At 70.9% G+C, this 56,124-nt stretch carries 51 protein-coding genes, 7 tRNA genes and 4 pseudogenes (1 of these 62 only partly in view); 46 read left to right on the top strand and 16 right to left on the bottom strand.

Annotated features, from left to right (window positions below):
• A protein-coding gene (locus tag ABZ396_RS12700; RefSeq protein ID WP_358926158.1) for a lysophospholipid acyltransferase family protein crosses the window boundary here: on the bottom strand, positions 1-399 show its 5' portion. The gene continues 273 nt to the left of window position 1, outside the view; only the first 399 of its 672 coding nucleotides appear in the window; its start codon is at positions 397-399; the stop codon falls past the left edge of the window.
• A gap of 320 nt (positions 400-719) precedes the next feature.
• Between ABZ396_RS12700 and ABZ396_RS12695 the strand changes: the two genes are divergently transcribed.
• The 3 genes from ABZ396_RS12695 to ABZ396_RS12685 all read left to right on the top strand — a co-directional run bounded on the left by ABZ396_RS12695 (position 720) and on the right by ABZ396_RS12685 (position 3,027).
• The gene (locus tag ABZ396_RS12695) at positions 720-1,904 is read left to right on the top strand and encodes a glycerophosphodiester phosphodiesterase (RefSeq protein ID WP_358926156.1); all 1,185 of its coding nucleotides are present in this window, start codon (positions 720-722) and stop codon (positions 1,902-1,904) included.
• Positions 1,905-1,978: 74 nt separating this feature from the next.
• Positions 1,979-2,485, top strand: a complete 507-nt coding sequence (locus ABZ396_RS12690) for a sigma-70 family RNA polymerase sigma factor (protein WP_358926155.1) — start codon at positions 1,979-1,981, stop codon at positions 2,483-2,485.
• 44 nt (positions 2,486-2,529) lie between these two features.
• On the top strand, positions 2,530-3,027 hold the full coding sequence (locus ABZ396_RS12685; protein WP_358926153.1) for a GNAT family N-acetyltransferase: 498 nt from the start codon (positions 2,530-2,532) through the stop codon (positions 3,025-3,027).
• A 114-nt stretch (positions 3,028-3,141) separates the two neighbouring features.
• Here the strand turns inward: ABZ396_RS12685 and ABZ396_RS12680 are convergent, their stop codons facing one another.
• Both ABZ396_RS12680 and ABZ396_RS12675 read right to left on the bottom strand, forming a co-directional pair.
• Positions 3,142-3,588, bottom strand: coding sequence for a hypothetical protein (locus ABZ396_RS12680; RefSeq protein ID WP_358926151.1), 447 nt, complete (start codon positions 3,586-3,588; stop codon positions 3,142-3,144).
• Positions 3,569-3,928, bottom strand: coding sequence for a hypothetical protein (locus ABZ396_RS12675; RefSeq protein WP_351704326.1), 360 nt, complete (start codon positions 3,926-3,928; stop codon positions 3,569-3,571). Before ABZ396_RS12675 ends, ABZ396_RS12680 begins: the two co-directional genes overlap by 20 nt.
• A 69-nt stretch (positions 3,929-3,997) precedes the next feature.
• Here ABZ396_RS12675 and ABZ396_RS12670 point away from each other — a divergent pair, with 69 nt between their 5' ends.
• From ABZ396_RS12670 to ABZ396_RS12630, 9 genes are all read left to right on the top strand, one after another.
• Complete coding sequence (locus ABZ396_RS12670; protein ID WP_358926149.1) at positions 3,998-4,657, top strand: HAD family hydrolase; 660 nt, start codon at positions 3,998-4,000, stop codon at positions 4,655-4,657.
• Positions 4,658-4,974: 317 nt separating this feature from the next.
• Positions 4,975-6,018 carry an ATP-binding cassette domain-containing protein gene (locus tag ABZ396_RS12665; protein WP_358926148.1) on the top strand — a complete coding sequence of 348 codons (1,044 nt, stop codon included), beginning with the start codon at positions 4,975-4,977 and terminating at the stop codon, positions 6,016-6,018.
• A gap of 20 nt (positions 6,019-6,038) precedes the next feature.
• Positions 6,039-6,749 carry a methionine ABC transporter permease gene (locus ABZ396_RS12660; protein ID WP_358926187.1) on the top strand — a complete coding sequence of 237 codons (711 nt, stop codon included), beginning with the start codon at positions 6,039-6,041 and terminating at the stop codon, positions 6,747-6,749.
• 74 nt (positions 6,750-6,823) lie between these two features.
• Complete coding sequence (locus ABZ396_RS12655) at positions 6,824-7,660, top strand: MetQ/NlpA family ABC transporter substrate-binding protein (protein WP_358926146.1); 837 nt, start codon at positions 6,824-6,826, stop codon at positions 7,658-7,660.
• 141 nt (positions 7,661-7,801) lie between these two features.
• Entirely contained in the window at positions 7,802-8,431 is a 630-nt protein-coding gene (locus tag ABZ396_RS12650) for a GNAT family N-acetyltransferase (RefSeq protein ID WP_358926144.1), read from the top strand.
• 113 nt (positions 8,432-8,544) lie between these two features.
• Positions 8,545-9,771, top strand: coding sequence for a precorrin-6y C5,15-methyltransferase (decarboxylating) subunit CbiE (gene cbiE / locus ABZ396_RS12645; protein ID WP_358926142.1), 1,227 nt, complete (start codon positions 8,545-8,547; stop codon positions 9,769-9,771).
• A gap of 344 nt (positions 9,772-10,115) precedes the next feature.
• Positions 10,116-13,841, top strand: coding sequence for a nicotinate-nucleotide--dimethylbenzimidazole phosphoribosyltransferase (cobT, locus tag ABZ396_RS12640; RefSeq protein ID WP_359184515.1), 3,726 nt, complete (start codon positions 10,116-10,118; stop codon positions 13,839-13,841).
• A gap of 181 nt (positions 13,842-14,022) precedes the next feature.
• Entirely contained in the window at positions 14,023-15,270 is a 1,248-nt protein-coding gene (cobA, locus tag ABZ396_RS12635; protein ID WP_358925794.1) for a uroporphyrinogen-III C-methyltransferase, read from the top strand.
• A gap of 64 nt (positions 15,271-15,334) precedes the next feature.
• On the top strand, positions 15,335-16,153 hold the full coding sequence (locus tag ABZ396_RS12630; protein WP_358925792.1) for an RNA methyltransferase: 819 nt from the start codon (positions 15,335-15,337) through the stop codon (positions 16,151-16,153).
• 10 nt (positions 16,154-16,163) lie between these two features.
• Here the strand turns inward: ABZ396_RS12630 and ABZ396_RS12625 are convergent, their stop codons facing one another.
• Positions 16,164-17,489 (bottom strand): protein kinase, encoded by a 1,326-nt coding sequence (locus ABZ396_RS12625; protein ID WP_358925797.1) that lies wholly within the window; start codon positions 17,487-17,489, stop codon positions 16,164-16,166.
• A gap of 196 nt (positions 17,490-17,685) precedes the next feature.
• On the opposite strand from ABZ396_RS12625, the pseudogene ABZ396_RS12620 reads away from it, so the two are divergent.
• From ABZ396_RS12620 to ABZ396_RS12605, 4 genes and pseudogenes are all read left to right on the top strand, one after another.
• Positions 17,686-17,994 (top strand): annotated as a pseudogene (locus ABZ396_RS12620) (hypothetical protein).
• A 206-nt stretch (positions 17,995-18,200) separates the two neighbouring features.
• Positions 18,201-18,377, top strand: coding sequence for a hypothetical protein (locus ABZ396_RS12615; protein ID WP_046726640.1), 177 nt, complete (start codon positions 18,201-18,203; stop codon positions 18,375-18,377).
• A gap of 335 nt (positions 18,378-18,712) precedes the next feature.
• Positions 18,713-19,636 (top strand): aminoglycoside phosphotransferase family protein, encoded by a 924-nt coding sequence (locus tag ABZ396_RS12610; protein ID WP_358925790.1) that lies wholly within the window; start codon positions 18,713-18,715, stop codon positions 19,634-19,636.
• 143 nt (positions 19,637-19,779) lie between these two features.
• Entirely contained in the window at positions 19,780-20,070 is a 291-nt protein-coding gene (locus ABZ396_RS12605) for a zf-TFIIB domain-containing protein (protein ID WP_358925788.1), read from the top strand.
• 93 nt (positions 20,071-20,163) lie between these two features.
• Here ABZ396_RS12605 and ABZ396_RS12600 read toward each other — a convergent pair.
• The 5 genes from ABZ396_RS12600 to ABZ396_RS12580 all read right to left on the bottom strand — a co-directional run bounded on the left by ABZ396_RS12600 (position 20,164) and on the right by ABZ396_RS12580 (position 20,640).
• A tRNA-Val gene (locus ABZ396_RS12600) sits at positions 20,164-20,235 on the bottom strand.
• A 34-nt stretch (positions 20,236-20,269) separates the two neighbouring features.
• Positions 20,270-20,341 (bottom strand) — tRNA-Val (locus ABZ396_RS12595).
• Positions 20,342-20,382: 41 nt separating this feature from the next.
• Positions 20,383-20,454: transfer RNA gene (locus ABZ396_RS12590), tRNA-Val, on the bottom strand.
• 1 nt (position 20,455) lies between these two features.
• Positions 20,456-20,529 (bottom strand) — tRNA-Cys (locus tag ABZ396_RS12585).
• Between the two features lie 38 nt (positions 20,530-20,567).
• Positions 20,568-20,640 (bottom strand) — tRNA-Gly (locus tag ABZ396_RS12580).
• A gap of 178 nt (positions 20,641-20,818) precedes the next feature.
• Between ABZ396_RS12580 and ABZ396_RS12575 the strand changes: the two genes are divergently transcribed.
• The 3 genes from ABZ396_RS12575 to ABZ396_RS12565 are packed head-to-tail and all read left to right on the top strand — an operon-like array spanning position 20,819 to position 23,558.
• A complete protein-coding gene (locus ABZ396_RS12575) occupies positions 20,819-21,862 on the top strand; it encodes a chorismate-binding protein (RefSeq protein WP_358925786.1) in 1,044 nt (347 codons plus the stop codon).
• Complete coding sequence (locus ABZ396_RS12570; protein ID WP_358925784.1) at positions 21,859-22,680, top strand: aminodeoxychorismate lyase; 822 nt, start codon at positions 21,859-21,861, stop codon at positions 22,678-22,680. The genes ABZ396_RS12575 and ABZ396_RS12570 overlap by 4 nt, the downstream gene beginning before the upstream one ends.
• Before the next feature lie 53 nt (positions 22,681-22,733).
• The gene (locus ABZ396_RS12565; RefSeq protein WP_358925782.1) at positions 22,734-23,558 is read left to right on the top strand and encodes a GNAT family N-acetyltransferase; all 825 of its coding nucleotides are present in this window, start codon (positions 22,734-22,736) and stop codon (positions 23,556-23,558) included.
• A gap of 47 nt (positions 23,559-23,605) precedes the next feature.
• On the opposite strand, the gene ABZ396_RS12560 is transcribed toward ABZ396_RS12565, so the two are convergent.
• Positions 23,606-24,124, bottom strand: coding sequence for a DsbA family protein (locus ABZ396_RS12560; RefSeq protein WP_358925780.1), 519 nt, complete (start codon positions 24,122-24,124; stop codon positions 23,606-23,608).
• Between the two features lie 255 nt (positions 24,125-24,379).
• Between ABZ396_RS12560 and ABZ396_RS12555 the strand changes: the two genes are divergently transcribed.
• Together ABZ396_RS12555 and ABZ396_RS12550 are read left to right on the top strand one after the other, a co-directional pair.
• Entirely contained in the window at positions 24,380-24,826 is a 447-nt protein-coding gene (locus ABZ396_RS12555) for a hypothetical protein (protein WP_358925778.1), read from the top strand.
• 274 nt (positions 24,827-25,100) lie between these two features.
• Positions 25,101-25,253 (top strand): hypothetical protein, encoded by a 153-nt coding sequence (locus ABZ396_RS12550; RefSeq protein ID WP_167450005.1) that lies wholly within the window; start codon positions 25,101-25,103, stop codon positions 25,251-25,253.
• Positions 25,254-25,379: 126 nt separating this feature from the next.
• Here ABZ396_RS12550 and ABZ396_RS12545 read toward each other — a convergent pair whose 3' ends face one another.
• A complete protein-coding gene (locus tag ABZ396_RS12545) occupies positions 25,380-25,940 on the bottom strand; it encodes a CGNR zinc finger domain-containing protein (RefSeq protein WP_358925776.1) in 561 nt (186 codons plus the stop codon).
• A gap of 268 nt (positions 25,941-26,208) precedes the next feature.
• Complete coding sequence (locus ABZ396_RS12540) at positions 26,209-26,622, bottom strand: SsgA family sporulation/cell division regulator (protein WP_004002642.1); 414 nt, start codon at positions 26,620-26,622, stop codon at positions 26,209-26,211.
• A 191-nt stretch (positions 26,623-26,813) separates the two neighbouring features.
• Here ABZ396_RS12540 and ABZ396_RS12535 point away from each other — a divergent pair, with 191 nt between their 5' ends.
• From ABZ396_RS12535 to ABZ396_RS12510, 6 genes and pseudogenes are all read left to right on the top strand, one after another.
• Positions 26,814-27,278 (top strand): TIGR02611 family protein, encoded by a 465-nt coding sequence (locus ABZ396_RS12535; protein WP_358925774.1) that lies wholly within the window; start codon positions 26,814-26,816, stop codon positions 27,276-27,278.
• A gap of 75 nt (positions 27,279-27,353) precedes the next feature.
• Positions 27,354-27,425: transfer RNA gene (locus ABZ396_RS12530), tRNA-Val, on the top strand.
• 778 nt (positions 27,426-28,203) lie between these two features.
• Positions 28,204-28,935: pseudogene (locus ABZ396_RS12525) on the top strand (extracellular solute-binding protein); the annotation flags it as partial.
• A gap of 62 nt (positions 28,936-28,997) precedes the next feature.
• A pseudogene (locus tag ABZ396_RS12520) lies at positions 28,998-29,603 on the top strand (Tat pathway signal sequence domain protein); the annotation flags it as partial.
• 118 nt (positions 29,604-29,721) lie between these two features.
• Entirely contained in the window at positions 29,722-30,168 is a 447-nt protein-coding gene (locus ABZ396_RS12515; protein WP_358925772.1) for an SRPBCC family protein, read from the top strand.
• A gap of 39 nt (positions 30,169-30,207) precedes the next feature.
• A tRNA-Val gene (locus ABZ396_RS12510) sits at positions 30,208-30,282 on the top strand.
• 167 nt (positions 30,283-30,449) lie between these two features.
• Here the strand turns inward: ABZ396_RS12510 and ABZ396_RS12505 are convergent.
• Entirely contained in the window at positions 30,450-31,175 is a 726-nt protein-coding gene (locus ABZ396_RS12505) for a 3'-5' exonuclease (RefSeq protein WP_358925771.1), read from the bottom strand.
• Positions 31,176-31,344: 169 nt separating this feature from the next.
• Between ABZ396_RS12505 and ABZ396_RS12500 the strand changes: the two genes are divergently transcribed.
• From ABZ396_RS12500 to thrS, 3 genes are all read left to right on the top strand, one after another.
• Positions 31,345-31,911 (top strand): DUF4365 domain-containing protein, encoded by a 567-nt coding sequence (locus ABZ396_RS12500; protein WP_089103211.1) that lies wholly within the window; start codon positions 31,345-31,347, stop codon positions 31,909-31,911.
• Entirely contained in the window at positions 31,908-33,134 is a 1,227-nt protein-coding gene (locus tag ABZ396_RS12495) for a hypothetical protein (RefSeq protein WP_358925769.1), read from the top strand. Before ABZ396_RS12500 ends, ABZ396_RS12495 begins: the two co-directional genes overlap by 4 nt.
• 110 nt (positions 33,135-33,244) lie before the next feature.
• Positions 33,245-35,227 (top strand): threonine--tRNA ligase, encoded by a 1,983-nt coding sequence (gene thrS, locus ABZ396_RS12490; protein ID WP_358925767.1) that lies wholly within the window; start codon positions 33,245-33,247, stop codon positions 35,225-35,227.
• 57 nt (positions 35,228-35,284) lie between these two features.
• On the opposite strand, the pseudogene ABZ396_RS12485 reads toward thrS, so the two are convergent.
• Positions 35,285-35,912: pseudogene (locus tag ABZ396_RS12485) on the bottom strand (potassium channel family protein).
• 67 nt (positions 35,913-35,979) lie between these two features.
• Here ABZ396_RS12485 and ABZ396_RS12480 point away from each other — a divergent pair.
• Positions 35,980-36,546, top strand: a complete 567-nt coding sequence (locus ABZ396_RS12480; protein ID WP_358925765.1) for an HIT domain-containing protein — start codon at positions 35,980-35,982, stop codon at positions 36,544-36,546.
• 28 nt (positions 36,547-36,574) lie between these two features.
• Here ABZ396_RS12480 and ABZ396_RS12475 read toward each other — a convergent pair whose 3' ends face one another.
• A complete protein-coding gene (locus tag ABZ396_RS12475; RefSeq protein WP_358925763.1) occupies positions 36,575-38,218 on the bottom strand; it encodes a hypothetical protein in 1,644 nt (547 codons plus the stop codon).
• A gap of 162 nt (positions 38,219-38,380) precedes the next feature.
• Entirely contained in the window at positions 38,381-40,579 is a 2,199-nt protein-coding gene (locus tag ABZ396_RS12470; RefSeq protein ID WP_358925761.1) for an elongation factor G-like protein EF-G2, read from the bottom strand.
• A gap of 280 nt (positions 40,580-40,859) precedes the next feature.
• Here ABZ396_RS12470 and pgsA point away from each other — a divergent pair, with 280 nt between their 5' ends.
• The 15 genes from pgsA to ABZ396_RS12395 all read left to right on the top strand — a co-directional run bounded on the left by pgsA (position 40,860) and on the right by ABZ396_RS12395 (position 56,074).
• On the top strand, positions 40,860-41,537 hold the full coding sequence (gene pgsA / locus ABZ396_RS12465) for a phosphatidylinositol phosphate synthase (protein WP_358925759.1): 678 nt from the start codon (positions 40,860-40,862) through the stop codon (positions 41,535-41,537).
• Complete coding sequence (locus ABZ396_RS12460) at positions 41,534-42,442, top strand: phosphatidylinositol mannoside acyltransferase (protein ID WP_358925757.1); 909 nt, start codon at positions 41,534-41,536, stop codon at positions 42,440-42,442. The genes pgsA and ABZ396_RS12460 overlap by 4 nt, the downstream gene beginning before the upstream one ends.
• Complete coding sequence (locus tag ABZ396_RS12455) at positions 42,439-43,599, top strand: glycosyltransferase family 4 protein (RefSeq protein WP_358925755.1); 1,161 nt, start codon at positions 42,439-42,441, stop codon at positions 43,597-43,599. Before ABZ396_RS12460 ends, ABZ396_RS12455 begins: the two co-directional genes overlap by 4 nt.
• Positions 43,600-43,639: 40 nt before the next feature.
• The gene (locus ABZ396_RS12450) at positions 43,640-44,203 is read left to right on the top strand and encodes a hypothetical protein (protein WP_358925753.1); all 564 of its coding nucleotides are present in this window, start codon (positions 43,640-43,642) and stop codon (positions 44,201-44,203) included.
• Positions 44,204-44,330: 127 nt separating this feature from the next.
• Positions 44,331-45,236 (top strand): pyridoxal 5'-phosphate synthase lyase subunit PdxS, encoded by a 906-nt coding sequence (pdxS, locus tag ABZ396_RS12445; RefSeq protein ID WP_358925751.1) that lies wholly within the window; start codon positions 44,331-44,333, stop codon positions 45,234-45,236.
• The gene (gene pdxT / locus ABZ396_RS12440) at positions 45,236-45,838 is read left to right on the top strand and encodes a pyridoxal 5'-phosphate synthase glutaminase subunit PdxT (RefSeq protein ID WP_358925749.1); all 603 of its coding nucleotides are present in this window, start codon (positions 45,236-45,238) and stop codon (positions 45,836-45,838) included. The genes pdxS and pdxT overlap by 1 nt, the downstream gene beginning before the upstream one ends.
• 52 nt (positions 45,839-45,890) lie before the next feature.
• A complete protein-coding gene (locus tag ABZ396_RS12435) occupies positions 45,891-46,643 on the top strand; it encodes a YebC/PmpR family DNA-binding transcriptional regulator (RefSeq protein ID WP_358925747.1) in 753 nt (250 codons plus the stop codon).
• A 116-nt stretch (positions 46,644-46,759) separates the two neighbouring features.
• Positions 46,760-47,299 carry a crossover junction endodeoxyribonuclease RuvC gene (ruvC, locus tag ABZ396_RS12430; protein ID WP_358925745.1) on the top strand — a complete coding sequence of 180 codons (540 nt, stop codon included), beginning with the start codon at positions 46,760-46,762 and terminating at the stop codon, positions 47,297-47,299.
• Positions 47,296-47,901, top strand: coding sequence for a Holliday junction branch migration protein RuvA (gene ruvA / locus ABZ396_RS12425; RefSeq protein WP_358925743.1), 606 nt, complete (start codon positions 47,296-47,298; stop codon positions 47,899-47,901). The genes ruvC and ruvA overlap by 4 nt, the downstream gene beginning before the upstream one ends.
• 27 nt (positions 47,902-47,928) lie before the next feature.
• Complete coding sequence (ruvB, locus tag ABZ396_RS12420) at positions 47,929-49,002, top strand: Holliday junction branch migration DNA helicase RuvB (protein WP_359184505.1); 1,074 nt, start codon at positions 47,929-47,931, stop codon at positions 49,000-49,002.
• Positions 49,003-49,228: 226 nt separating this feature from the next.
• Entirely contained in the window at positions 49,229-49,756 is a 528-nt protein-coding gene (gene yajC / locus ABZ396_RS12415) for a preprotein translocase subunit YajC (protein WP_358927046.1), read from the top strand.
• 141 nt (positions 49,757-49,897) lie between these two features.
• Positions 49,898-51,673, top strand: coding sequence for a protein translocase subunit SecD (gene secD, locus ABZ396_RS12410; RefSeq protein ID WP_358927047.1), 1,776 nt, complete (start codon positions 49,898-49,900; stop codon positions 51,671-51,673).
• A gap of 3 nt (positions 51,674-51,676) precedes the next feature.
• Positions 51,677-52,783, top strand: coding sequence for a protein translocase subunit SecF (gene secF / locus ABZ396_RS12405; protein ID WP_358927048.1), 1,107 nt, complete (start codon positions 51,677-51,679; stop codon positions 52,781-52,783).
• Positions 52,780-53,319, top strand: coding sequence for an adenine phosphoribosyltransferase (locus tag ABZ396_RS12400; protein WP_358927049.1), 540 nt, complete (start codon positions 52,780-52,782; stop codon positions 53,317-53,319). The genes secF and ABZ396_RS12400 overlap by 4 nt, the downstream gene beginning before the upstream one ends.
• A gap of 226 nt (positions 53,320-53,545) precedes the next feature.
• Positions 53,546-56,074, top strand: coding sequence for a bifunctional (p)ppGpp synthetase/guanosine-3',5'-bis(diphosphate) 3'-pyrophosphohydrolase (locus ABZ396_RS12395; protein WP_358927050.1), 2,529 nt, complete (start codon positions 53,546-53,548; stop codon positions 56,072-56,074).
• Positions 56,075-56,124: the final 50 nt, after the last annotated feature.

Raw genomic sequence — 56,124 nt, 5'->3', positions numbered from 1 at the left:
GGTACGGCCCCGGTACAGCCGGCCGTCGGGGGAGCGGGTGCCCTCCGGGTAGATCCCGAAGATCTTGCCCTCGTCCAGGATCCGCTTGCCGGTCATCAGTGCGGCGACACCGCCGCCGGCGCCGTCCCGGTCCACCGGGATCAAGCCGACGCCGGTGAAGAACCAGGCCATCAGCCGGCCCTTGAAGCCCTTCCCGGTGACGTATTCGTCCTTGCCGATGAAGAACACCTGCCGCCTGGTCACCAGGGGCAGCACGACCGAGTCGATGAAGGTGAGGTGGTTGCCGGCGAGGATGACCGGACCGTCCCCCGGGATGTGCTCCACGCCCTCCACCTGGGGGCGGAACATCAGGCGCATGATCGGTCCGAGCACTGCCTTGATGAGCGCGAAGCGGGACAACGCGTCCTCCGATGCCGAGGGTCGGTATGAGTCTGTGCAGGTGAGGACATTACTCGCGGCTCCCGGGCAAGCGCACATCGGGTACGGCCGGTTCACCGAGGTCTTACGCACTGTTGACGCTGCTTTACCTGCGGCGCCGCCCAGGAGACAGCTCGCGCCGAGGCCCCGACGATGTGACGGAAGTCGCCGACGGGCCGTCATGACTCGCCGTCCATCAGCCATACGGCGTCATCCGACCGTTGGGTCGGCGGTCTCCCGTCGGTCACGTCCGCGGTCCTACGATCAGCCGGCATCGAAGGGCGAAGGTCAGGAGAGCGCTCATGGACACGAACGACTCGAACGAGCGGACGCAGGTGAACGGTACGACCGGACGGCGGGCACTGCTCGGTGCCGCGGTCCTCGGCGCCGGCGGAGCGGTCCTCGGACTGCCCGGCGCCGCCAGAGCGGCCGAGGCCAAGCAGGCCGGTCACGGCAACGGCGGCCTGAAGAGCCTGCCCAAGCCGACGGTCATCGGCCACCGCGGCGCCAGCGGCTACCGCCCGGAGCACACCTTCGGGTCCTACAACCTGGCCCTCGACCTCGGCGCCGACATCGTCGAGGCCGGCGACCTGGTCCCCACCAAGGACGGCCACCTGGTCTGCCGCCACGAGCCGGAGATCGGCGGCACCACGGACGTCGCCGACCACAAGGAGTTCGCCGACCGCAAGACCACCAAGGTCCTCGACGGCGTCCCCACCACCGGCTGGTTCACCGAGGACTTCACGCTCGCCGAGCTGAAGACGCTGCGCGCGATCGAGCGCATCCCGGCCAACCGCCCGCACAACACGCTCTACAACGGCCGCTGGGAGATCCCCACCTTCGAGGAAGTCCTCAAGTGGCAGGACGAGCAGACCCGCAAGCGCGGCAAGCAGGTCTGGATCTACCCCGAGACCAAGCACCCCACCTACTTCCGCAAGCTGGGCCTCGGTCTTGAGGAGCGGGTCGCCAAGCTGCTGCGCAAGTACGGCAAGGACAAGCGGAACTCGCCGGTCATCCTGCAGTCCTTCGAGCCGACCAGCATCCAGCGCCTGAACACCCTGGTCGACAACCCGCTGGTCGTGCTGCTCTCCGCGGCGAGCACCCAGCCCTACGACTTCGTCGCGACCGGCGACCCGCGCACCGTCGCCGACCTGATCACGCCGAAGGGCCTCCGGGAGATCGCCGGCTACGCGCAGGGCATCGGCCCGACCCTCGACCTGGTCATCCCGAAGGACGCCAACGGCGACTTCACCAAGCCGAGCACGCTGGTCACGGACGCGCACAAGGTGGGCCTGATCCTGCACCCCTACACCATGCGCAACGAGAACCCGTTCCTGCCGCCGGCCTACCGCAAGGGCAGCGACGCGGACGCCTACGGCGACGTCTTCCCCGTCTTCCAGACCTACTTCGAGACCGGCATCGACGGCGTCTTCTCGGACAACGCCGACACCGCGATCCTGGCCCGCGACGCCTTCGTCAACGGCTGAGCCCCCGCACCCCGTTCGGGGTGTCTCCCGGCCGCCCCGGCAACCCGCCCCGGGGCGGCCGCGTCGTTCCGCACATGACGCACGACCTGGTTGCCACTCTGGGCCCCCTGCTGACCGCGGAGGCCTCGGCCGAGGCATATGCCTCCGGGAGCGATGCAGCCGATCTGGAACAGACCGTCTGGCTCCTCCTCCTGGAGCGGCTGGAGACCCACGGCCCGCCACGGGCCCCCGAGGACTGGCTGCGCAGAGCCGTCCGCGCCGAGTCCCGCCGCACCCGCCGTACGACACGTCATGAACGCCCCTACGGCACCGAACCCACCGACCACACCGCCCCCACGCCCGAACAGCGCGCCCTCGACACCGCCCACCACCGCGCCCTGCGCGAGGCGGTGGCCCGCCTCCCCGGCCGCTGCCCCCGCCTCCTTGAGGCCCTGTTCTCCCCGAAGGACCTGACATACCGGGAGATCGCGGGGGAGTTGGGTATCTCACAGGGCAGCCTGGGGCCGGAACGTTCCAGATGTCTGGGATGTCTGCGCCGATTGTTGACGCCGGAGGTTGCGTCCCGCGAAGCGCGGGGATAGGAGTGAGAACGACAGGCGATCAGGTGAGCGGGAGGCGTGCGCACATGGGCATGAGCGTGACCATCTCGGTGGCGACCGAGCAGGACGCAGAGCAGATCTTCAGGCTCCAGTACCTGTGCTTCCAGAGCGAGGCGGCGCTGTACGGCAACTACCGCATCGACCCGCTCGTCCAGAGCCTCGACTCGGTCCGCCAGGAGCTCTCCTCCGACTGCGTCTTCGTCGCCCGCCTCGGCGAGGAGGTCGTCGGCTCGGTCCGCGGCTCGGTCATCGAGGACGGCGCGGCCGCCATCGGCAAGCTCTGCGTGCACCCCCGCCTCCAGGGCCACGGCATCGGCGCGAGGCTGCTGCGCGCGGCGGAGGCGGCCCTGGAAGGAGAACGCGGAGCCAAGAAGTTCCGCCTGTTCACCGGCCACCGCAGCGAGGGCAACCTCCGCCTGTACCGCCGGGTCGGCTACGAAACGGTAGGCACATCGGAAGGCCAGGACGGAGTACTGATGATCGTCCTGGAAAAGCCGGCCGGCACTTATGCAACGACGGCCTGACCTTTCAGCGCCCTGAACTGAAGCGCCCCGAAAGGCGCGCGGGGTGTGTTTGATTTGCGGCTGCCGCCGCGTGGGCGCGACAAGCCACGACGCACCGGCTGCCGCACCCGCTCCTCAGGCCGTTCCCCGCTGGGCGCCCTTGCGCAACCAGTACAGGGCGGAAAGCGGCAGCAGCACGGGAATGAACACGTACCCCATGCCGAAGTCCGACCACACGGTCGCATCGGGGAAAGCTGACGGATCGACCGACGTCCACGTGCCGACCGTCAGCACCCCCACCAACTCCGCCGCACAACACACCACGGCGACCCTGCGCGCAGCTTCGCCGCCCCGCACCAGCGTGTACGTGATGAATCCGTACACCACACCCGCGACCGCCGACAGCGAGTACGCCAGCGGCGCCCGGCCGAACTCGGTGGCGATCTGGTACGCGGACCGCGACACCGCCCCGACGACCATCACGCCGTAGAACCAGACAAGCAGCGTGCCCGGCCCGCTGGTGAGCCGCTTCGGCTTCTCTTCCCGTTCCGCGACGGTCATCTCACCCTCCCCAGATGTCATAGAGCCGCACCTCCAGCACGGCCAGCACCACACCGCCCGCGGCGACCGTCACGGAACCCCACCGGGTCCGCTCGGCGAGCGACATGAACCCCGCGGCCGGGACGCACGCGAACGCCCCCAGCAGATACGCCACGAAGATCGTCGTCCCCTGGTCCGGTTTCTCGCCCCGCGCCAGCAGCACGATCCCTGCCACCAGCTGGATCACCGCCAGCACCGTCACCACGGCCATCCCGATGAAGTGCCAGTCCTTCGTCGGCTGATCCCGGTACGCGGCCCAGCCGCACCACGCGGCCAGCAGCAGCGCGGCGACTCCGGTCACCAGCAGCAGGGCATTGAGCATGCGGTGACCTTATTACGGCGGAAACAGCCCGGCGCCGTCGCCCCTGCCGTACGCCGTAGGGTCTGGACCATGACGTTCCAGACGATCCACGCGCAAGCGCTGCTCTTCGACAACGACGGCACCCTGGTCTCCTCCCTCGACTCCGTGGACCGCTGCTGGACCCGCTGGGCCGCCGAGTACGGAATCACCCCCGAGGCCTTCGCCCGCGTCGAACTGCACGGCCGCCCCGCCGCCGAGATCGTCGCCGACCTGCTCCCCGCCCACCTCGTCCCGGAGGCCGTCGCCCGGGTCGAGCAGCTGGAGGTGGAGGACGTCCCCCACGGCGGCGTCCGGCTGCTCCCCGGCACCGCCGCCCTCCTCGACTCCCTCCCCGCCGACCGCTGGGCCGTCGTCACCTCCGCCACCCGCCGTCTGGCCGAGGCCCGCCTGGACGCGGTCGGGATACGCCCGAAGACGCTGATAGCCGCCGACGACATCACCCGTGGCAAGCCGGACCCCGAGCCCTATCTCCTCGCCGCCCGCCGGCTGGGCGTCGACCCCGCCCGGTGTGTGGTCTTCGAGGACGCCCCGGCCGGGCTCCAAGCGGGCCGCGCCGCCGGGATGACCACCGTGGCGTTGGCCACAACCCACCGGGCGCACGAGCTGGACGCGGATCTCGTGGTGCACGATCTCTCGGCCCTGTCGGCGCTGGTCACGGACCACGTCGTGGCGATCTCGGCGCGCGGCTGACGGACGTCCGCCGCTGTCCAGCATGCGGACAGCGGCGGTCTGTCAGGACCGTACGTCTGGTTTACTGATCGCATGACCACGACGAGCGACCGCACCCCTGCGACCGAGGCGACCATGACGCCCGGTGCTCGTTGTATGTGTCGAATGTGCGCCTTCTGAGGGCCCCCGCACCACCCAGAGAGCCTCGCGCCCCGAAGCGAGCCGCCGCGGCCTGTCCGTACGCCGTGAGCCGTATGTGACCCGGCTGCCCCGCGCACACTTTCCCTCCCGTACCAGGGCACACCCACGCCCGCGTACTCAACAGTGATGGAATCCCAGTGATCACGACAACGGGCCTGACAAAGATCTATCGGTCCCACCGCTCCCACGGCCGCGAGGTCACCGCCCTCGACGGTGTCGATCTGCACGTCCGCGAGGGCGAGGTGTACGGCGTCATCGGCCAGTCCGGCGCCGGCAAGTCATCGCTCATCCGCTGCGTCAACCTCCTTGAGCGTCCCACCGCGGGCACCGTGACGGTCGACGGCCAGGACCTCACCGCCCTCGCCGGACGCGGCCCCCGGGCCGGCAAGGAGCTGCGGCAGGCCCGCAGCCGTATCGGCATGGTCTTCCAGCACTTCAACCTGCTCTCCTCCCGCACCGTCCAGGACAACGTCGAGCTACCGCTCGAAATCCTCGGCACGTCGGGGAAGGAACGTTCCCGCAAGGCGCTGGAGCTGCTCGACCTCGTCGGCCTCGCCGACAAGGCGAAGGCCTACCCGGCCCAGCTCTCCGGCGGTCAGAAGCAGCGCGTCGGCATCGCCCGCGCACTCGCCGGCGACCCCAAGGTGCTGCTCTCCGACGAGGCCACCAGCGCCCTCGACCCGGAGACCACCCGCTCCATCCTCCAACTGCTGCGCGACCTGAACCGGCAGCTGGGCCTGACAGTCCTGCTCATCACGCACGAGATGGACGTGGTGAAGTCGATCTGCGACTCGGCCGCCCTCATGGAGAAGGGGCGCATCGTCGAGTCCGGGACCGTCAGCGAGCTGCTCGGCAGCCCCGGGTCGGAGCTGGCCGCTGCGCTGTTCCCGGTCGGCGGCGAGGCCTCCGGCGACGACCGCACCGTCCTCGACGTCACCTTCCACGGCGAGGCCGCCACCCAGCCGGTCATCTCCCAGCTCTCCCGCACCTACAACATCGACATATCGATCCTCGGCGCCGCCATCGACACCGTCGGCGGCCTCCAGATCGGCCGGATGCGCATCGAACTGCCCGGCCGCTACGAGGACAACGTGGTGCCCGTCGGCTTCCTGCGCGAACAGGGCCTGCAGATCGACGTACTGGGCCAGGAGCCCGCGCCCGTGAAGGAAGGTGCCAAGTGACCTGGACTGACTGGTCTGCGATGCAGCCGCTGCTGTCCCAGGCGTGTTGGGACACGCTCTACATGGTCGGCTGGTCCACGCTGATCGCCGTCGTCGGCGGACTCCCGCTCGGCGTCCTGCTCGTCCTGACCGACCGCGGCGGACTGCTGCAGAACGTGCTGGCCAACAAGGTCATCGGGCAGATAGTGAACGTCGCCCGGTCGATGCCGTTCATCATCCTCATGGTCGCGCTGATGAACTTCACCCGCTCCATCACGGGGACGACCATCGGCCGCGAGGCCGCCATCGTGCCGCTGGCGATCGGTGCGATTCCCTTCTTCGCGCGCCTGGTCGAGACGGCTGTCCGCGAAGTGGACGGCGGGCTGGTCGAGGCCGTGCAGTCGATGGGCGGCAACACCTGGACCGTCGTACGGAAGGTCCTGGTACCGGAGTCCCTGCCCTCGCTCATCTCCTCCACCACGACCACGATCGTCGCGCTCATCGGCTACTCGGCCATGGCCGGCACGGTCGGCGCCGGCGGCCTCGGCGACATCGCCATCCGCTACGGCTACCAGCGCTTCGAGACCGAGCTGATGTGGATCACTGTGGCGATCCTCGCCGTCGTCATCTCCGCCATCCAGTTCGCCGGCGACTACGCGGCCCGCTCCCTGCACCGCCGCGGCGGCCAGTCCGGCCCGGCGCCGAAGCTGCGGCTGCTGAAGACCTCCACGGCCACCAGCAAGACCGTCTGAGCCCCGGCACCCTCTCAGAATTCCCCGCACCACCCATCGCGGGGGCGCTCCACCCTTAAGGAAAGGCACTTTTCGTGCGTAACACCGCCAAGCTCACCACCGCCGTCCTCGCCGCCGGAGCCCTCACCTTCGGGCTCACCGCCTGCGGCTCGGGCACGGACTCCGCCTCCGGCTCCTCCGACTACAGCGGACCGCTGGTCGTCGCCGCGAGCCCGACCCCGCACGCCGAGATCCTGAACTACGTCAAGGACCACCTGGCGAAGAAGGCCGGACTCGACCTGCAGGTCAAGGAGTTCCAGGACTACATCGTGCCGAACACGGCGACCGAGGACGGCTCGGTGGGCGCCAACTACTTCCAGAACCAGCCCTACCTCGACGACTTCAACAAGAAGCGGGGCACCCACGTCGTGCCCGTGGTCACGGTGCACCTGGAGCCGCTCGGCCTCTACTCCCACAAGGTCAAGAGCGCCGACGCGCTGAAGAGCGGTGCGACCGTCGCCGTCCCGAACGACGCCGTGAACGAGGCGCGCGCCCTCAAGCTGCTCGCCGCCAACGGACTCATCACCCTCAAGGACGGCGCCGGCAGCGAGGCGACCCCGCAGGACATCGCCAAGAACCCCAGGAACCTCCAGTTCAAGGAGGTCGAGGCGGCCCAGACCGCGCGCTCCCTGGACGACGTGGACGCCGCGGTGATCAACGGCAACTACGCCATCTCGGCCGGCATCAAGCCCGCCAAGGACGCCCTCGTCCTGGAGTCCGCGAAGAACAGCCCGTACGGCAACTTCCTCGCGGTGAAGAAGGGCAACGAGAAGGACCCGCGGGTGAAGAAGCTCGCCAAGCTCCTCACGTCGCCCGAGGTCAAGAAGTTCATCGAGGACAAGTACCAGGGGTCGGTCGTCCCGTCCTTCTGACGGCACGTATACGGCGTATCGCCACGCACGGGGTCCACTCGCTCACCGCGGGTGGACCCCGTCGTGCGGTTCAGTGGTTTCATGCTGCATGCTGGGCAGTTCGCAGGCCCTGAAGGATTTCCGAAGGTTACGGAGTGGCGCATGACTAGCACCTTCCCCAACATCTCCATCAGCACGGAGCGGTTGGTGCTGCGTCCCCTCGACGAGGACGACGTGCCCGCCCTGGCCGAGATGATGACCGACGAGCAGGTCGCGGCCTGGACCGACGTGCCCCAGCCCTTCACCGAGGAAGCGACCCGGCACTGGATCACCGAGTACGCCCCCTCCGAGCGCACCGAGGGCCAGGGCCTCGACCTCGCGGTCACCGAGTTCCTCACCCAGCGCCTGGTCGGCGTCATCCAGCTCACCAAGACCAACTGGCACATCCGGTCGACCGAGTTGTCGTACATCATCGCCCCCTGGGCCCGCGGCGAGGGCTATGCCTCAGAGGCCGCGCTCGCCACCGCCCACTGGCTCTTCGGCGACCAGAAGTTCGAACGTATCGAGATCCGCACCGCCGCCGCCAACACGGCCTCCCAGCAGGTGGCCCAGAAGATCGGCTGTATCAGCGAGGGCGTGCTGCGCAACGCCTGTATAGTCCACGTCCGCACCGAGGACGGCACCTGGGCGGACGTGCGCACCGACTTCATCGTGTGGAGCCTGCTCCCGGAGGACCTGGAAGGCGCGGGCGAGGAACTCGCCGAAAGCGGTGGCTTCGCCTCCTGGAACTGACGCCGACGGGAGGCGCCCCGCCGCGCGTCGGACAACTCCACCAGGTACTCTCACGGAGCCCGCCCACGGGCCCGGACTCTGACGACCTGCGAAATCCCTGGAGACTGACGACGATGGCCGACCGGGTCACGGTGATCGGCTGGGACGGCTCGCCCCTGAACGCCGCGGCACGCGGCGCGCTCGGCGCCGCCACGCTCGTCGCGGGCGCGGCCCACCATCTGGCCCTCCCCGAGGTACCGCACGGTGCCGAACGCATCCGCCTCGGCAGCGTCGCCCTCGCCGCCCGCCGCATCGCCGGCCACCGCGGCACCGCGGTGGTGCTCGCCGACGGCGACCCCGGCTTCTTCGGTGTCGTACGGACGCTGCGCGCGCCCGAGTTCGGCCTGGAGGTCGAGGTGGTCCCCGCCGTCTCCTCGGTGGCCGCCGCCTTCGCCCGCGCCGGCATGCCCTGGGACGACGCCCAGGTGGTCGTCGCACACCGGCGCACCCTGCGACGCGCGGTGAATGTGTGCCGCGCCCACACCAAGGTCGCCGTCCTCACCTCACCCGGCGCCGGCCCCGCCGAACTCGGCCTGCTGATGGAGGGCGTCCACCGCACCTTCGTCATCTGCGAGGAACTCGGCACCGACCGCGAGCAGGTCAGCGTCGTCACCTCCGACAAGGCCGCCGACCACACCTGGCGCGACCCCAACGTCGTCATCGTCATCGGCGGCCCGGCCGGACCGGTGGCGACGGGCGAGGGCACCGGCTGGATCGCCGGCCGTGACCCGGCGGCCGGTCCGCGCGGCTGGGTGCAGCCCGACGCGGAGTACGGCGACGGAGCCCCGCTCGGCGAAGGGGAAACGGATCTGCTCCGGGCCGCCCAACTCGCCCGGCTGGGGCCCCGGGTGGGGGACCTCGTCTGGGACATCGGCTGCGGCAGCGGCGCGTTCGCCACCGAGGCCGCGCGCGCCGGAGCCGCCGTCATCGCCGTCGACCGGGACCTCGCGGCCTGCGTCCGCAGCGAGGCGGCCGCCCGCAAGTTCGGGGTCCAGCTCCACATCGTGCACGGCAGCGCGCCCCATGTACTGGAGAACCTGCCCGAGCCCGATGTCGTCCGGGTCGGCGGCGGGGGAGCCGCCGTGGTCACCGCGGTCGCCGACCGCCGCCCGCAGCGCATCGTCACCCATGCCGCCACCCGCGACGCTGCCGAACTCATCGGGCGCGACCTGACCGAGCACGGATATCAGGTCGAGTGCGCCCTCCTGCAGTCCGTCGAACTCGACACCAGGGCCTGGACGGAGACCGAGCGGAACGTCGCGTTCCTGCTCAGCGGAGTTCTTCCTGGGCGCGCCCCGTGATCCTGTTGTCATACTGCGCGCGGTAGGCTGGCCGATCGCTGCACCGCACCGGTGGCCCGGAAATTCGTTCGTCAATATCCGGAAAACGCGCTCCTTTTGGGGCAGGTGTGGTACGGCAGAACCGGGGACGCGCAACGTGGCGCAGTCCACAGCGGGCTGTCGCGGATCACGCTGTCGCGACGGTCGAACGGCCGGGACAATGCCACTGAATGGCTTTGTCGCCTTTTCCGGCGGGTCGTTCGTGCCGCTGGGCACGCACGCTCGTTCTTCACTGCGGGGCGGTCGGTGCGCCGTCCCGGGTGAGCTGGTCGTAGAAGGCACTAACCGATGGGCGAGGGGTACGCATGACGGACACCGGCCAGGTCCCGGGCGAGGGACTGCCGGAGAGCGCAGGCATGGTGGAACAGCCTGGCGTTCCCGCGCACGGGGCGTACACCTACCTCTCCGAGTCGCCCGCCGAGGACGAAGATCTGCTGCTGCCCGGCGCCCAGGGCGCCTGGGGCAACGAGGTGCCGCCGCCGGCTCCGGAACCGGTCGTCGAGACCGTCCACGAGCCCGGCCCGCACGAGACGGACGGCCGGGACAGCGGCTCGGTCGACCTCACCGCCGTCCGGCTGCCCAATTCGGTACCGGGGTCCCCAATCCTCTCCGTGCCCCACGACCCCACGGCCGCCCCGGCCCCGCGCCGCCCGCTGCACCTCGGTCCGCCGATCCCCGACACCTCCGCCAGCCCGGTCCGCTCCCTCGCCGACCGCGGCCCGGCCGGCGCGCCGGCCCGGCAGCCGGGCCCGGCGACCGCCGGGCCCGAGTACCTCGACGCCGAGCCGCTGGGCGAGGCCGCGCCCCAGCCCGCCGCGCCCCAGCCCGCCGCGCCCCAGCCCGCCGCGCCCTGGGGCGCGCCGCAGGCAGTCCCGCAGACGGCAGTCCCGCAGGCCGTTGCAGTGGCACAGGTAGCCGCGCAGGCACCGGCTGCCGAAACGGTTGTTCCGGCACCGGAGCCGGTCGCTCCCGCGGCTGTTGCGGCTCCCGCGGCTCCCGTGGCTTTCGCCCACGGGTCCGCAGGGGCCCAGCAGTTCCAGACCCCCGATCCGTCCGGCGCCGCCCAGGTGGCCGACGCCCGGCTCACCACGGAGACCGCGGTCGCGGGCGCCGCGGACGTCGCGGCAGAGCAGCAGGCGCCGGCGGCCCTCGGGCTGCCGCCCGAGGCCGCGTACGACCCGGAGGGCGCGGCCCAGCCGGTCGACGGGGGTGTTCCGCTGCACCTGGCCGAGCCGGTGGCGCCGCAGGTCGCCGAAGCTCCGGAAGATGCTCAGGGCCCCGTGATGGGTGCGGTGCCGGAGGCCGCGGAGGTTCCGCAGGTCACGCCGGGTCCGGAGGTTCCGCAGGTGCCTCAGGTTCCGGAGGGGCAGGACACGGTGCGGACGCCCGGCGCCGGGGCGGCTCCTGGTGCGGGTGCCGAGCCTGAGGCTGTGCCCGTGGTGGAGACGGCCGTTCCGGAACCGGCCGCCCAAGCGGTGGTGACCGAGCCGGTGCGACCCGTGCCGCCGGTCGTGCCGGAGCCGCAGGTCGTGGAACCGGTCGTACCCGAGCAGGTCGCGGAGACCGTCGCGCCCGAGCCCGGTCCGGCGCCGGACGCCCTCGCACCCGAGCCAGTTCCTGCCCCGGAAGCCCTCCTGACCGAGGCCGGTCAGCCGGTGGTCACCGCGCCGCCCGTCCCGGTGCAGCCCGAGGAGGCCGTCGTCGAGGCGCCCGCCCCGGCAGCCCCCGCCGCCGTCGCCGAGGCCCCGCGGCCGCCGGAGCCGCTCGCCCCCGCCGCCACGGAGGACGAGCAGCCCACGCCGCCCGCCCCGGACGCCGTAGCGCCGGAGGCTCCGGCCGAGTTCCCCGCAGCGGCTGTCGTCCCGCCGACGGAGACCGCCGCCCCTGAGCCGCGGCTTGCCCAGCCTCTCGCCGGCCCCCAGACCCAGGGCACCCCGCCCACCCCCGTGGCCCCCCCCGAGGAAACGCCGGCGCCCCAGGAGTTCCCGGCCGCGGCGGACCCGATGGAGGCGATGCCGGGCCGGCCGCCCCTCGGCGAGTTCGTCGCCGTCGACGGCCAGGTGCCGACCACCCCGCACCTCGCCCCGACCCCGCCGCATCCGCTGATCCTTCCCACCCAGGACCAGGGCGAGGCGGTGCCGGAGCAGGCGGCGACCGTGCCCGCGCCCCGCGAGGCCGAGCCCGGTCCCCTGGCGGAGCCCCACCCTGATGTCGCACAGCAAGCGGAGGACCTGGAGACCAGGGCCGCCGACCAGGAAGAGAGCACGGCCCCCGTGGCAGAAGCCCGTCAGACCGCCGGGCCGGCCGCGCCCGCCTACGACGACGCCGAACGCGAGGCCGTCCTCAAGGTCATGCGCGAACGCCGTGACATCCGCAACGGCTTCCGCGGCGACCCCATCCCGCACGAGGTGCTGCTGCGCGTCCTGGAGGCCGCCCACACCGCGCCCTCCGTCGGCCACTCCCAGCCGTGGGACTTCGTCGTCATCCGGTCCGCCGACACCCGGCGAGGCATGCACGAACTCGCCATGCGCCAGCGCGACGCCTACGCCAAGTCCCTCCCCAAGGGCCGCGCGAAGCAGTTCAAGGAACTGAAGATCGAGGCCATCCTCGACACCCCCGTGAACATCGTCGTCACCGCCGACCCGACGCGCGGCGGCCGGCACACCCTCGGCCGGCACACCCAGCCGCAGATGGCGCCGTACTCCGCGGCCCTCGCCGTCGAGAACCTCTGGCTCGCCGCCCGCGCCGAAGGCCTCGGCGTCGGCTGGGTCAGCTTCTTCGACGAGCGCGAGATGGTCCGCGCCCTCGGTCTGCCCGAGCACCTGGAGGTCATCGCCTACCTGTGCGTGGGGTACGTCGACGAGTTCCCGGACGAGCCCGAGCTGATGCAGGCCGGCTGGTCCAAGCGGCGCCCGCTGTCCTGGGTGGTGCACGAGGAGACGTACGGCCGTCGCGCCCTGCCCGGCGAGGACCCGCACGACCTGCTCGCCGAGACCGTGGCCGGGATCCGCCCGCTGGACGCCAAGGCGCTCGGCGAGGCCTGGGAGCGGCAGAAGCGGATGACCAAGCCGCCGGGCGCGCTCGGCATGCTGGAGATCATCTCCGCCCAGCTGTCCGGCCTGTCCCGGCAGTGCCCGCCGCCGATCCCGGAGCCCGCGGCCGTCGCGATCTTCGCCGGCGACCACGGGGTGCACGCCCAGGGCGTCACCCCCTGGCCCCAGGAGGTCACCGCCCAGATGGTGGCCAACTTCCTCGGCGGGGGAGCGGTCTGCAACGCGTTCGCGTCCCAGGTGGGCGCCGAGGTGTGCGTGGTGGACGTCGGCGTCGCCTCCGAGCTCCCGGCCACGCCCGGTCTGCTGCCCCGCAAGGTGCGCGCGGGCACCTCCGACATGACGACCGGCCCGGCCATGACCCGCGACGAGGCCAAACAGGCCATCGAGGTGGGCATCGAGACCGCCCGCGACCTGGTGGCGGCCGGCAACAAGGCCCTGCTCACGGGCGAGATGGGCATCGCCAACACCACGGCGTCCGCCGCACTCATCTCCGTCTACACCGGGGCCGACCCCGCCGAGGTCACCGGCCGCGGCACCGGCATCAACGACGAGACCCTCGCCCGCAAGACCGAGGTCGTCCGCCGTGCCCTTGAGCTCCATCAGCCGGACCCGGCCGACCCGATCGGCGTCCTGGCCGCGGTCGGCGGTTTCGAACACGCGGCGCTGGTGGGCCTGTTGCTGGGCGGAGCGTCCCTGCGCACGCCGGTGGTCCTGGACGGCGTCAGCGCGGGCGCGGCGGCGCTCGTGGCCCGCGCGATCGCCCCTGAGGTCCTGGCCGCGTGCATCGCGGGTCACCGCAGCGCGGAGCCGGGCCACGTGGCGGCCCTGAACAAGCTGGGCCTGCGCCCGCTGGTCGACCTGGACCTGCGTCTGGGCGAGGGCACGGGCGCGTTGCTGGCGCTTCCGCTGGTGCAGAGCACGGCGAGGGCCATGCATGAGGTGGCTACGTTCGATTCGGCGGGCGTCACGGAGAAGTAGGGGATGGCGGTTCCGGGTCCTGATCAACGCGCTGGTGGTTGTGCGGAACGGGTCGGCACAACCACCCACCGCCGTGCACCCCGCTGCACCGCCCAGCCACCCGGGCCGCCCAAGCTCCTGGCACCGTAAAATCTGCACGTCAGGGCTATCGCACCGCCGCCTGAAGAGGAGCCGCACCCTCATGGCCGAACACCCCGCCTACCCCGTAGGCCTCCGCCTCACCGGCCGCAGGGTCGTCGTCCTCGGTGGCGGCCAGGTAGCCCAGCGCCGCCTGCCCGCGCTCATCGCGGCAGGCGCCGTCGTCACCCTCGTATCCCCCGAGGCGACCCCCTCCGTGGAGGCCATGGCGGACGCGGGCGAGATCACCTGGGCGAAGCGCCCCTACCAGGACGGCGATCTCACCGAGGCCTGGTACGCCCTGATCGCCACCAGCGACGCCGAGGCCAACACCGCCGCCTCCGCCGAGGCCGAGCGCCACCGCGTCTGGTGCGTCCGTTCCGACGACGCCGACCAGGCCACCGCCTGGACCCCGGCCACCGGCCACAGCGAGGGCGTCACGGTCGCCGTGCTCACCACCGACGCGCGGGGCCGCGACCCCCGCCACACCGCCGCCATCCGGGACGCGGTCGTGGAAGGCCTACGCGACGGCACCCTCGTCGCTCCGCACCACCGCACCCGCACCCCCGGCGTCGCCCTGGTCGGCGGCGGCCCCGGCGACCCCGACCTGATCACGGTGCGCGGCCGCCGTCTGCTCGCCGAGGCCGACGTGGTGATCGCCGACCGCCTCGGCCCCCGTGACCTGCTCGCCGAACTCCCGCCACATGTCGAGGTGATCGACGCGGCGAAGATCCCGTACGGCCGCTACATGGCCCAGGAGGCCATCAACAACGCCCTGATCGAGCACGCCAAGCAGGGCAGGTCGGTCGTCCGGCTCAAGGGCGGCGACCCCTACGTCTTCGGCCGGGGCATGGAGGAGGTCCAAGCGCTCGCCGAGGCCGGGATCCCCTGCACGGTCGTGCCCGGCATCTCCAGCTCCATCTCCGTGCCGAGCGCGGCCGGTATCCCCGTCACGCACCGGGGCGTAGCGCATGAGTTCACCGTGGTCAGCGGTCACGTCGCGCCGGACGACGAGCGGTCGCTCGCCGACTGGCCGTCCCTCGCGAAGCTCACCGGGACTCTGGTGATCCTGATGGGCGTCGACAAGATCGGGCAGATCGCCCAGACCCTGGTGGCCCACGGCAAGTCCCCGGACACCCCGGTCGCCCTGGTCCAGGAGGGCACGACGGCCGCCCAGCGCAGGGTCGACGCGACCCTCGCCACGGTGGCGGAGGTCGTCCGCGCGGAGGAAGTGAAGCCCCCGGCGGTCATCGTCATCGGCGAGGTCGTGAACGTCGGCCCCCACCCGTCGGCCGGAGAGACCCCGGCGTAACCCCGGGTAACACAACTCGTTCCAGCCCGTTGGCACCACATCCAGGACAAGGCAGTATCACCCTGTGGCCGATCTCATCACCGTTGAGGATCCCGACGACCCACGCCTGCGCGACTACACGGGCCTGACCGACGTCGAGTTGCGCCGCAAGCGCGAACCGGCCGAGGGCCTGTTCATCGCCGAGGGCGAGAAGGTCATCCGCAGGGCGAAGGACGCCGGCTACGAGATGCGTTCCATGCTGCTGTCCGCCAAGTGGGTCGACGTCATGCGCGATGTCATCGACGAACTCCCGGCCCCCGTCTACGCGGTGAGCCCCGAGCTCGCCGAGAAGGTCACCGGCTACCACGTGCACCGCGGCGCGCTCGCCTCGATGCAGCGCAAGCCACTGCCGACGGCGACCGAACTGCTGCGCACCACCCGCCGGGTCGTCGTCATGGAGTCGGTCAACGACCACACCAACATCGGCGCGATCTTCCGCTCCGCCGCCGCCCTCGGCATGGACGCCGTCCTCCTCTCCCCGGACTGCGCCGACCCGCTCTACCGGCGGAGCGTGAAGGTCTCGATGGGCGCGGTCTTCTCCGTGCCGTACGCCCGTCTGGACACCTGGCCCAAGGGGCTCGACACGGTCCGCGAGGCCGGGTTCACGCTGCTCGCGCTCACCCCGGACGAGAAGGCCCGCAGCCTCGACGAGGCCGCCCCGCACCGGATGGACAGGGTCGCCCTGATGCTCGGCGCGGAGGGCGACGGCCTCTCCACCCAGGCCCTGGTCGCCGCCGACGAATGGGTCCGTATCCCGATGTCCCACGGCGTCGACTCCCTCAACGTCGGCGCGGCGGCCGCGGTCGCCTTCTACGCGGTGACCACCGGCCGCCCGGAGGCGTAGGAACTCCTGCCTACTCCCTGAGAGCCACCGACATCGCCGGTACGACACCACGGGGCACGCCCAACCCGTTCGCCGGGCCGGAACAGCCCTGAGCCAGCGCGATCCCCAGCGCCACCAGCAGGGTCACCACGACGAACACGAACAGCCGCTGGCGCAGCAGACGGGGGTTGGCCGGGCGCCGTCCGGTGCCCGTGGGGCGCGGTGCCGGACGCCCCGTACCACTGCGTGGCGCGGGCCGGTTCCCGTTGGCGTTCCCAGGCCGGGTGCCGTTGCCGCGCGGCGCGGGCGTGGGCGTGGGGCGCGCGACACCCGGCCGGGACGGCCCACTTCCGTTCGCTCGTGGACCGCTGCCGCCGCGCGAGGGCGCGTTGCCCCGCACCGGCGTGCCCGCCGAGGACTGCGGCCGCCGCTGGGTGCGCTGCGGCTCCGGGTAGCTCTCGGTCAGTCGCCCGGTGGGCCGGTCCGCCTCCGCGGCACGCGGCGCCGGCGGCCGTACGTCGGGCAGACCCTGCGCCTCACGCGCGGCGATCTCCTTCAGCCGGAGCGACAGCTGCAACGTGCTCGGGCGGTCCTCCGGGTCCTTTGCCAGACAGGCCCGCACCAGCGGTGCCAGCGCGTCTGGCACCCCGTACAGCTGTGGCGCCTCGTGGACGACCCGGTAGAGCATCACCTCGGAACTGCCCTGCCCGAAGGGCGAGTCGCCGGTCGACGCGTACGCCAGGGTCGCGCCGAGCGAGAACACGTCCGTGGCCGGGGTGACGGCCGCCCCGCGCACCTGCTCGGGGGCGAGAAACCCGGGGGAGCCCACCGCCGTACCGACGTGGGTGAGCGTGGAGGCCCCGGTGGCCCAGGCGATGCCGAAGTCGATGATCCGCGGCCCCTTCGGGGACAGCAGGATGTTGGACGGCTTGAGATCCCGGTGGACGACACCGGCCTCGTGCACGGCGACCAGGCCCTCGGAGAGCGCCGCCCCGACCGCCGCCGCCTCCGCGGCGCCCAGCGGGCCCTCGTCGGCGACCTTGTCGTGCAGCGAGGGGCCGGGCACGTACTGGGTCGCGAACCAGGGCCGCTCGGCATCCAGATCCGCGGCGACCAGCCGTGCCGTGCAGCCACCCCTGATCCGCCGGGCCGCCGAGACCTCACGGGCGAAACGGGACCGGAACTCCTGGTCCTCCGCCAGATCGGGCCGGATCACCTTCAGCGCGACCCGCTGCCCCTTCTTGTCGGAGCCGAGATAGACCACGCCCATCCCGCCGGCGCCGAGCCTTCGGTGAAGCCTGAACGAGCCGACGACACGCGGGTCCTCGCGCCTCAGGCGCATCATCGCCATGTTCATCCCCGCTGCCCGGTCCGTCTGACGTGGCACAGCTTACGTTTCCACGGCCGCCCGCGCGCAGAGGCCGCGCCCTCTCGGCCGGATGGATTGTCAGTGCCGGGCGCGGGACTTGAGGAGTGGTCAGGAAGGCGCCGGTATTGGCGCCGTTGACTACCTGTCTGCTCCAACAAGCCGTCACGGGAGGGGGATTGGTGCTGTGAAGGGTGAACGAGCGGAGATGGTCGTCGACGCCGGCGACACGACTCGTACGCAGGAGGTGGTGGCGGGCAGGGCGGGCCGCCGGGTGGAGACGGCGGTACGACGAGGTGTGGTGGAAGTGAGCGAAGTCACGCGGTGGGGGTCCCCCCAGGCCCTCTAGGCAGTGGGGGAGGCACTGTCGTCCGTACGGCCCGCTGCATTGGCGACCCGGGCCCTGGCCCTCGTCGAGCAACCGGTGCCCCGCGAGGACAGCTCGGGAAAACCGGGAAGGACCGGGCACCCCCTCCGGGTAGACCCTGAGGCGTAGGACGAGGTCTAGGACCTGTCTCCACCCAGGGGAGTAGACCGCAGGTCATGGCTCATCCTCTCGGAGGCCCGCGATTCGGTACGAGGGCATGACGTCCGCGAGGTGTCCCGCGCCTAGATTTGAGGTCAAGCGGCGGGTGCAGCACTCGTCCCCCGAGGTCAGACACCCGCCGCTGCCAAGACAACTGAACGGTCAGGAGAGGGACCATGGCTCTTACGGCACAGCGGACACACACCACCCGTCCCCGCCGACAGGGCCGCCGCCACCCCTTGGTGGCGACGTTGATGGCCCTTCCCCTGGCGGCCCTGCTCCTGCTCGTCTTCGACGGCTGGGAGACGGTGGCCACACAGGCGTCGTCCGTGGGAGTGATGCTGGGGCGCTGAGCGGCGACCCCAGGCCCGGAAGAGCGGTCCGGGCGGGGACATCCACCCATGAAACCCCGTGGGGACGGGGGTGCGGCGGACGGCAAAAATGCCGGCGCAGCTGGGGAGCTGCGCCGGCATTGCTTTCTTACGGCGGGCATACGACCGACTTGCGGCTGCGGGGCGACTCAGCTGCGGGCAGTCGTGCCGCTGGGGCGGCACGGGTGGGCGCAGCGGCACCCCGCCGGCGCGGGTGAGCGTGACGCGGTACCCCGGCGCCACCCCGTCCCGCTGTGAATCCCGCCCCACAGCACCGCCGTACGCTCATCGCAGCGACCGCACACCCCGGGGGACCCTTGACGACCGCAGACGTAATACCGCAGCTGACCGCCAAGGTCAGAGCCGCCGCCCATCCGGACGCGGCCCACTGCCACTGCGGCGCCACCACCACCCTCGCCCACCGCCCGGACACCACGGTCCTCCGCCACGCGGAAACCGTCGCCAAGGCCCACGCTCCCGGCACCGACCCCACCGCCCTCGCCCTCCGCCTGGCCGCCGCCGCCCACCTCCCCGACGTCTTCCTCCCCCCGCTCACGCCCGCCCCGGCCGTCGTGCTCGGCACCCGCCCGGTCACCCTCTGGCCGTACGGCCGTCCCGTGGACCCCGACGCACCGCACGACGCCCCCTGGGAAGCCGCCGCCACCCTCCTCGCCCGACTGCACCTCACCCCGCCCACCCCCGCCACACCCCCGATGCGCGGCCCCGCCAAGGCCGCCCACGCGATGGTCCGCCTCCGTGAGGCGCTGGCCACCCCGGCGGCGCACCCCGCCGCCCTGCCCGTCCTGCGCGCCTGGGCCACCCTGCCGGCCTGGGCCCGCGCCGAGGCCCCGATGCCCGGCACCGGCACCCTCTGCCACGGCGATCTGCACCTCGGCCAGTTGGTCCGGCACCCGGCGCCGGACGGCCCGTGGCGGCTCATCGACGTCGACGACCTCGGCGTCGGCGTCCCGGCCTGGGACCTCGCCCGCCCCGCCGCCTGGTACGCCTGCGGCCTCCTCCCGCCCGACGACTGGACCCGCTTCCTCACCGCCTACCGCGCGGCCGGCGGCCCGGCTGTACCGGAGGACGGCGACCCCTGGGCCGCCCTGGACGTCCCGGCCCGCGCCCTCACCGTCCAGACCGCCGCCCGCTACCTCGCGAAGGCGGTCGCGGCGGACCGTCCCCTGGACGAGGTCGAGCAGTCCTTGATCGACGCTTGCGCCCGTATGGCCCCGGAATAACCCCCGTGCCGCTTCCGAGCGGCCTCGTTCCCCGCCCGGTTGGCCCCCGATTTCCCGAAGTAGGGTGCAACCGACCGGCGTCGGACGGAGTCTGTCCTGGGAGAACGCGAAGCAGTTTTGACCGGCGAGGAGTTGAGCCGACCATGCAGTGTCCGAAGTGTCATGCGCCGATGCACACCTACAACCGCAGCGGCGTCCAGATCGAGCAGTGCAGCGGCTGCCGGGGCATCTTCCTCGACTACGGCGAGCTGGAGGCGCTGACCCAGATGGAGGCCCAGTGGGCGAAGCCCGTCCCGCCGGCCCCGCAGGCGTACCCGGCGCCGCCCGCACCGGCCTGGGGCGCCCCGCAGCACGGCGGTCACCACGGCGGCCATGGGCACCACGGCGGTCACCACGGCCAGAAGAGCTGGGCCCACATGCTCTTCTCCAGCTGAGCAGGGTGCGCCCGGCACCTTCGCCGGGCGCACGCGCAGGTCATGGCGCACGAAAGAAGCCCCGGCCGTCTCGACGGCCGGGGCTTTGCTGTGTGGACGATACTGGGATTGAACCAGTGACCTCTTCCGTGTCAGGGAAGCGCTCTCCCGCTGAGCTAATCGTCCTCGGCACCGCGATCCGAAGATCGCGAGCACTGCGTGCGCGATACTGGGATTGAACCAGTGACCTCTTCCGTGTCAGGGAAGCGCTCTCCCGCTGAGCTAATCGCGCGGGTCAGATCCTCGATCCCTCGATGGGCGACGAAGATCCAGTGGACGATACTGGGATTGAACCAGTGACCTCTTCCGTGTCAGGGAAGCGCTCTCCCGCTGAGCTAATCGTCCGTGGAGGTGGAGACGGGATTTGAACCCGTGTAGACGGCTTTGCAGGCCGTTGCCTCGCCTCTCGGCCACTCCACCAGGAGTGTAGGGGATCGGGAAGACCCCTGGTTCCTGCGAGCGGACGACGAGGCTCGAACTCGCGACCTCAACCTTGGCAAGGTTGCGCTCTACCAACTGAGCTACGTCCGCCTGTCGTTTCGGTCCGCTCTCGCGGCCCGGCGACGTGTTGAACTCTAGCGGATTCCCGGGCCAGCACAAAAACGCGTTTACGCAGCGTGCTGCGCCGGACCCGGCGGACGACGTGGTCAGAGCCCCCTTGACGACATGCCCGGGTCACCCCCATGACACCCGCCCTAGACTCGACGACGTGCTCCACCGTCCTCCTCTCGCCCGCTTCGGTGGCCGTCTCGCCACCGGCCTCCTCGATGTCACCAGCGATCCCGCGGCCCTCGACTCCACCGGGTTCTGGGCCGTCTGCGCGGACTTCGAGGGCCGGCTGACCTGCGCCCGCTTCGGCGACGTACGGGAGGAACCGGTGCCCGCGCCGGTGCCCGGTCAGTGGCGGGGCCCTGCCGTCGGTGACTGGAGGTCGTCCCTCGATCGCGCCGCGTACACGGCGGCCGTGGAGCGGATCCGTACGCACATAGCGGCCGGCGAGGTGTATCAGGCCAACCTCTGCCGCGTGCTGTCCGCGCCGGCCGCGCCGGAGGCCGACGTGGACGCCCTGACCGCGCTGCTGGCCCGAGGCAACCCGGCGCCCTACGCCGGAACGATTCGGCTGCCGGAGCACGGCGTGGAGACAGCCACCGCCTCGCCCGAGCTGTTCCTGCGCCGGGCGGGACGGATCGTGGAGAGCGGGCCCATCAAGGGCACCGGTCGCACCGAGGCGGACCTCCTGGAGAAGGACTACGCCGAGAACGTGATGATCGTGGACCTGGTCCGCAACGACATCGGGCGGGTCTGCGCCACCGGCACGGTGACCGTGCCCGACCTGTGCGCCGTCGAGAAGCATCCCGGGCTCGTGCATCTCGTCTCCACGGTCCGGGGCGAACTGCGCCTGGGGGCCGGCTGGGCCGAGCTGCTCGCCGCGGCCTTCCCGCCCGGGTCGGTCACCGGCGCGCCCAAGTCGAGCGCGCTGCGGATCATCGAGGACCTGGAGACCGCCCCGCGCGGCCCGTACTGCGGCGGCATCGGCTGGGTGGACGCGGACCGGGGCGTCGGCGAGCTGGCCGTGGGCATCCGTACCTTCTGGATCGACCGGGCCGAGGGCGTGCTGCGGTTCGGTACCGGCGCCGGAATCACCTGGGGTTCCGACCCCGAGGGTGAATGGCGGGAGACCGAGCTGAAGGCCGCCCGGCTGCTCGCGGTAGCGTCGGGTACGTACGAAGTGAACGAAGGAGGTCTCGGGTGACGATCTGGCTGGACGGCGAACTGCAGGACATCGAGTCCGCGCGTGTCTCCGTGTTCGACCACGGGCTGACCGTGGGGGACGGCATCTTCGAGACGGTGAAGGCGACCGACGGCAAGCCGTTCGCGCTCACCCGCCATCTCGACCGGCTGACCCGCTCGGCCCGGGGCCTCGGCCTGCCCGACCCCGACCACGACGAGGTGCGCCGGGCGTGCGAGGCGGTGCTGGCGGCCAACCCGATGCCGCTGGGCCGGCTGCGCATCACCTACACCGGCGGCCACGGCCCGCTCGGCTCGGACCGCGGTGACCGCGGACCCACCCTCGTGGTCGCCCTCGGGGAGGCCGGCCGGCGCGCCGACTCCACCGCCGTCATCACGGTCCCCTGGACCCGTAACGAGCGCGGCGCGCTCACCGGCCTGAAGACCACCTCGTACGCCGAGAACGTCGTGGCCCTGGCCCGCGCCCACCAACACGGCGCCTCCGAGGCCCTGTTCGCCAACACCGTCGGACAGCTCTGTGAGGGCACCGGCTCCAATGTCTTCGTCGTCCTCGACGGCGAGATCCACACTCCGCCGGTCCCCTCCGGCTGCCTGGCCGGCATCACCCGCGCCCTGACCGTGGAGTGGACCGGCGCCAAGGAGACCGACCTGCCCCTGGACGTCCTGGGGCGGGCCGACGAGATCTTCCTCACCTCCACGCTGCGCGACGTCCAGGCCGTGCACCGGGTCGACGACCGCGAACTCCCCGGCGCCCCCGGCCCGGTGACCGCCAAGGCGATGCGGATCTTCGACGAGCGGTCGGGGGCGGACCTCGACCCGTAAGAGCCCTCTAAAACGGGCTGACGTGGTCGTCCGCGGCGGGTAGAACACCTGTGATGACCACGACCCTGCGGCCGACCGAGCCGCTCCAGCGCGGCGCCGACGGGGCGCTGTCCCGCCACTACCGGGTGTGCGTGAACAGCCGGCCCGTTGGCTCGGTACGCCTCTCCACCCACCCCTCCTTCGGGCCTTCCGTCGCCGTGATCCACGATCTGCACATAGAGGAACCGGACCGGGGGCGCGGCCGGGGCACGGTGGCCGCCCTCGCGGCCGAGGAGGTGGCCCGCGGCTGGGGCTGCGAGCGACTCGGCATCGACGTGCCCGCCGACGCGGAAGGGGCGCTGCGGCTGGCCACGACGCTCGGGTATGTGCACCGCAACCGCCGTATGGTGAAGCCGCTCGGCACGAGCCCGCCCGAGCTGCCGGCGGGCAGCCGGGCGAGGCCCATGACGGACGCCGAGTTCGGCCCGTGGCGGGCGGCGGGCACGGTGGACTACGCGCAGGACTGGATCGACCGGGGCGTCCCGGCGGCGGACGCCCTGGCCAAGTCCGAGCGCGACTACGCCGACGGGCTGCCGCAGGGCCTGGCGACCCGGGGCATGCGGATCAGCGTCCTGGAGCACGAGGGAGCCAGGGTCGGCACCCTCTGGCTCGTACTCGCCCGCGAGCCGGCCTTTGTCTACGACGTCCTGGTCGACGAGGGCCGACGGGGCCGGGGGCACGGCCGCACCCTCATGCTGCTGGCCGAGGCCCAGTCGATCGCCGCCGGGAAGCAGTCCCTGGGCCTCAACGTCTTCGCCGGTAACACCCCGGCCGAGCGGCTCTACGCGTCGCTGGGGTACGTCACCACGTCGTACTCCCTCTACAAGGATCTGATCTGAGACCTACAGACCTGATCTCCCCCCTGAAGACCTGATCCGGGACCTGGTCACCCCTGGCCGGCCAGCAACCGGTCCGCGATCCCCGCCACCCGCTCGCGCAGGCCCTGCTGGCTCTTGCCGCCGTCGAGGCGCTCACCGCCGATGACGTAGGTCGGGGTGCCGGTCACGCCGATGGCCTGCCCCTCGGCCTGGTCGGCGTCGACGATCAGGATGTGCCGGCCGTCGACCAGCGCGGTGTCGAACTCCTCGACGTCCAGGCCCAGTTCACCGGCCACCTCGACCAGGAACGGCTCCCCCTTGCGGTCCAGCTCCTCGACGCGACCGAGGACCGCCTCGACGTACTCCCAGCCCTTCCCCTGCTCGAGAGCCTCCTCGGCGGCTTGCGCGGCGGCGAAGGCGTGCTTGTGCTTCTCCAGGGGGAAGTGCCGCAGCCGCAGCTCCAGCCGGTCGCCGTACCGGGCACGCAGGGCGCGGAGGTCGTCCAGGGCGCTGCGGCAGTCGGGACACTGGAGTTCACACCAGACGTCGAGGACCGGGGCGTCGGTGGGCGCGGGGGAGTCGTTCATGGTGACCAGTCTTCCAGGCCGGGCTCCGTCGACCCAATCGAGACGGACGGCGGCGGCCGGCGCCCGGCGGCCGTGGCCGGGTGTGATCACAGCGCGTGCCTGGGGTGGAGACGACCCGGAGGGGACCCCGAGATGCCCCTGATTGTCGGGCCTGGGCATGGATCGCGCGGGCCGGGCGGTGCACGATGGAAGGGGCGCAACGCAGCGCGCGTCCATCGCCCCGCCCCGCCCGACCGAGCCCGCCAGGAGGACCGGATGATCGCCGAGACAGTCTGCTCCGCCGTGACCGCGGCCGGCCTGGGCATCGCCGTGGTCACCGCCTACCGCAAGCGGTATCTGTCGGCGGCCCGTATCGCCGCCTACTCACTCGTGCCCGTCGGCCTGGTCATGACGGGAGTGGTCGGCTGGATCGCCGACACGGCGTTCAGCCCCACCGCATGGGCGGGCTTCGGCGTGCTCGGCGCGGCCTGGGCCCTGTTCGCCACCACACGTGCCGTGGAGCGCCGGCGCGGTGGCACCCGTGCCGAGCGCAAGGCGGCCGCCCGGGACGCGAAGCGTGACGCGGTCGCCCCCGCCGCATCGGCACCGTCGCTCGGTCCCGCCACCCGCCCGGCCGCCCGGCCCGCGGCGCCGCCCCGCGGCACCGACTCGGGCGACGACTTCAGCGACATCGAGGCCATCCTCAGGAAGCACGGAATATGACCCCCCACCGGGGCGGGCCCGGTGGGGGAGCGGGGCGCCCGTCGCTCAGGTCGGCGCTGTTCAGGGCGGTCGCGCGCGGATGCGTATGGCCGGGGGCGGATGCATATGACAGTCACATAAGGCATTGAAACGACACAGTGCGTCTACGGCGCGCGCGGAAGCGTTCACTGGGCGAGCGGAATCGAACCGGACATCACGGAATTTGGCGAACTCCCGCCCATTTCGGGCGTGTTGATCGCGGGGAGGCTGCCCGCTAGGTCATCATCGCCGCGAGATGCTGGACACGAAACAGAGCGAGGCCGCGCCGCCGAAGGACGAGCCGCGCGGGTGCCTCTTCGCCCTCTCCCAGCCACCGCTGATGATCTTCCTTGCGGTGATCGGGTGTCTGCTCCTCATGGCTGCGCTGCACGACCTGCTGTGGCTATGAGCCGTACCCGCCCGTCCCGGCGCTACCCGCCGGGACAGGCGTCGGCATCGACGAACCCCGACGGCGGCACGATCGCCGGCCGGTCCCCGGCCCTGTGACGTCCGCCTGTCGGGCGCCCGTCCGGGATCAGCCCGCCGCCTCCTTGCGGCGTGCCCGGTAGGCGGCGACATGCAGCCGGTTTCCGCAGGTCCGGCTGTCGCAGTAGCGCCGCGAGCGATTGCGGGAGAGGTCGACGAAGGCGCGCCGGCAGTCCGGGGCCTCGCAGCGCCGCAGCCGGTCCTGCTCCCCGGCGACGACGAAGAACGCGAGCGCCATCCCGCAGTCGGCGGCGAGGTGGTCGGCCACCGAGGCGCCGGGCGCGAAGTAGTGCACATGCCAGTCGTAGCCGTCGTGGTCCGTGAGCCGGGGGGTGGTGCCCGCGGCGGCGACCAGTTCGTTGATCACCCCGGCGGCGGCCCGGCCGTCCGGGGCGGCGAAGATCCCCGCGAACCGTGCGCGGATCTTGCGCACCGCCGACAGGTCGAACTCCGAGAGCACGCCCACATCGCTGATGTCGTGGTTTCGTACGAAAACCTGGAGCGCCGCGACATCGGGCAGTCCCTCCGGCGCCGTGTCGTCCTCCGGGGCGGTGTTCACCAGATCCACCACGGCGTCGAGGGAACACCTGGTGTCGTGGGTGATCAGCACGTTTCGCTCCCTGGCCTGTGGGTCGGGCGGGCGCCCGCCGATGGTGGCCGATCGTAGCGACATACGGCTCCACCGCACCGTGCTCTGGCCCACTCGTCGCTGTTGTAGAACGCTCACCGCCCGGCGGAGGTTCCCAGGGCACACGGACACACCGGCGCCGCCCCGTGACCGATCACGGTGGCGGCGCCGGTGCTGCCGTATGCGGTTGTCTTGGCCCGAGCCGTCTCCCCGAGTGGACGGCGCCGGGCGGCTTGCGGGGGCGTTTGCCCTAGCTCTCCGCCAGGATGTGCGAGAGCTCCTGATCGAGATCGAAGTGCCGGTGTTCCGTGCCGGGCGGCACGGCGGCGTCAGTTCGCTTCAGGAAGGACTCCAGGGCTCGCGCCGGGGCTTCGAGCAGAGCTTCCCCCTCAGGGGAGCTCAGCGCGATGCACACGACGCCTTGACCGTGACTGCGGGACGGCCAGACGCGGACGTCGCCGGTGCCGGTGGGGCGGTGCAGCCCCTCGGCGAGGAGGTCGCGGGCGAACACCCACTCGACGGTCTCCTCGGCTCCGGTGTGGAAGGTGGCGTGCACGGCGTAGGGGTCGGCCGTGTCGTACCGCAGGCCTGCGGGGACAGGCAGGGAGGACTCGCTCGACACAACGAGGCGCAGGTGCAGCTCGCAGCTGACCGTGGTGTTCATAAGCGCCAGGGCCTTTCGCTCAGTGTGCGCTCGGGGATTCGCACGTCGGCGAAATCGACATGCCACCTACGGTGCCGTTGTAAACCCCTCTGAGTGTTTTGCGTGTCTTTACGTAACTCTTCCGGCCGAGAAACCGTACGAGAGCTACGACCATTCCGGTGACCGGAATCGCTCAGGTAGGGTTTGGTCGTATGAATACGGGGAGTAACGCACCGGGCGAGGTCGCCGTGGCCTCGGACGGGAGCGAGGTGGACGGGACGAAGGCGGACAGGGCACACCACGAGCGGGGGCTCGGATCGCGGGCGCCCGAGTTCATCAAGGCGCGCCGGATGCTGCATCTGAGCTGGCAGGTCGGGGTCTTCGCGGCCGGCCTGGCGGTGGTGGTCGTGGGCATCGTCCTGCTGCCGTTGCCGGGACCGGGCTGGGTGATCATCTTCGGTGGTATGGCGATCTGGGCGTCCGAGTTCGTCTGGGCCCAGCTGGTGCTCCGCTGGACGAAACGCAAGGTCACCGAGGCGGCCCAGAAGGCCCTCGACCCCAAGGTGCGCCGCCGCAACATTACGTTGACGACGATCGGCCTGGTGATCGTGGCCGGCCTGGCCGGGATCTACCTCTCGAAGTTCGGCGTCGTGATGCCCTGGAAGATCGAGGAGTGACCCGGCCGACGGCCGCGAGCCCCGGCGACCGGTCTGGGGCACCCCCTGACATGGGGTAATGTTCTTCCTGCGCCGGGGCGATTAGCTCAGTGGGAGAGCGCTTCGTTCACACCGAAGAGGTCACTGGTTCGAACCCAGTATCGCCCACCCGGAACTGCGGCCCACCTGCGAGAGAGCAGGTGGGCCGCAGTTGTTCCAGGGCCTGGAGGGCTGGGGCTCCGGCGGCAGCGGCACCTGCCTTGTGCGGCGTGTGGCGCCTACGGTCGACTCCATGTCGCTCCGCGCGATGCGACGGGAGTCCTGCCCGTCCGCGGTGCGCGGACGAACACGGTCGGTACATGGCCTGTCGCTCCGGACCGCTCGGTCGGCTGATTGCGGAGGGCGAGTACCGCCGCAGGCGGACCGTGATCTTCAGGGCGAGGCCGCAGGGCGGGCGTACTCCTGATCAGAATGGTCGGAGGTATTTCCCCTGCCGTCCGGCTCGGTATTCACCCTGCCCTTCGGCTGGGAGTCGCTGAAACCGCCCGACCATGACCGTGCCACAGCTTCAAGGGTGAACGGCCGGAGGCGGGCCCCGTGGGAGGGGATTTCTGGGGCTTGCCCCGAGCCCCTCGTCGGCCTCTACCTCGGATCTTCGTTCCGGCCGCGCAGTGGCCATGGACCGTTTGTCGAAGCCAACCCGAACCCCTGTCTTCCGCACGGCACTTCACGTTCGGTCACCCGACCGCACGCCCCTCACCTGCGGCGTCACCCACTCGGCAGCCCCCGTGCCCGCACCCCGTCCGGCCGCTCCGTCGCCCCGGCCACAAGAAATTCCTGTCCGAATCATTGACGCCCTACCGGCCCCTCCGTAACTTGTGCCAGCAAGCGCTTACTTGAAACGATTCATGCAGGCGTCGGCGACGCTGCGGGGAGGGGCCCGACTGTGGGAACGAGCAGGAATGTGGAGAGGCGGACCGTCCTGAAGGCGGCCGGGGCCTCGGCGGCCGCGCTCGGGCTCGCCGCGACGACCGGGTGCGGAGGCGGAAGCGGTTACGGGGACGGGACGGTGACGATCCGTTACTCGTGGTGGGGTGCCGAGGAACGCGCCACGAAGATCAACCAGACCATCAAGCTCTTCGAGAAGAAGTACCCGAGGATCAAGGTCAAGACGGACTTCCAGACGTATCAATCGTTCTGGGAGAAGTTCCAGACCCAGGCCGCCGGCGGAAATCCCCCGGACGTATTCCAAAATGCCGTCACCTTTCTTCGGAAGTACGACAAGCGAGGAATTCTCCTGGACCTCAAGTCACAGGTTCAGGCAGGCAATCTGAGCCTGGATCACTTCCGGGCCGACGTGACGAAGGTCGGCGAGGTCGACGGCAAACAGCTCGGAATCCCGGTCGGTTCCAACACCATGGCGCTCGTGATCGACAAGAAGGCCTTCGAGAAGGCCGGCGTCGAACCGCACACGGGCTGGACCTGGGACGACTAATTCAAGGCCCTGAAGACCACCCATGACAGGACGAAGGTCGCGGGGGACACCGGCTACTTCGCCATCATGTACCTCTACGACCTCTACCTCCGTCAGAACGGCAAGGCGTTCTACACCGAGGACGGACTCGGCTTCGACCAGGCCGATCTGACGGAGTGGTGGGCCGACGGCTACAACCGCGTCGGGGAAGGGCAAGCTCACGCTGGCGGCGGGCGACCCGGCCGCCCCTGCCCGGAAGGTCACCGGTGTCGGCCTGGCTGACCGAGTGGGAGCGCAAGGGCCCCAAGTGGGAGAAGGCCAAGGCACGCGTCCTGTCGACCATGGAGGGCATCGCCGCGCAGCCCAACGGCTTCGTGCAGGGCAGCGGCCTGTACGACCTCGACACCGGCAGGTTCGCGACCGCCGGCACCCCGGTCGTCTCCGTGTCCCACCTCTCGGCGGTCTTCGGCCTCAACGAACTCTGCGCCGAACTCATCCATCTGACCGACATGCCGAAGTTCAACGAGGCGTACTTCGACTACTGCCGCTACTTCAACGCCACCAAGGTCGAACAGGCCGCACGCTACGGCTCCGACTTCGGCACCCTGCTGCTCTTCCAGGGCCATTCGCGACTCGACGCCTACGCCGCCGTACAGACAGGCGACGAGTCGCTGGCCAAGCGCGCGTGGACGAAGTTCTACGGCTCCGACGGCTACCTGGAGTCCTCACCGTGGAAGACCGAGCCGCTCTCGGGCCCGGTCACGCTGGTGGCGGGTAGTGAGGCGAGCTGGGTGTCCTCCAACGACACCGCGCTGTACGGACTCGCGGCCATCGAGAACCTGGCCCTGCTGGGCGACAAGATGCCCTCATAAGAGCGTGGGGGAGCGCCGTCGCACGGGCGGCGGCGCTCGCACCCATGAGTGTGGTCCAGGTCACTCCGTACGCCATGAGTACGCGTACTCAGGTCAACCCGGCGGGCAGACTCCGCCCATGGACTGGACCCACTACCGCTTCCTCAGCCTCTGGTCGCTGCCCGCCGAGTGCGCCGCCGTCTACCAGGCGCTGGAGCGGGTCGAGGATTACCCGCGCTGGTGGCCGCAGGTGCGTACGGTCAGCCGGCTGAACGACACCACCGGCGTCATCACCATCCGCTCAGCCCTGCCGTACGACATGACGTTCACCGCACGCGAGGCGCGGCGCGACCCCGGGGCCGGGCTGCTGGAGATCGTGATGACCGGCGACATCGCGGGCTGGGCCCGCTGGACGGTCACCGCCGAGGGCACCGGCACCCTCGCCCGCTACGACCAGGTCGTCGAGGTCAACAAGCCGCTGCTGCGCCGACTGGCCGTCCCCGGGCGGCCGTTCTTCCGCGCCAACCACCGGATGATGATGCGGGCGGGACGGCGGGGACTGCTCAGGCACCTGCAAGCGGTTTGAACGAAACCCGCCGGTCCCTGTATCGTTCACTGCGTTCCCGGGCGATTAGCTCAGTGGGAGAGCGCTTCGTTCACACCGAAGAGGTCACTGGTTCGAACCCAGTATCGCCCACCACCGGAGAGGCCGGTCTGCACCAGCAGACCGGCCTTTCTCGTGTGCGCGGAACTCCTGTGCGTCCTGGGAAGAGGGCGTCGGCGCTTCCGTGTCGGCTCCGGCCCGGCGCTCCCGTTCGGCGGTTCCTGGTGAGGTGACGGGGCGCCGGGGTGTCGGCGCCCCACCACTCACGCCGCTTGTGGCAGTTCCGGCCGTAGCGGCCAGTACGTGTTCACCGTCTCCGGTGTGCCACTGCGCGCGAACCAGGCCTGAAGCCCGCGCGCCTGCGCCGCGTGCCACGTCGTCTGCAACGTGTGCAGCTCGGCGGGGCTCAGGCGCTCCAGCCGGGCCGCGAAACGGCGGCCCAGCGCTCGTACGAGATCCAGTGAGGCCAGTGCGTCGGCGGCCGCGTCGTGCGCGCCCTCCAGGGTGACCTCGTAGTGTCCGCAGAGATCGGTCAGGGTGCGGCGGCCCTTGCGGTAGCGGTCCAGATGCTTGTCCAGGACCCGGGGATCGAGGACGAGCAGGGGGCTCGCCTCGAACCAGCGGTCCAGTGAGGACGCCCGGTGCCGCCGCAACTCGCGGTCCAGGAGCGTCAGATCGAACGGCGCGTTCATCACCACCAGTGGGCGGTGCATCGCCGCGTGCTCGGCCAGTTCCTCGGCTATCTCATACATCACCGGCGCCGGCCAGCGGCCGTTGCGCTGCAGATGTTCGTCCGTCAGCCCGTGCACCGCCGTCGCCGCTTCCGGCACCGGCACACCCGGGTTCACCAGCCAGCGGGTCACCCGGGGCCGGGTGCCCGGGGCGTCCTGGACGACGACCGCGGCGGACACGATGCGGTCGGTCTCCACGTCCACGCCCGTGGTCTCCGTGTCGAAGGCCGCCAAGGGCCCCTCGTACCAGCACGTCATGCCAATACAACTCCTCGTTCACCCACGGCAGCTGACGTTCCGTCTTCTGCCCGTTTGGTGATACCCGGGCCGTTTGCGGCGTACGCCGGAAGGACACAACAGGAGTGCGGGTCTTTGCAGTTCAGCGACCCGCCACGGGGAAACTCCTTGGCTGGGAAGGCTGTTGGTCATGGCGATAGCGCAGCCCGAGCGGGGCGGGCTGCTGCCTGAACGCACGGGCCCCCATCGCGGCACACTCGCCACCACCGCCTGCATGGAGACACTGCAGGTGGGATATCTGCACGCCGTCGCGGCGGCGGCCGGCTGCTCGCTGTCGCAGCCATTCCCGGACAACGGCATCGACTGGCACGTCAGCCATGGCTCGCCCGGGCACACCGTCGACGACGAGGTGACCATAAAGGTGCAGCTCAAGTGCACGTACCAGATCGCACCGAACCCGCCGGGGCGTTTCTTCTCCTTCACGCTGGACAACGACCACCTGCGCAAGCTCGCCCGCACACCGGTGTCGGTCCACAAGATCCTTGTGGTGATGCTGGTTCCGCGCTCCCAGGACGACTGGCTGCGCGCCAGCCACGACCGGCTCGATCTGCGCCACTGCTGCTACTGGGTCAACCTGGCAGGGCACCCGATCACCGGCCGGAACCGGACCACCGTGCGAATTCCGACCTCGCGCATCTTCGACGACCGGGCGCTCTGCGAGATCATGACGCGGGTCGGGACGGGAGGACGACCATGAGGCACCGTCCGTACGAGGAGCAGCTGCGAGAGGTCCGGCCGCATCCCGTGGACCCCCACTGGAACCATCCCCCCGAGCCCACCGAGGTCGACCCCGCCGTACTCGGCGCCCTGCTGCGCCGGCACGGCTGGCAACGGCGCGGCGGAGCCCCGGGGCGTTACGGCCGCTGGACCCCACCCGGGCCGGGCAGCACCGGCACCAGCCTGCTCGTACCAGAGAGCCGCGCCTTCCCGGACAGTGACGATCTGCTCGGGGAGGCGCTCACGGCTCTCGTGCGCAGCGGTACGCCCGCCGCGCGTGAGGTGCTGGTCGGGCTCGCGGTGCCGAGTGACGAGATCCGCTGGTGGCGGGATGTCCCGAGCGGGCCCGCGGAGGCCGCGCCCTGGACGGTCGAGGAGCAGCTGCGCACCGCGGTCCGGCAGACCCTCCTGGCCGGCGCGCTCGCCACACGCGCGCGTGCCGGTTACTACGGCGCCCGGCACAAGCGCGCGGCCGCCGCCATGCTGGAGTCCGTCCTCGTCGGCTCGGCGGAGGGCGGCCGCGGCCTGACCGCCTTCGTGCCCGTCGGCACCGGGCGGCCCCTCGCCGTACGCCTCCACCAGGCCCTGTACGCCGCCCGCGAGGCCATCGACTACCAGCGGGCCACCGGCGGTATGGACGCCTTCGACGGAGCCGTCGAGGCGGGCGTGAGCCGCGAACTGACCGACGCCCTGGTCACGCTCGTGCGCGGCACCGAGGGCGCCCGGATCTCCGTCGAGTGGGCACCGGGCGCCGGGGTCCCCGACGACTGCGCGGCGACCGTCGAGCCCGTCGAGTTCTCACCCGGCGACCTGCCCGTGCTGCGCGAGGCCGGCGCCCGCCTCCTGCGCGACGAACCCTCCGTACCGGTCCGGGTCACCGGCACCGTGGTCCGGATGCGCCGCTCGGAACAGCGCGGCGAGGGCGCGGTACGGCTGCGGGTGATCGCCGGCGCCGAGGTGCCGTTCGTCCGGGTCACCCTGGACGAGGAGGACTACCGGATCGCCGGGCAGGCCCACCTCGTCGGACTCCCGGTGCGGGTGCACGGGCGCCTGGAGAGCAGGGGCGGGTTCCGGCGGCTGTCCGGCGCCTCCGGGGTCGCACCGGTGCAGGTGGACGAGGCCGAGCGGGACCGGCTGATCAAGTCGCTCCAGGAGAACCTCGACTTCTTCGAGGAGGCGTGCAGCGGGGACGACTGCGACTGACCGCAGACGGTGGGTAACCGTTTAGCGGTCGGTGGGGCCGGGTCGGTACGATCCGGTATTGCGCGCGCTCCTGGTATGGCGCCGCATCCACCTTCAGTCAGGAGAGACCGGTGTCAGACGTCCGTGTGATCATCCAACGCGATTCCGAGCGGGAAGAGCGCGTGGTGACGACGGGCACTACGGCCGCCGAGCTCTTCGCCGGCGAGCGCTCGATCATCGCCGCCCGCGTGGGCGGCGAGCTCAGGGACCTCGCGTACGCGCCGGCCGACGGCGAGGCCGTGGAGCCGGTGGAGATCTCCTCCGAGGACGGTCTCAACATCCTGCGCCACTCCACCGCGCACGTCATGGCCCAGGCCGTCCAGGAGATCTTCCCGGAGGCCAAGCTGGGCATCGGCCCGCCGGTCAAGGACGGCTTCTACTACGACTTCGACGTCGAGAAGCCGTTCACGCCCGAGGATCTCAAGGCCATCGAGAAGAAGATGCAGGAGATCCAGAAGCGGGGGCAGCGCTTCTCGCGCCGCGTCACCACCGACGAGGACGCGCGGGTCGAGCTGGCGGACGAGCCGTACAAGCTGGAGCTCATCGGCCTCAAGGGCAACGCCGCCCAGGCCGCCGACGGCGCGGACGCCGAGGTCGGCTCCGGCGAGCTGACCATCTACGACAACCTCGACGCCAAGACCGGCGAGCTGTGCTGGAAGGACCTGTGCCGAGGCCCGCACCTGCCCACCACCCGCAACATCCCGGCGTTCAAGCTTATGCGCTCGGGTGGCGCGTACTGGCGCGGCAGCGAGAAGAACCCCATGCTGCAGCGCATCTACGGCACCGCCTGGCCGAACAAGGAAGAGCTCAAGGCGCACCTGGACTTCCTTGCCGAGGCCGAGAAGCGCGACCACCGCAAGCTCGGCGCCGAGCTTGACCTGTTCTCCATTCCGGAGGAACTGGGCTCGGGTCTCGCGGTCTTCCACCCCAAGGGCGGCATCGTCCGGCGGGAGATGGAGGCGTACTCGCGGCAGAAGCACGAAGACGCGGACTACGAGTTCGTGAACACCCCGCACATCTCGAAGGAAGAGCTCTTCGTCACCTCGGGGCACCTGCCGCACTACGGCGAGGGCATGTTCCCTCCCCTGGAGTTCGACGGGCAGAACTACCGCCTCAAGGCGATGAACTGCCCCATGCACAACCTGATCTTCAAGGCGCGCGGCCGCTCCTACCGTGAACTGCCGCTGCGGCTCTTCGAGTTCGGCACGGTGTACCGGTACGAGAAGTCGGGCGTGGTGCACGGTCTGACCCGGGCGCGCGGTTTTACCCAGGACGACTCGCACATCTACTGCACCAAGGAGCAGATGCCCCAGGAACTGGACTCGCTCCTGACCTTCGTGCTCGACCTGCTGCGCGACTACGGTCTGGACGACTTCGAACTGGAGCTTTCCACCCGCGACCCGGAGTCCGACAAGTTCATCGGTTCCGACGAGGTCTGGGAGGAGGCCACCGAGGCACTGCGACAGGCGGCCGAGAAGCAGAACCTTCCGCTGGTACCGGACCCGGGCGGCGCTGCCTTCTACGGGCCGAAGATCTCGGTGCAGGCCAAGGACGCGATCGGGCGGTCCTGGCAGATGTCGACCATCCAGGTCGACTTCAACCAGCCCGAGCGGTTCGGCCTGGAGTACACCGCGTCCGACGGCTCCAAGCAGCAGCCGGTCATGATCCACCGCGCGCTCTTCGGCTCCATCGAGCGCTTCTTCGCCGTGCTGCTCGAGCACTACGCGGGCGCCTTCCCCGCGTGGCTGGCTCCAGTGCAGGCGACCGGTATTCCGATCGGGGACGCGCACATCCCGTATCTGCAGGAGTTCGCCGCCGCGGCCAAGAAGCAGGGCCTGCGGGTCGAGGTGGACTCCTCCTCCGACCGGATGCAGAAGAAGATCCGCAACGCCCAGAAGCAGAAGGTGCCCTTCATGGTCATCGCGGGCGACGAGGACATGGCGGCCGGCTCGGTCTCCTTCCGCTACCGCGACGGCTCGCAGGAGAACGGCATCCCGTTCGACGAGGCCATCGCCAAGATCGTGAAGGTGGTCGAGGAGCGGACCCAGGTCTGATCCCGCCGCTTCGAGGGGCCCCTGGAGATCAGTTCTCTCCGGGGGCCTCCTCGCTTCCTAGCCCTCCAGCGCGAACCGCTGCAGCAGCATCGAGGAGAACGACCCGGTGACCACGCCGAGCAGCGCCGGCCCGCAGGCCATCAGCCCCACGGCGATGAACCGGCCCTCCGTGGTCACCGGAACGGCGTCGCCGTGACCGACGGTCGCGAGGGTCTCGCGCGTCCACCAGAGGGAGTCGCCGAAGGTACGGATCGTGGCCTGGGGAGCAGAGCGTTCCGCCTGGTAGACGGCGAGCGAGCCCGCGAAGCCCAGCAGGGCGATCGACACACCCGCGTATGGACGCCACGCGCGCGTGCAGTGCGAGCCGGGGCTGCCCGCGCCGGCGCTGCATCGCCTCGTAGGTCCGCACGATCCGCACCGGCCGCAGCAGCAGGACGACCGTGTCCCGCCAGTGCCGTCGTACAAAGCCCGCGCCCTCTCCGCTGATCCGCCGGCGCACCGCGTAGTCGACGGCGAACAGCGCCCACGCCCCGTAGGTCAGCGACAGGAACAGGACGTGTACGGCCCCGGGCAGGCCGGGTGCCGGCACCCGTACCGCGTACGAGCCCAGAAAGACCAGAGACGCGGTGCCGAGCGGGAGGTCCGCCCATCGCTCCCAGCGGTCCGGGCGGCTGTCGTCGTCCATCCGCCCGGCTTCGCCGCCGAGCGGTTCGCCCTGGCCCCGGCGACACGCCGCGAACGGGCGAAGCAATATGCTGCCTAGCATGACGAGTGAGCCGGAGCAGCAGATCGGAGTGGGGACGCAGGACGCGTTCCAGCGCCTGTGGACACCCCATCGGATGGCCTACATCCAGGGCGAGAACAAGCCCACCGGCCCGGGGGCCGACGACGGCTGTCCCTTCTGCTCGATCCCGGCCAAGTCCGACGAGGACGGGCTGATCGTCCGGCGCGGCGAGTACGTCTACGCGGTGCTCAACCTCTACCCGTACAACGGCGGCCATCTGATGACGGTCCCGTACCGCCATGTCGCCGACTACACGGACCTGACCGCCCCGGAGACGGCCGAACTGGCCGAGCTGACCAAGCAGGCGATGACCGCGCTGCGTACGGCCTCGGGCGCGCACGGCTTCAACATCGGCATGAACCAGGGCTCGGTGGCGGGCGCGGGTATCGCGGCACACCTGCACCAGCACGTCGTGCCGCGCTGGGGCGGCGACACGAACTTCATGCCGGTGGTGGGCCACACACGGGTGCTGCCGCAACTGCTGGCGGACACGCGGAAGATGCTGGCGGAGGCCTGGCCGGCGGCGCAGGCCTGACGGCTCCGCCCCCCTGAAAGAGGAGGGGTTACGCGTCGTACCTGTCCGCCTTCTTCGGTGACGCCTCCTGGACCGACCCGCTGAGCGCTCCCGCCCGCGAGCTGAACTTGTCGATGTCGACGTCGTGTTCCTTGAGCACGCTGAGCGCGGCCCGGTGCACCGCACGGAGTATCGGCGTGGCCGCGCGCAGCGCGTCGTCGGCCATGAAGCGGTGATCCCAGGGCTGGTCGGCCCAGGCGTGCCGCAGACCGAACGGCTCGGGCAGGCCTATGGAACCACCGAGCCACTTCAGCAGCGGCGGGTACCAGCTGACCGTGGCACGGGCGGCGAGACGGACCACCTCGTCGGCGGTGACCAGCGGCAGCTTGACCTTCCGGGTCTCCCAGAACCGCACGGTCTTGGCGACCGTCTTGGTGGGGGCCTCGGGCTTGCCGCTGAACAGGCCGTTGACCGGGCCCAGGGCATGTCCGGTGACCTCGATGCGGAGGGTCTCCTTCAGCACGGTCACCGTGACCAACATCGTGATGATCAGGTCGCCGTTCCACAGGTACGGCCACTGCACGCCCAGATAGTGCCGTTCGCCCTTGTCGAACTGCTTGTTGTTGCAGATGTCCTCGACGGCCTTGGGCCCCACCTGGTAGTCGGTCCCCTCGGGCCTGGACACCGCCTTGGCGCCCTCTGCGACATGGGTGACGATCCAGTGCCTGACCTGTGGCTCCGGGAAGCCGCCGGTCTTCAGGTGCTGCCGGTGCAGCACACTCAGCTCCTTCTCGATCTCCCGGATGACCGTCCAGGCCCGGAACGCGTGGACGCCCTTGACCGGATCGACGGGGACCAGCTCCTCCGCGAGGTGCCAGGAGCCCCAGCGGGTGCCCATGCCGAGTATGCCCTTGGGGCCGGCGTAGAAGACCGAGTTGGACTGCTGCTCGGCGCTGAGCCGGGCCAGCGACTGGCGCAGCTGCTCGGCCGCGGCCTGGTCGGGGCTGGTCGGCACCGCCTCGGGGACCTTCGCGCCGACGCTGCCACCGGAGAGCAGAGCGCCCCAGGCCTCGCGCAGGTCCTGCGCGGTCCTCTCGCAGAGCCGCTTGGCCAGGTACCAGCCGACGACGGGGAGCACGACGCAGCCGCGCGCGTACCACCCCCAGAAGCCGGTGAGCGGCATCCGGATCAGGAAGATCACCGCGAGGACACCGACGGCGGCCAGCAAGGCGCTGCCGAGCCCGGAGACCCGCTTGTTGTCCGCCTTCAGCATGCCGGCCCGCAGCTGGAAGACGAGCAGCCAGACCAGCAGACCGGGCAGGAACAGCACACCGCACAGGAACATGACGGCGCTCAGCCGCCGGTCACGCTCCCGGCGGATGCGGTTGGCCGCGAGGCAGTGCTCGACGACCACCTGGGGTTCGCTGCCGAAGGACTGGATGAGCGGCTTGCGGTCGACGCCCAGCATGCGGTCGATGACCGCCTGGGAGTACGCCTCACCGAAGTTGGGCCGAAAGATCTTCGCCCAGCTGCGGCCCTGGTTGACCGTGGACTGGTGCCACTCGTTGTCGGCCTTCTTGATGTCGTCCATCGGGCTGTCCCGATAGGCCGCCGAGGCCAGGGCATAGGTCGGGGCCTGCGCCTCGCCGCCCGGCCTGGGCACCTGTGGCCCGAAGAAGTCCTCGAAGCTCATTCCCGCCCCCACTTGCCGCCGTCCCGCTTCTGCGGCCTTCCCGACTTCCGTCCTCCGCACACCTGTTGATCAAGTACTCAGGGTATCCCCGGCCACCGGCAAACCGTCGGCGGACGGCCGAAGCCGCCCGCCGAACACCCTTGTTGTCGACTATGAGACCAACTAAGAGGCTTCCTTGGCCTGTTCGCGAATCTTCTCGGCGATCTGCGGCGGCATCGGCTCGTGGCGTGCGTACGAGCGGCTGAAACGGGCCGTGCCGTGCGAGAGGGAGCGCAGGTCGACCGCGTACCGGCCGATCTCGAACTCGGGCACCTCGGCCTTGATCAGCGTGCGCCCGCCGTAGGTCTGCTCGGTGCCGAGGACCCGGCCGCGCCGCCCGGACAGGTCGCTCATCACCGCGCCCACGTAGTCGTCGCCGACCAGCACGGACACCTCGGCCACCGGCTCCAGCAGGTGGATCTTCGCGTCCGCCGCGGCCTCCCGCAGCGCCAGAGCGCCCGCCGTCTGGAAGGCCGCGTCGGAGGAGTCCACCGAGTGCGCCTTGCCGTCGAGGAGGGTGACGCGCACGTCGACGAGCGGGTAGCCGGCCGCGACCCCCTTGGCGGCCTGGGCCCTTATGCCCTTCTCGACGGACGGGATGAACTGCCGGGGCACGGCGCCGCCGACCACCTTGTCGACGAACTCGATGCCGGAGCCGCCGGGCAGCGGGTCCACCTCGATCTCGCAGATCGCGAACTGGCCGTGCCCACCGGACTGCTTGACGTGCCGGCCGCGCCCGGTGGACCTGCCCGCGAACGTCTCGCGCAGGGACACCCGGTGCGGTACGACGTCGACCTGGACGCCGTACCGGCTGCGCAGCCGCTCCAGGGCGACGTCCGCGTGTGCCTCGCCGAGGCACCACAGCACCACCTGGTGGGTGTTCTGGTTCTGTTCGAGCCGCATGGTCGGGTCCTCGGCGACCAGCCGGGACAGGCCCTGCGAGAGCTTGTCCTCGTCCGCCTTGCTGTGTGCCTGGATGGCGAGCGGAAGCAGCGGGTCGGGCATCTCCCACGGCTCCATGAGCAGCGGGTCGTCCTTGCCGGAGAGCGTGTCCCCGGTCTCCGCGCGGCCGAGCTTCGCCACGCACGCGAGGTCACCGGCGATGACATGGGTGACCGGGCGCTGCTGCTTGCCGAACGGCGTGGACAGGGCGCCGATACGCTCGTCGACGTCGTGATCCTCGTGGCCGCGGTCGGCGAGGCCGTGACCGGAGACATGGACCGTCTCGTCGGGGCGCAGGGTGCCGGAGAAGACCCGGACCAGCGAGACCCGGCCGACATACGGGTCGGATGCGGTCTTCACCACCTCGGCGACCAGCGGACCGCCCGTGTCGCACGGCTTGATGTCGCGCGGCTCGCCGTCGATGGTGGTGACCCCCGGCGTCGGGTGCTCGAAGGGGGTCGGGAACCCGCCCGTGACCAGTTCCAGCAGCTCCACCGTGCCCAGCCCCTGGCGGGCGCCGTCGGCGGCCGGGGCGGCGGCCAGGACGGGGAAGAACACCCCGCGCGCCACGGCCCGCTCCAGGTCCTGGATCAGCGTCTTGAGGTCGATCTGCTCGCCGCCCAGATAGCGGTCCATGAGCGTCTCGTCCTCGCTCTCCGAGATGATCCCCTCGATCAGCCGGTTACGGGCCTCATCGATGTCCGGCAGCTGGTCGGGCCCCGGCTCGGACTCCTTGCGCTCCCCGGCGGAGTAGTCGAACAGCTTCTGCGTGAGCAGCCCGACCAGCCCGGTCACGGGCGCGTGCCCGTCCGGGCCCTGCGGGCCGCGCAGCGGCAGGTACAGGGGGAGTACGGCATCGGGGTCGTCGGCGCCGAACGCCTCGGCGCACACCCGGGTCATCTCCTCGAAGTCCGCGCGGGCGGACTCCAGGTGCGTGATGACGATCGCGCGCGGCATTCCCACGGCCGCGCACTCCTCCCACGCCATCCGGGTCGAACCGTCCACCCCGTCCGACGCCGAGACAACGAAAAGGGCCGCGTCCGCCGCGCGCAGACCGGCCCTCAGCTCTCCGACGAAGTCGGCGTATCCCGGGGTGTCCAGGATATTGATCTTGATTCCGTCCCAGTCGACCGGTACCAGCGACAGCTGGACGGAGCGCTGCTGCCGGTGCTCGATGTCGTCGTAGTCCGAGACCGTGCCGCCGTCCTCCACCCGGCCCGCCCGGTTCACCGCTCCCGCGGTCAGCGCGAGAGCCTCCACCAATGTGGTCTTGCCCGATCCGGAGTGGCCGACCAGCACCACATTCCGTACGGACGCGGGGTGGTCGGCCGCTGTAGCCCTGCCGGCGGCTCCGGGGTGTTCCTTGACCTTGTCGCCCATGGCCTTGCCTCCCGTGCACGGTGAGGTCTGTGTGGGCGCGGGCGAGCAAGCCGGGCCGCGTGCGGCGGCGGCTCCGATGACGCCCGCGGTTATTCGAGCTTTCCACTCCCGTCACGGTGCGTCCATACGAAGGACGTGATCGCGCCCGCGAGCCTTTCCGGGCACCGTCACCCGTTCCGTCTGCGAGTGCCCACCCGTCGCGCACAAGCGCGCGTGGCTACGATGGGCCAGCCGGGGTGGCCAGCAGGGGCCGCACGGCGCAACAACCGTCGGGAAGGCCATGCTGAACAAGTACGCGCGTGCATTCTTCACGCGTGTCCTCACACCGTTCGCCGCGTTTCTCATCCGCCGGGGCGTGAGCCCGGACACCGTCACGCTCCTCGGCACGGCCGGAGTGGTCGCGGGCGCGCTGGTCTTCTTCCCCCGGGGCGAGTTCTTCTGGGGCACGATCGTGATCACACTGTTCGTGTTCTCGGACCTGGTCGACGGCAACATGGCCCGCCAGCTGGGCCGCACCAGCCGCTGGGGCGCCTTCCTGGACTCCACCCTGGACCGGGTCGCCGACGGCGCCATCTTCGGCGGCTTCGCCCTCTGGTACGCGGGCAACGGGAACAACGACGTCCTGTGCGCCGTCTCCATCTTCTGCCTGGCCAGCGGTCAGGTGGTGTCGTACACCAAGGCACGCGGTGAGTCGATCGGCCTGCCGGTTGCCGTCAACGGTCTCGTCGAACGCGCCGAGCGTCTGGTGATCTCACTGGTGGCGGCCGGTCTGGCCGGCTTCCACAAGTTCGGTGTGCCGGGCATCCAGATCCTGCTCCCGATCGCCCTGTGGATCGTGGCCGTGGGCAGCCTCGTCACGCTGGTCCAGCGGGTCGTGACCGTCCGCCGTGAGTCCGCCGAGGCGGAGGCGGCGGCCGAGCGGGAGAGCGCCTCCCACGGCAGCGAGGCCGCGAAGTGACCGCCGCCGACCGGCTCACCGACGGTCTGTACGGGCTCGGCTGGAGCACCGTCAAGAAGCTCCCCGAGCCGGTCGCCGTGCGCCTCGGCAACTCCATCGCGGACCTCGCCTGGCGGCAGCGCGGCAAGGGCGTCCAGCGGCTCGAATCGAACTACGCGCGCGTGCTGCCCGACGCGAGCCCGGAGCGGCTGCGCGAGCTGTCACGCGCGGGCCTGCGCTCGTACCTGCGCTACTGGATGGAGTCCTTCCGGCTCCCGGCCTGGAGCGAGGACCGGATCCGGTCCGGCGTCGACATAAAGGACGTCCACCACCTCACCGACGGCCTCGCCTCCGGCAAGGGCGTGATCGTCGCGCTGCCGCACCTCGCCAACTGGGACCTCGCCGGCGCCTGGGCCACCACCGAGCTGAAGACCCCGTTCACCACGGTCGCCGAGCGCCTCAAGCCCGAGACGCTCTACGACCGTTTCGTCGCCTACCGCGAGGGCCTCGGCATGGAGGTCCTGCCGCACAGCGGCGGTTCCGCCTTCGGTACCCTCGCCCGCCGGCTGCGCGACGGCGGCCTGGTCTGCCTGGTCGCCGACCGCGACCTGTCCGCCTCCGGCGTCGAGGTCGACTTCTTCGGCGACACCGCACGCATGCCCGCAGGACCGGCCCTCCTGGCCCAGCAGACCGGTGCGCACCTGCTCCCCGTGACCCTCTGGTACGACGGCACTCCCGTCATGAAGGGCCGGGTGCACGCTCCGATCGACGTGCCCGAGACAGGTGACCGGGCGTCGAAGACGTCTGTCATGACACAGGCGCTGGCCGATGCCTTCGCCACCGGGATCGCCGACCATCCGGAGGACTGGCACATGCTCCAGCGGCTGTGGCTCGCCGACCTCGACCCCGCGAAGGGACCCTCGTGAGGATCGGCATCGTCTGCCCGTACTCCTGGGACGTGCCGGGTGGCGTCCAGTTCCACATCCGCGACCTCGCCGAGTACTTCATCCGCCTCGGCCACGACGTCTCCGTGCTGGCCCCCGCCGACGACGACACCCCGCTGCCGCCGTACGTCGTCTCGGCCGGACGCGCCGTCCCGGTGCCGTACAACGGCTCGGTGGCCCGCCTCAACTTCGGCTTCCTGTCCGCCGCGCGGGTGCGGCGCTGGCTCCACGACGGCGCCTTCGACGTGGTCCACATCCACGAGCCGGCCTCGCCCTCCCTCGGCCTGCTGACCTGCTGGGCGGCCCAGGGCCCGATGGTCGCGACCTTCCACACCTCCAACCCGCGCTCCCGCGCGATGATCGCCGCCTACTCGATCCTGCAGGCGGCCCTGGAGAAGATCAGCGCCCGGATCGCGGTCAGCGAGTACGCCCGCCGCACGCTGGTCGAGCACCTCGGCGGGGACGCGGTGGTCATCCCCAACGGCGTCGAGGTCGACTTCTTCGCCAAGGCCGAGCCGCGCCCCGAGTGGCAGGGCGACACGATCGGCTTCATCGGCCGGATCGATGAGCCCCGCAAGGGCCTCCCGGTGCTGATGAAGGCCTTCCCCAAGATCCTCGCCGCCCGCCCGCAGAGCAGGCTCCTGGTGGCGGGCCGCGGCGACGAGGAGGCCGCCGTCGAGTCGCTCCCCGCCGAACTGCGCCCCCGCGTCGAGTTTCTCGGCATGATCAGCGACGAGGACAAGGCCCGCTTCCTGCGCAGCCTCGACCTGTACGTCGCGCCCAACACGGGGGGCGAGAGCTTCGGGATCATCCTCGTCGAGGCGCTCTCCGCCGGGGCCCCCGTCCTCGCCTCCGACCTCGACGCCTTCACCCAGGTCCTGGACCAGGGGGCGGCGGGCGAACTCTTCCCCAACGAGGACGCCGACGAACTGGCCGAGGCGGCCGTACGGCTCCTTGCGGACCCGGAGCGCCGGGCCGCGCTGAGCGGACGCGGCAGTGCGCATGTGCGCCGCTTCGACTGGTCGACGGTGGGCGCGGACATCCTGTCGGTGTACGAGACGGTGACGGCGGGCGCGGCCGCGGTGGCGGCGGACGAACGGCCGGGACTGCGGGCGCGGTTCGGGCTGGCGCGGGACTGAGTTCCCCGGGCGTGCCGACGGGCCGCTACCGTGTGCGCCCGTGACCGCAACCCTCATCTGGTCCCTTTGGATCCTCGCTGCCCTCGTCGCGACCGGCCTCTATCTGAGCTGGACCGCGGGGCGGCTCGACCGGCTGCACGCGCGCATCGACGCCGCCCGCGCCGCCCTCGACGCCCAGTTGCTGCGACGCGCCTCCGTCGCCCAGGAGCTGGCCACCTCCGGGGTGCTGGACCCCGCGGCGTCGATCGTGCTGTACGAGGCCGCGCACGCCGCCCGGCAGGCCGAGGAGGACCAGCGGGAGGTCGCCGAGAGTGACCTGAGCCAGGCCCTGCGGGCGGTCTTCGAGCATCCGCAGCAGGTCGAGGAGGTCCGCGAGGCCCCCGGTGGCGAGGCCGCCACCCGCGAGCTGGCCGAGGCCGTGCGCCGGGTGCCGATGGCCCGGCGCTTCCACAACGACGCCGTCGGCGCGGCCCGCCGGCTGCGCGAGCACCGCAAGGTCCGCTGGTTCCGGCTGGCCGGATACGCCCCCTTCCCGATGGCCTTCGAGATGGACGACGAGCCGCCCGCCGCACTGGTGGACCGGGGCACCGGACCCACCGCCTGAGCCCCGCCAGGGCGACCCCGGCAGGACAAAAGGATCCACCGGGTTGCCATTGGCCCTTGCTGTGGACTGGTCCACTGACGTTTCCTCGGTGTTTGCAGAAACCCTCTTTCACCCAGTGAGGTCACCCGTGTCCACCGTTGACAACCAGGCCCCCGAGACCGGCACCGCCCGCGTGAAGCGCGGCATGGCCGAGCAGCTCAAGGGCGGCGTGATCATGGACGTCGTCACCCCGGAGCAGGCGAAGATCGCCGAGGACGCGGGCGCCGTCGCCGTCATGGCCCTTGAGCGGGTCCCGGCCGACATCCGCAAGGACGGCGGGGTGGCCCGGATGTCCGACCCGGACATGATCGAGGGCATCATCGACGCCGTCTCCATCCCGGTCATGGCCAAGTCCCGGATCGGCCACTTCGTCGAGGCCCAGGTCCTGCAGTCGCTCGGCGTCGACTACATCGACGAGTCCGAGGTCCTCACCCCGGCCGACGAGGTCAACCACTCCGACAAGTGGGCCTTCACCACCCCCTTCGTCTGCGGTGCCACCAACCTCGGTGAGGCCCTTCGCCGGATCGCCGAGGGCGCGGCCATGATCCGCTCCAAGGGCGAGGCCGGCACCGGCAACGTCGTCGAGGCCGTCCGCCACCTGCGCCAGATCAAGGGCGAGATCGCCAAGCTGCGCGGCTGCGACAACAACGAGCTGTACGCCGCCGCCAAGGAGCTGCGCGCCCCGTACGAGATCGTCAAGGAGGTCGCCGAACTGGGCAAGCTCCCGGTAGTCCTCTTCTCCGCCGGTGGTGTGGCCACCCCGGCCGACGCGGCCCTGATGCGCCAGCTCGGTGCCGAGGGCGTCTTCGTCGGCTCCGGCATCTTCAAGTCCGGCGACCCGGCCAAGCGCGCCGCCGCCATCGTGAAGGCCACCACCTTCTACGACGACCCGAAGATCATCGCCGACGCGTCCCGCAACCTCGGCGAGGCCATGGTGGGCATCAACTGCGACACCCTCCCGGAGACCGAGCGCTACGCGAACCGGGGCTGGTGATGACCACTCCCGTGGTCGGAGTGCTCGCACTCCAGGGCGACGTACGGGAGCACCTCGTGGCCCTCGCCGCGGCGGACGCCGTGGCCAGGCCGGTCAGGCGCCCCGAAGAACTCGCCGAGGTGGACGGTCTGGTCATCCCCGGCGGCGAGTCCACCACCATCTCCAAGCTGGCCGTCCTGTTCGGCGTGATGGAGCCCCTCCGCGCGCGCGTGCGGGCCGGAATGCCCGTCTACGGCACCTGCGCGGGCATGATCATGCTCGCCGACAAGATCCTCGACCCGCGCTCGGGGCAGGAGACGATCGGCGGCATCGACATGATCGTGCGCCGCAACGCCTTCGGCCGGCAGAACGAGTCGTTCGAGGCGGCGGTCGACGTGCGCGGGATTGACGGCGATCCTGTAGAAGGCGTGTTCATCCGCGCCCCCTGGGTCGAGTCGGTAGGCGCCGCGGCCGAGGTGCTCGCCGAGCACGACGGCCACATCGTCGCGGTCCGCCAGGGCAACGCGCTCGCCACGTCGTTCCACCCGGAACTGACCGGCGACCACCGTGTGCACTGCCTGTTCGTCGACATGATGCACGCGAACCGGGCGACGGAGTCCTAGTAGGATCTCTGGCGTTCGTTGCAGAGATGGGTTACGCGAAGGAGACAGGCAGATGTCCGGCCACTCTAAATGGGCCACGACGAAGCACAAGAAGGCCGTGATCGACGCCAAACGCGGCAAGCTCTTCGCGAAGCTGATCAAGAACATCGAGGTCGCGGCGCGCATGGGTGGCGTGGATGTCGAAGGCAACCCGACGCTCTACGACGCCGTCCAGAAGGCCAAGAAGCAGTCGGTCCCGAACAAGAACATCGACTCCGCGATCAAGCGCGGCGGTGGCCTTGAGGCCGGCGGTGCCGACTACGAGACGATCATGTACGAGGGCTACGGCCCGAACGGCGTCGCGGTGCTCATCGAGTGCCTCACCGACAACCGCAACCGCGCCGCCTCCGACGTCCGTGTCGCCATGACCCGCAACGGCGGCAACATGGCCGACCCGGGGTCGGTGTCGTACCTCTTCAACCGCAAGGGCGTCGTGATCGTACCCAAGGGCGAGCTGTCCGAGGACGACGTCCTGGGCGCCGTCCTGGACGCGGGCGCCGAGGAGGTCAACGACCTCGGCGAGAACTTCGAGGTGCTCAGCGAGGCCACCGACCTGGTCGCGGTCCGCACCGCCCTCCAGGAGGCCGGGATCGACTACGACTCCGCCGAGGCCAACTTCGTCCCGACCATGCAGGTCGAACTGGACGAGGAGGGCGCCAAGAAGATCTTCAGGCTGATCGACGCGCTCGAGGACAGCGACGACGTGCAGAACGTCTTCGCCAACTTCGACGTCAGCGACGAGGTCATGGAGAAGGTCGACGCGTAACGCTGCCGCGGGCCGAGCGGTTTCGGCGGGCCGGTGGGACACGTCCCACCGGCCCGCCCGTGTTGTCGGTGGCAGCGGATAGCCTGCACAAACAGGCTGACGATGGGAGGGGCCCGGTGCGTGTACTCGGGGTGGACCCGGGACTGACCCGATGCGGTGTCGGGGTCGTCGAGGGGGTCGCCGGGCGGCCGCTGACCATGATCGGCGTCGGAGTCGTCCGCACGCCCGTGGACGCCGAACTGGGCCGTCGCCTCGTCGCCATCGAGCAGGGCATCGAGCAGTGGCTGGACGAGCACCGGCCCGAATGCGTCGCCGTGGAGCGGGTGTTCAGCCAGCACAACGTCCGGACCGTGATGGGCACCGCCCAGGCCAGCGCCGTCGCCATGCTGTGCGCCGCCCGCCGGGGCCTCCCGGTCGCCCTGCACACCCCCAGCGAGGTCAAGGCCGCCGTCACCGGCTCCGGGCGCGCCGACAAGGCCCAGGTCGGCGCCATGGTCACCCGGCTGCTCAGGCTGAGCGCCCCGCCCAAGCCGGCCGACGCCGCCGACGCCCTCGCGCTCGCCATCTGCCACATCTGGCGCGCCCCCGCCCAGAACCGACTCCAGCAGGCCGTAGCCCTGCACGCAGCCAACGCAACGAAAGGCCGTACGGCATGATCGCCTTCGTCAGCGGCCCGGTCGCCGCCCTCGCCCCGGACTCCGCGGTCGTCGAGGTGGGCGGGATCGGCATCGCCGTCCAGTGCACGCCGGGCACCCTGTCCGGGCTGCGGATGGGCCAGCGGACCAAGCTCGCCACCTCCCTGGTCGTCCGGGAGGACTCGCTCACGCTGTACGGCTTCGCCGACGACGACGAGCGCCAGACCTTCGAGCTGCTGCAGACGGCGAGCGGAGTCGGCCCCCGGCTCGCCCAGGCGATGCTTGCGGTGCACAGCCCCGACGCCCTGCGCCGGGCCGTCGCCACCGGCGACGAGAAGACCCTCACCGCCGTCCCCGGCATCGGCAAGAAGGGCGCCCAGAAGCTGCTCCTCGAGCTGAGGGACCGGCTCGGCGAGCCGATCGGCGCCCCCGCGGTCGGCGCGCCGGTCAGCCAGGGCTGGCGCGACCAACTGCACACCGCCCTGATCGGCCTCGGCTACGCGACCCGGGAGGCCGAGGAGGCCGTCACCGCCGTCGCCCCGCAGGCCGAGGCCGCCGGGGGCACGCCCCAGGTCGGGCACCTGCTCAAGGCGGCCCTGCAGACCCTCAACCGCGCCCGCTGACCCCACCACCGCTGAGGCACATCACTTATGAACTGGGACGACACCACCGACACCGGCGCCGACGCGGAGCGGCTGGTGGGCGCTGTCGCCGACCGTGAGGACCAGGCCGTCGAGGCCGCCCTGCGCCCCAAGGACCTCGGCGAGTTCATCGGCCAGGAGAAGGTCCGCGAGCAGCTCGACCTGGTGCTGCGCGCCGCACGCGCGCGGGGCGCCACCGCCGACCATGTGCTGCTCTCCGGCGCGCCCGGCCTGGGCAAGACCACCCTCTCCATGATCATCGCGGCGGAGATGGGCGCGCCGATCCGCATCACCTCGGGCCCCGCCATCCAGCACGCCGGCGACCTGGCCGCGATCCTCTCCTCCCTCCAGGAGGGCGAGGTCCTCTTCCTCGACGAGATCCACCGCATGTCCCGGCCCGCCGAGGAGATGCTGTACATGGCGATGGAGGACTTCCGGGTCGACGTGATCGTCGGCAAGGGCCCGGGCGCCACCGCCATCCCCCTCGAACTGCCTCCGTTCACCCTGGTCGGCGCCACCACGCGGGCGGGCCTGCTGCCACCGCCACTCCGGGACCGCTTCGGCTTCACCGCGCACATGGAGTTCTACGAGCCGCGGGAACTGGAGCGGGTGGTGCACCGCTCGGCGAACCTGCTGGACGTCGAGATCGACGCCGAAGGCGCCGCCGAGATCGCCGGCCGCTCGCGCGGCACGCCCCGCATCGCCAACCGGCTGCTGCGCCGCGTCCGCGACTACGCGCAGGTCAAGGCCGACGGGCTGATCACCCGCGAGATCGCGCACGCCGCGCTGGCCGTCTACGAGGTGGACGAGCGCGGCCTCGACCGCCTCGACCGCGCGGTCCTGGAGGCCCTGCTCAAGCTCTTCGGCGGCGGCCCGGTCGGCCTGTCCACCCTCGCCGTCGCGGTGGGGGAGGAGCGCGAGACCGTCGAGGAGGTCGCCGAGCCCTTCCTGGTCCGCGAGGGACTGCTCGCCCGCACGCCACGCGGCCGGGTCGCCACCCCCGCCGCCTGGGCCCACCTGGGCCTGACGGCCCCGCGCGGCGCGGCGGGCGGAACCGGCCAGCAGGACCTGTTCGGCACGTGACACCGGCGCCCCGCCGCCCGCCCCGTGGGCCCCGTGCCCAGACGTGATCTCTTCGTGACGGCGGGGCATTGGCGGGCGCAGGAACCCAGGTGCCATGCTGAGCGTTGTTGCATGCGCGCGGACTCGCTTAGACTCCGCCGATGCTGCCCTTGCGGGCGGCGCCGCCCACACACCCCCATCATCCAGGCCGCTCACCGCCGCGGCTGCGCGAAGGAAATTCCGTCCCGTGAATACCTTGCCTCTTCTCTTCTTCATCGTCCTTATCGCGGCCATGTTCCTGATGACGCGTTCCAACAGGAAGCGCCAGCAGCAGGCCAAGCAGATGCGGAACGAGTTGCAGCCCGGCAGTGGCGTCCGCACCATCGGAGGCATGTACGCGACGGTCAAGGAGGTCCACGAGGACACGGTCCTCCTCGACGCCGGCCCGGGCATCGACCTCCTCTTCGCGAAGAACGCGATCGGCGCCGTTCTCACCGACGACGAGTACAACCGCATCGTGCACGGCATCGAGCACGACCTGAAGTCCGACGCCGACATCGTCCCGGACGACGCCTCCGCCCTCACCGAGACCGACGACGAGCCCGCCGGCGCTGCCGCCGCCTCCGGCGACAAGGCCGTCGACCTCGGAAAGAAGGACGCGGCCGAGGAGAAGACCGAGGACACGGTGGAGGACAAGGCCGAGGAGGCGGAGCCCACCGAGGCGAAGGCCGACGAAGAGCCGAAGAAGACCGACGGCGACTCCGACGCGAAGTAGCCGTGCCCCGGGGAGCCCGGCGCGCCTCGTGCGTGCCGGCCGCACCCCGGGCGCGTCTGTTTCCCGGACGGGATCCCGACACCATGTCATGGCCGACCGCGCCGACCAGGCGCGCGGCGGCCCGAGAGGGAGTACGAGAAGGTGGCAGCACCTAAGAGGGGCCGGAGCGCGAGCGCCCAGAGCAAGCCAGGGCGCTCGCTGGCCCTCATCCTGATCGCCATCGCGGCGCTCACCGGAGGCATGTTCGCCTCCGGGCACACCACCCCGCGTCTCGGTATCGACCTTGCCGGCGGTACGAGCATCACGCTCAAGGCGAAGGCCGACCAGGGGTCCGCGATCAACAAGGCCAACATGGGCACCGCGGTCGACATCATGAACCGCCGTGTCAACGGCCTCGGTGTCTCCGAGGCGGAGGTGCAGACCCAGGGGACCGACAACATCATCGTCAACATCCCCAAGGGCACCAACTCCAAGGAAGCCCAGCAGCAGGTCGGCACCACCGCGAAGCTCTACTTCCGTCCGGTCCTGGCCAGCGCGGCCAGCGCCGGCGCCTCGCCGACCGCCTCCCCGAGCGCGTCCTCCAGCGGCTCCCCGAGCGCGAGCCCGTCGAGCAGCGCGTCGGCGTCCGAGAAGGCGACCTCCTCGTCCTCCGCCTCGCCGTCGTCGTCAGCCACCTCCCAGGGCCGCGCCGTCACGGACGCCCTGAAGGCCGGCTCCACGCCGTCCTCCTCGGCGTCCGCGGGCTCGTCGGCGAGCCCCTCCGCGTCCTCCTCGGCCTCCGCGAGCGCTTCCGCCGCGGCCTCGAAGCTGGAAGCCCAGTACACCGCGCTTGACTGCTCCAAGGCCGCCCAGCGCGCCACGGCCGGCAAGACCGCCAAGCCCACCGACGCGACCGTGGCCTGCGGTCAGATCTCAGGTGTCTGGTACAAGTACGTGCTCGGCCCGGCCGCCGTCGACGGCACCGAGGTCAAGAAGGCCCAGGCGGTCTTCGACACGCAGGGTGCCTCCGGCTGGCAGGTCCAGATGAACTTCAACTCCAGTGGAGCCAAGAAGTTCGCGGGCATCACCGCCGAGCTCGCCAAGAACCAGCAGCCGCAGAACGAGTTCGGCATCGTCCTTGACGGCGAGGTCGTCTCCAGCCCGTACGTGAGCCAGTCCATCACCGGCGGCCAGGCGGAGATCTCCGGCAGCTTCACCCAGGAAGAGGCGCAGAGCCTCGCCAACATGCTGTCCTACGGCGCCCTGCCGCTGTCCTTCCAGGAGGAGAGCGTCACCACCGTCACCGCCGCGCTCGGCGGTGACCAGCTGCACGCCGGTCTGCTCGCCGGAGCGATCGGCCTCGGGCTGGTCGTGATCTACCTGGTCGCCTACTACCGCGGCCTGTCGCTCGTCGCGATGGCCTCCCTGCTGGTCTCCGCCGCGCTCACCTACGTGCTCATGGCGCTGCTCGGCCCGGCCATCGGCTTCGCGCTGAACCTGCCCGCGGTCTGCGGTGCGATCGTGGCCATCGGTATCACCGCGGACTCGTTCATCGTGTACTTCGAACGCATCCGGGACGAGATCCGCGAGGGCCGCTCGCTGCGGCCCGCCGTCGAGCGGGCCTGGCCGCGCGCCCGGCGCACCATCCTGGTCTCCGACTTCGTGTCGTTCCTCGCCGCCGCGGTCCTCTTCATCGTCACCGTCGGCAAGGTCCAGGGCTTCGCGTTCACGCTCGGTCTGACCACCGTGCTCGACGTCGTCGTGGTCTTCTTCTTCACCAAGCCGCTGATGACCCTGCTCGCCCGCCGTAAGTTCTTCGCCGACGGCCACAAGTGGTCCGGCCTCGACCCGAAGGGCCTTGGCGCCAAACCGCCACTGCGCCGCACCCGCCGTACCGCCGGTCCCGCCGCCGGCCCTGTCGAGACGAAGGAGGCCTGAGCGATGTCGAAACTCGGTAACCTCGGCGCCCGACTGCACCGTGGCGAGATCAGCTACGACTTCGTCGGCCACCGCAAGATCTGGTACGGCGTCTCCATCCTGATCACCATCACGGCCATCCTCGGCCTGGCGGTCCGCGGCCTGAACATGGGCATCGAGTTCCAGGGCGGAGCGGTCTTCACGACGCCGAAGGGCATGAGCGTCTCCGTCGCCAAGACGGAGGAGTACGCCAAGGAGGCCTCCGGCCACGAGGCGGTCGTGCAGAAGCTCGGCAACGGCAGCATGCGCATCCAGATCGCCGGCATCGAGACCAACAAGTCCGACCAGATCAAGCAGACGCTGGCCAAGGACCTCAACCTCAACCCGGAGAAGCTCGCCGCCGACCTGGTCGGGCCCAGCTGGGGCCAGCAGATCGCCAACAAGGCCTGGGAGGGCCTGGCCATCTTCATGGTCCTCGTGGTGATCTACCTGGCGATCGCCTTCGAGTGGCGCATGGCCGTCGCGGCACTGGTCGCGCTGATCCACGACATCACCATCACGACCGGTATCTACGCCCTGGTCGGCTTCGAGGTCACGCCCGGCACGGTGATCGGTCTGCTGACCATCCTCGGTTACTCGCTCTACGACACGGTCGTCGTCTTCGACAGCCTCAAGGAGCAGACGAAGGACATCACCAAGCAGACCCGCTTCACCTACAGCGACATCGCCAACCGCTCGATCAACGGCACGCTGGTCCGGTCGATCAACACCACCGTGGTCGCGCTGCTGCCGGTCGCGGGCCTGCTGTTCATCGGCGGCGGCTTCCTCGGCGCGGGCACGCTGAACGACATCTCGCTGTCGCTGTTCGTCGGTCTCGCCGCCGGTGCCTACTCGTCGATCTTCATCGCCACGCCGCTCGTCACCGACCTCAAGGAGGCCGAGCCGCAGATGAAGGCCCTGCGGAAGCGCGTCCTCGCCAAGCGTGCCCAGGCCGCCGCCGAGGACGAGCTCGCCGAGGCCCGGGTCGGCTCCGACGACCCGCAGGACGCCGCCCCGGCCGTCGTCGGCCCGCGCAACCAGCCCGCGTCCCGCACCCGTGGCCGCGGCCGGCCCTCCGGGAAGCGCCGATGACCGACATCAAGGAGCTGCTGCTCAGCCGCATCCGGGACGTCGAGGACTACCCGGAGCCGGGCGTGATGTTCAAGGACATCACGCCGCTCCTGGCGGACCCGGCCGCGTTCACCGCGCTCACCGACGCCCTCGCCGAGATCGCCGAGCGCACCGGCGCCACCAAGGTCGTCGGCCTGGAGGCCCGGGGCTTCATCCTGGGCGCCCCGGTCGCCGTCCGGGCCGGCCTCGGCTTCATCCCGGTCCGCAAGGCGGGCAAGCTCCCCGGGGCGACCCTGCGCCAGGCCTACGACCTGGAGTACGGCTCGGCCGAGATCGAGGTGCATGCCGAGGACCTCGGTGAGGACGACCGGATCCTGATCGTCGACGACGTGCTCGCCACCGGCGGCACCGCCGAGGCCTCGGTCCAGCTGATCCGCCGCGCCGGCGCCGAGGTCGTGGGCGTCGCGGTCCTGATGGAGCTGGGCTTCCTCGGTGGCCGCGCCCGCCTGGAGCCGGCCCTGGGCGGAGCGCCACTGGAGGCCCTCCTCCAGGTCTGAGCGTCGTACAGCTGATCGAACGGCCGTCCTTCGGGGGCGGCCGTTCGCGTATGCCCAGGGCCCCCGCAATCCTCAGGACACCCCTGTGGAATCCCTGCGCAGCCTCCCGTGTTTCTCCCGTATAGGGTCCTCGGTTCGGCCTGCAGGCGATGACATGGCCCGGGATCGCTACCATGGGGTGTCCGGAGCCTGACCGGGGGACCCGGATCGCGCACGAGGAGCCCTCTTGCCAGACGAGGCCCAGCCACTGACCGCCGCCAAGCCCGAGCCCGCCTCGGCGCCCGCGGCCAAGCCCGCGCCGAACGTGTCGCAGACGAAGAACGACACCCGGGGGCCGGTCGAGCACGCCCAGTCCGCGCCCGCCGAGAAGTCGGCCGAGACCTCGCGCCCCAAACCGGCCCCGGCGGAGCCCCCCGCGACCCGCCCCAACAGCGGCCAGCCCGCGCGCACCGGCTCCTCCAACCGCGTCCGCGCCCGCCTCGCCCGCCTCGGCGTGCAGCGCGCGAACCCGTACAACCCGGTCCTGGAACCGCTACTGCGCATAGTCCGCAGCAACGACCCCAAGATCGAGAACGCCACGCTGCGCCAGATCGAGCGCGCCTACCAGGTCGCCGAGCGCTGGCACCGCGGCCAGAAGCGCAAGAGCGGCGACCCGTACATCACCCACCCGCTCGCGGTGACCACGATCCTCGCCGAGCTGGGCATGGACCCGGCCACCCTGATGGCGGGCCTGCTGCACGACACCGTCGAGGACACCGAGTACGGCCTGGAGGACCTGCGCCGCGACTTCGGCGAGGTCGTCGCGCTGCTCGTCGACGGCGTGACCAAGCTGGACAAGGTCAAGTTCGGCGAGGCCGCGCAGGCCGAGACGGTGCGCAAGATGGTCGTCGCCATGGCCAAGGACCCGCGCGTCCTGGTCATCAAGCTCGCCGACCGCCTGCACAACATGCGCACCATGCGCTACCTCAGGCGCGAGAAGCAGGAGAAGAAGGCGCGCGAGACCCTGGAGATCTACGCGCCGCTCGCCCACCGCCTGGGCATGAACACCATCAAATGGGAGCTGGAGGACCTCGCGTTCGCGATCCTCTACCCCAAGATGTACGACGAGATCGTCCGGCTGGTTGCCGAGCGGGCACCGAAGCGTGACGAGTATCTGGCCATAGTGACCGACGAGGTCCAGGCCGACCTGCGCGCCGCCCGTATCAAGGCGACCGTCACCGGCCGTCCGAAGCACTACTACAGCGTCTACCAGAAGATGATCGTCCGCGGCCGGGACTTCGCGGAGATCTACGACCTGGTGGGCATCCGCGTCCTGGTGGACACCGTCCGCGACTGCTACGCGGCCCTGGGCACCGTCCACGCGCGCTGGAACCCGGTTCCTGGGCGCTTCAAGGACTACATCGCGATGCCCAAGTTCAACATGTACCAGTCGCTGCACACCACGGTCATCGGCCCCAACGGCAAGCCCGTCGAACTCCAGATCCGGACGTTCGACATGCACCGCCGCGCCGAGTACGGCATCGCCGCGCACTGGAAGTACAAGCAGGAGGCCGTCGCCGGCGCCTCCAAGGTCCGCACCGACGTGCCGAAGTCGTCCGGCAAGGGCAAGGACGACCACCTCAACGACATGGCGTGGCTCAGGCAGCTGCTGGACTGGCAGAAGGAGACCGAGGACCCCAGCGAGTTCCTGGAGTCCCTGCGCTTCGACCTGTCCCGCAACGAGGTCTTCGTCTTCACGCCCAAGGGCGACGTCATAGCGCTCCCGGCCGGGGCCACCCCGGTCGACTTCGCGTACGCGGTCCACACCGAGGTCGGCCACCGCACCATAGGCGCGCGGGTCAACGGCCGCCTGGTCCCGCTCGAGTCCACCCTGGACAACGGCGACCTGGTGGAGGTGTTCACCTCCAAGGCACCCGGTGCCGGGCCCTCCCGCGACTGGCTGGGCTTCGTCAAGTCGCCGCGCGCCCGCAACAAGATCCGGGCCTGGTTCTCCAAGGAGCGCCGGGACGAGGCGATCGAACAGGGCAAGGACGCCATCGTCCGCGCGATGCGCAAGCAGAACCTGCCGATCCAGCGCATCCTCACCGGCGACTCGCTGGTCACCCTCGCCCACGAGATGCGCTACCCGGACATCTCCTCGCTCTACGCGGCGATCGGCGAGGGCCATGTCGCCGCGCAGAACGTCGTACAGAAGCTGGTGCAGGCGCTCGGCGGCGAGGAGGCGGCCACCGAGGAGATCGACGAGTCGGTCCCGCCGACCCGCGGCCGCCGCAGCAAGCGCCGCAGCAACCAGGACCCCGGTGTGGTCGTGAAGGGCGTCGACGACGTCTGGGTCAAACTGGCCCGCTGCTGTACGCCCGTACCAGGCGACCCGATCATCGGCTTCGTCACGCGCGGCAGCGGTGTGTCGGTGCACCGCAGCGACTGCGTCAACGTGGACTCACTGTCCCGCGAGCCCGAGCGCATCCTCGACGTCGAGTGGGCGCCCACCCAGTCCTCGGTCTTCCTGGTCGCCATCCAGGTCGAGGCCCTGGACCGCTCCCGGCTCCTGTCGGACGTCACCCGCGTCCTGTCCGACCAGCACGTCAACATCCTCTCCGCGGCCGTCCAGACCTCCCGCGACCGGGTGGCCACCTCCCGCTTCACCTTCGAGATGGGCGACCCCAAGCACCTGGGCCACGTCCTGAAGGCCGTACGCGGTGTGGAGGGCGTCTACGACGTCTACCGGGTCACGTCAGCACGCAGCCGGTCGTAGAAGCGGGCAGGGATACGACGAGAGGGGCCCGTACATGGCGTACGGGCCCC

It is taken from the genome of Streptomyces sp. NPDC005866 (genome assembly GCF_040629895.1).
Lineage (GTDB): Bacteria > Actinomycetota > Actinomycetes > Streptomycetales > Streptomycetaceae > Streptomyces.
Note: the sequence above shows the minus strand (reverse complement) of the source record. Positions and strands in the feature narration are given on the sequence as shown.

Bases quoted from the DNA above. Each gene is read 5' to 3' on its own strand.
- ABZ396_RS12680 (WP_358926151.1), bottom strand. From the start codon at position 3,588: ATGACATCTGGGGAGGGTGAGATGACCGTCGCGGAACGGGAAGAGAAG.
- ABZ396_RS12685 (WP_358926153.1), top strand. From the start codon at position 2,530: ATGGGCATGAGCGTGACCATCTCGGTGGCGACCGAGCAGGACGCAGAG.
- ABZ396_RS12515 (WP_358925772.1), top strand. From the start codon at position 29,722: ATGGACTGGACCCACTACCGCTTCCTCAGCCTCTGGTCGCTGCCCGCC.
- ABZ396_RS12560 (WP_358925780.1), bottom strand. From the start codon at position 24,124: ATGAACGACTCCCCCGCGCCCACCGACGCCCCGGTCCTCGACGTCTGG.
- ABZ396_RS12565 (WP_358925782.1), top strand. From the start codon at position 22,734: ATGACCACGACCCTGCGGCCGACCGAGCCGCTCCAGCGCGGCGCCGAC.
- ABZ396_RS12480 (WP_358925765.1), top strand. From the start codon at position 35,980: ATGCTGCCTAGCATGACGAGTGAGCCGGAGCAGCAGATCGGAGTGGGG.
- ABZ396_RS12670 (WP_358926149.1), top strand. From the start codon at position 3,998: ATGACGTTCCAGACGATCCACGCGCAAGCGCTGCTCTTCGACAACGAC.
- cobA (WP_358925794.1), top strand. From the start codon at position 14,023: ATGGCCGAACACCCCGCCTACCCCGTAGGCCTCCGCCTCACCGGCCGC.
- ABZ396_RS12435 (WP_358925747.1), top strand. From the start codon at position 45,891: ATGTCCGGCCACTCTAAATGGGCCACGACGAAGCACAAGAAGGCCGTG.
- ABZ396_RS12540 (WP_004002642.1), bottom strand. From the start codon at position 26,622: ATGAACACCACGGTCAGCTGCGAGCTGCACCTGCGCCTCGTTGTGTCG.
- pgsA (WP_358925759.1), top strand. From the start codon at position 40,860: ATGCTGAACAAGTACGCGCGTGCATTCTTCACGCGTGTCCTCACACCG.
- ABZ396_RS12695 (WP_358926156.1), top strand. From the start codon at position 720: ATGGACACGAACGACTCGAACGAGCGGACGCAGGTGAACGGTACGACC.
- ABZ396_RS12625 (WP_358925797.1), bottom strand. From the start codon at position 17,489: ATGAACATGGCGATGATGCGCCTGAGGCGCGAGGACCCGCGTGTCGTC.
- ABZ396_RS12650 (WP_358926144.1), top strand. From the start codon at position 7,802: ATGACTAGCACCTTCCCCAACATCTCCATCAGCACGGAGCGGTTGGTG.
- ABZ396_RS12400 (WP_358927049.1), top strand. From the start codon at position 52,780: ATGACCGACATCAAGGAGCTGCTGCTCAGCCGCATCCGGGACGTCGAG.
- ABZ396_RS12495 (WP_358925769.1), top strand. From the start codon at position 31,908: ATGAGGCACCGTCCGTACGAGGAGCAGCTGCGAGAGGTCCGGCCGCAT.
- ABZ396_RS12605 (WP_358925788.1), top strand. From the start codon at position 19,780: ATGCAGTGTCCGAAGTGTCATGCGCCGATGCACACCTACAACCGCAGC.
- pdxT (WP_358925749.1), top strand. From the start codon at position 45,236: ATGACCACTCCCGTGGTCGGAGTGCTCGCACTCCAGGGCGACGTACGG.
- ABZ396_RS12550 (WP_167450005.1), top strand. From the start codon at position 25,101: ATGCTGGACACGAAACAGAGCGAGGCCGCGCCGCCGAAGGACGAGCCG.
- ABZ396_RS12615 (WP_046726640.1), top strand. From the start codon at position 18,201: ATGGCTCTTACGGCACAGCGGACACACACCACCCGTCCCCGCCGACAG.
- ABZ396_RS12470 (WP_358925761.1), bottom strand. From the start codon at position 40,579: ATGGGCGACAAGGTCAAGGAACACCCCGGAGCCGCCGGCAGGGCTACA.
- ruvB (WP_359184505.1), top strand. From the start codon at position 47,929: ATGAACTGGGACGACACCACCGACACCGGCGCCGACGCGGAGCGGCTG.
- ABZ396_RS12555 (WP_358925778.1), top strand. From the start codon at position 24,380: ATGATCGCCGAGACAGTCTGCTCCGCCGTGACCGCGGCCGGCCTGGGC.
- ruvA (WP_358925743.1), top strand. From the start codon at position 47,296: ATGATCGCCTTCGTCAGCGGCCCGGTCGCCGCCCTCGCCCCGGACTCC.
- ABZ396_RS12535 (WP_358925774.1), top strand. From the start codon at position 26,814: ATGAATACGGGGAGTAACGCACCGGGCGAGGTCGCCGTGGCCTCGGAC.
- ABZ396_RS12475 (WP_358925763.1), bottom strand. From the start codon at position 38,218: ATGAGCTTCGAGGACTTCTTCGGGCCACAGGTGCCCAGGCCGGGCGGC.
- cobT (WP_359184515.1), top strand. From the start codon at position 10,116: ATGACGGACACCGGCCAGGTCCCGGGCGAGGGACTGCCGGAGAGCGCA.
- ABZ396_RS12675 (WP_351704326.1), bottom strand. From the start codon at position 3,928: ATGCTCAATGCCCTGCTGCTGGTGACCGGAGTCGCCGCGCTGCTGCTG.
- cbiE (WP_358926142.1), top strand. From the start codon at position 8,545: ATGGCCGACCGGGTCACGGTGATCGGCTGGGACGGCTCGCCCCTGAAC.
- ABZ396_RS12505 (WP_358925771.1), bottom strand. From the start codon at position 31,175: ATGACGTGCTGGTACGAGGGGCCCTTGGCGGCCTTCGACACGGAGACC.
- ABZ396_RS12690 (WP_358926155.1), top strand. From the start codon at position 1,979: ATGACGCACGACCTGGTTGCCACTCTGGGCCCCCTGCTGACCGCGGAG.
- ABZ396_RS12660 (WP_358926187.1), top strand. From the start codon at position 6,039: ATGCAGCCGCTGCTGTCCCAGGCGTGTTGGGACACGCTCTACATGGTC.
- ABZ396_RS12500 (WP_089103211.1), top strand. From the start codon at position 31,345: ATGGCGATAGCGCAGCCCGAGCGGGGCGGGCTGCTGCCTGAACGCACG.
- secF (WP_358927048.1), top strand. From the start codon at position 51,677: ATGTCGAAACTCGGTAACCTCGGCGCCCGACTGCACCGTGGCGAGATC.